Genomic DNA, 57438 nt, shown 5'->3' on the forward strand with positions numbered 1-57438 from the left:
CCCGTTCTGCACGATCGAGCCGAACGTCGGCGTGGTCGAAGTGCCGGACGGCCGCCTGAAGGCGATTGCGGCCATCGTGAAGCCCGAGCGGATCGTGCCGGCCGTGGTCGAGTTCGTCGACATTGCGGGCCTCGTGGCGGGCGCCAGCAAGGGCGAAGGCCTGGGCAACCAGTTCCTCGCGAACATCCGCGAAACCGACGCGATCACGCACGTCGTGCGCTGCTTCGAAGACGAAAACGTGATCCACGTGGCCGGCCGCGTGAGCCCGCTCGACGACATCGAAGTCATCAACACCGAACTCGCGCTGGCCGACCTGGCCACCGTCGAGAAGGCGCTGAACCGCTACTCGAAGGCCGCGAAATCGGGCAACGACAAGGACGCGGCGAAGCTCGCGGCCGTGATGGAGAAGGTTCGCGCGCAGCTCGACCAGGGCAAGGCCGTGCGCGGCCTCGACCTGTCGGACGACGAGCAGGCGATCCTGAAGCCGTTCTGCCTGATCACCGCCAAGCCGGCGATGTACGTGGCGAACGTCAAGGACGACGGTTTCGAGAACAACCCGCACCTCGACGCCGTGCGCAAGTACGCGGAAGCCGAGAAGGCGCCGGTGGTCGCGGTGTGCGCGGCGATCGAGGCGGAAATCGCCGATCTCGACGACGAGGACAAGGAAGCGTTCCTCGCCGACATGGGCATGAACGAGCCGGGCCTCGACCGCGTGATCCGCGCGGGCTTCAAGCTGCTCGGCCTGCAGACGTATTTCACGGCCGGCGTGAAGGAAGTGCGCGCCTGGACGATCCACGTCGGCGACACCGCCCCGCAGGCGGCCGGCGCAATCCACACCGATTTCGAGCGCGGCTTCATTCGCGCGCAGACGATCGGCTTCGACGACTACGTCGCGTTCAAGGGCGAACAGGGTGCGAAGGAAGCCGGCAAGATGCGGGCGGAAGGCAAGGAATACATCGTCCATGACGGCGACGTGATGAACTTCTTGTTCAACGTCTAAGGTCGGATCGGACACGCCGGGCCTCGACAGCCCCGCGCAACCCGCTTCAAGCCCGCGAACGGTGCACGCCGCTCGCGGGCTTTTTGTTTCCGACGATGGCGTGCACTCAAGCGCCTGCCCCGGCATGAAAAACCGCGCAGATGAACACGATCGCGAGCCGCGTCGGCCACGCAGACACACGGCGTTCGCGCCCCGCTTCGGCGCGCTCGCGGCGCCCGCGCCTCGCGAAGTACAATACGCGGTCTCGCCGCGCACGCGCGCGGCCACGCCGCGGCAATGCGCGCGGCGCCCAGTCCCGATCGGCCCCTCCGTCGCCCGCCTCGCGCGCAGCGCGGCCGGCGGCGCCTCAACCTTCAAGAGTTCCATCGACGCAAATGGCCCAATACGTATTCACGATGAACCGGGTCGGCAAGATCGTGCCGCCCAAGCGCCAGATCCTCAAAGACATCTCGCTGTCGTTCTTCCCCGGCGCGAAGATCGGCCTGCTCGGCCTGAACGGCTCGGGCAAATCGACGCTGATCCGCATCATGGCGGGCGTCGACAAGGACATCGAAGGCGAAGCCACGCCGATGCCGAACCTGAACATCGGCTACCTGTCGCAGGAACCGCAGCTCGATCCGAGCAAGACGGTGCGCGAGGCGGTGGAAGAAGGCCTCGGCGACGTGTTCAGCGCGCAGAAGAAGCTCGACGAGATCTACGCGGCCTACGCCGAACCGGACGCCGACTTCGACGCGCTGGCCGCCGAACAGGCCAAGTACGAAGCGATCCTCGCCACCGCCGATGGCGGCAGCCCCGAGCAGCAGATCGAAATCGCGGCCGACGCGCTGCGCCTGCCGGCCTGGGACGCGAAGATCGAACACCTGTCGGGCGGTGAAAAGCGCCGCGTCGCGCTGTGCAAGCTGCTGCTCGAAAAGCCGGACATGCTGCTGCTCGACGAACCGACCAACCACCTGGACGCCGAATCGGTCGAGTGGCTCGAACAATTCCTGACGCGCTTCCCGGGCACCGTGGTGGCCGTCACCCACGATCGCTACTTCCTCGACAACGCCGCCGAGTGGATTCTCGAACTCGACCGTGGCCACGGCATCCCCTGGAAGGGCAACTATTCGAGCTGGCTCGACCAGAAGGAAGACCGCCTGAAGCAGGAAGAAGCGACCGAATCGGCGCGCCAGAAGGCGATCAAGAAGGAACTGGAGTGGGTGCGCCAGAACCCGAAGGGCCGCCAGGCGAAGTCGAAGGCGCGTATCGCCCGCTTCGAGGAACTGAGCAGCCAGGAATACCAGAAGCGCAACGAAACGCAGGAAATCTTCATCCCGGCCGGCGAGCGGCTGGGCAATGAAGTGATCGAGTTCAAGAACGTCAGCAAGGCCTATGGCGATCGCCTGCTGATCGACGACCTGAGCTTCAAGATCCCGGCCGGCGCGATCGTCGGCATCATCGGCCCGAACGGCGCCGGCAAGTCCACGCTGTTCCGCATGCTGACGGGCAAGGAAACGCCGGATTCGGGCGAAATCGTGCACGGCCCGACCGTCAAGCTCGCCTATGTCGATCAAAGCCGCGACGCGCTGGCCAGCGACAAGACCGTGTTCGAGGAAATCTCGGGCGGCGCCGACGTGCTGACGGTGGGCCGCTACGAAACGCCGTCGCGCGCCTACATCGGCCGCTTCAACTTCAAGGGCGGCGACCAGCAGAAGATCGTCGGCAACCTGTCGGGCGGCGAGCGCGGCCGGCTGCATCTGGCCAAGACGCTGATCGCGGGCGGCAACGTGCTGCTGCTGGACGAACCGTCGAACGATCTCGACGTCGAAACGCTGCGCGCGCTCGAAGACGCGCTGCTCGAATTCGCCGGCTCGGTCATGGTGATCTCGCACGATCGCTGGTTCCTCGACCGGATCGCGACGCACATCCTCGCGTTCGAAGGCGATTCGCAAGCGGTGTTTTTCGACGGCAACTATCAGGAATACGAAGCCGACAAGCGCGCGCGCCTCGGCGAAGAAGGCGCCAAGCCGAAGCGAATCCGCTTCAAGCCGATCAGCCGCTGATCACGCACTGCGCCGCGGCAAGAGCGGCGGACTAAAAAAGCGGGCATCTTGCCCGCTTTTTTCATGCGAGCGACCGGTTCAGGCTCGTTCAGGCCGGCACGCCCAGTTCGCGCAGGCGCGCCTCGGTCGAGGCCACGCCGGTGTGATGGATGCCGTGCCAGCCAAGCGCGCTCGCGGCGGCGGCGTTGTGCGGATTGTCGTCGATGAACACGAGTTGTTCGGGCGCGATGCCGGGCAACTGCGCCGCGATGCGCGCGAACATCTCGCGATAGATCGCCCGATCGGGCTTGGCGAGCCCTACCCGGCCCGACACCACCACGTCGCGAAAACGCCGCAGCACCGCGTAGCGCTCCCACGCATACGGGAAGGTTTCGGCCGACCAGTTGGTCAGCCCGAACAGCGGGACGCCGGCGGCCTCCAGCCGCTCGACCAGCGCCACGCCGTCGTCGAACGCGCCCGCGATCATCTCGGGCCAGCGCGCATAGAACGCCTCGATCAGCACCGCGTGCTCGGGAAACGCGGCCACCTTCTCGGCGGTGCCCGCCGCGATCGTCTGGCCGGCGTCCTGCCGGACCACCCAATCCATCCCGCACACGTCGGTCAGGAAACGCCGCCGTTCCACCGGATCGGCGATCAGTTGGCGATACAGATAATCGGGACTCCAATCGATCAGCACGCCGCCGAAATCGAACACCACAGCCCGGATCGTCATGGCTGGCGCGGCCTTACAGCGGCTGAGTGCGCGCGTCGAGCCACGCGCGGGCGGCGCCCGTCACCAGCGGGCCGACCCGTTCGCGCACCGTCGCGTGATAGGCGTCGAGCCACGCGCGCTCGCCGGCGTCGAGCAACTCGGCCAGCACGCAGCGCGTGTCGATCGGGCACAGCGTCAGCGTCTCGAAATCGAGGAAATCGCCGAATTCGGTCTGGCCGGCCGCGCGGTTCACCACTAAGTTCTCGATGCGCACGCCCCATTGGCCCTGGCGATATACGCCCGGCTCGTTCGAGGTGATCATGCCCTCTTCCATCGCCGTGTGCGGATCGGCGGCGGCGTAGTGCGAGATCACCTGCGGGCCTTCGTGCACGTTCAGGAAGTAGCCCACGCCGTGGCCGGTGCCGTGGCCGTAATCGAGCCCGGCCGCCCACATCGGCGCGCGTGCGATCGCATCGAGCATCGGCGAACGGATGCCGCGCGGGAACTTGGCTCGCGACAGCGCGATCATCGCCTTCAGCACGATCGTGAAATCGCGGCACTGCGCCTCGCTCGGCGTGCCCACCGGCACGACGCGCGTGATGTCGGTGGTGCCGCCGACGAACTGGCCGCCCGAATCGATCAGCAGCAGGCCGTCGCCTTCGATGGTCGCGTGCGATTCGGGCGTCGCGCGGTAATGCGGCATCGCGCCGTTCGCGTTGAAGCCGGCGATCGTCGCGAAACTCGGCGAAACGAAGCCGGGCCGGCGCGCGCGGGCGGCGGTCAGTTGCTCGTCGATGGTCAGTTCGGTCAGGGTTTCGTGCCCGAGCGCAGCCTCGAACCACGCGAAGAATTCGGCCAGCGCCGCGCCGTCCTGCGCCATCGTCGCGCGCACGTGCTCGATCTCGGCAGGCGTCTTGCGCGACTTCGCGAACGTCGACGGGTTGACGGCCTCGACGCGGCGCACCGCCTCGGGCACCGCCTCCAGCGTACCGAACGTCACGCGGCGCGGGTCGATCAGCAGCGCGCTGCCGGCCGGCAGCGCGGCCAGCGCGGCGGCGGCCTGTTCGTAAGGGCGCACCGTCACGCCGTCGGCCGCGAGCGCGGCGCGCAACGCGGCGTCGAGCTTGCCGTCCACCACGAACAGCGTGGCTGCGTCCGGGCCGATCAGCGCGTGGGCGACGAACACCGGGTTGTAGTTGACGTCGGCGCCGCGCAGATTGAACAGCCAGGCGATGTCGTCGAGCGTCGAGATCAGATGGGCGTTCGCGCCGCTGGCGCGCATCGCCTCGCGCACCTGCGCGAGCTTGTCGGCGCGGCGCGTGTGCGCATGCGGCGCGACGTGTTCGAACACCGGTTCGACCGGCAGCGCCGGCCGCTCGGGCCAGATCGCGTCGAGCAGGTCGAGATCGGTGCGCAGCGCCACGCCGCGCGCGGCCAGCGCGGCCGACAGCGCACGCGCCGCGCCGACGCCGAGCACCGCGCCGTCCACGCCCACCGTCGCGCCGGCCGGCACATGCTCGGCCAGCCATTCGACGTGCGGCTGGGTTTGCTGGCCGCCCGTCATCTTCATCAGTTCGATGCCGGTGCCGGCCAGTTCCGCGGCGGCCTGCACCCAGTAACGGCTGTCGACCCACAGGCCCGCGAATTCGGGCGTCACGACCAGCGTGCCGACCGAGCCGTTGAAACCCGACAGCCAGCGGCGCGCCTGCCAGTGTTCGGGCAGATATTCGGAGAGATGCGGATCGGCGGACGGGACGAGGCAGGCAGCCACGCCTTCGCGCGCCATCGCGCCGCGCAGCAGGGCGATGCGGGCAGGAATGGGGGACAGCTCGGGATGACGGGCGTTCATGATGAATTCCAGTGAGGTGGGGTCAGCGGCGCGCCAGCACGCCGGTGGTCAGGGAGACGGCAACGAGCGCCACCAGGGCGCAGACGGGCCATTCGAGCGTGCCGCCGTCGTAAAACAGGCAGGTGAGATTGCCGACGAGCTTGGCGACCACCGCGCCGGCCAGGCCGACCGCGAGCGCCGCGCGCAGGCCGCGCCGCGAAGCGCGCGCCGGATGCAGCCACCAGCCCAGCCCGCCGACGGCAAGCCCCAATACGACAATGCCCAACCCGTTCATCCCGCGCCCTGTGTGTCGTTTCGCATCGCCGATGCGCCGCCCGGCCCGAACGAAACGCCTGCCGTCGCGCGGCCGGCATCGGTGGTCTCCGGTGACGGAATTATAAGAGTGCGACGGCCCGCAGGCTTGCCCCGGGCGTCGGTCGAGTGTAAGGGGTCGATCAATCGCAACGCAAGCCGACAGAAGTGCCGGACCGGCCGCCGGCGCGCGTCGTCGACGTGCCAGACGCGTTCCATACGTGCGCCATACGCACGCACGAATCCCGACTATCTTGAAAAAGGACGGGAAATCGGGCGCCGAACGGTTGCCAACGGGCCGTTTCGGGCGCATCGTACCGCCGATATTTGCACGCGCCTTACTGCGACTTGGCGTCGCGCATCCCCACGGCGAACAGGGTTTTGGCGGCAAATCCGGCGCGCAACCGGCCTTGAGCGGCCGTTTCGACCCCGCCGGATTGCGCCGCACGTCGGGGATCGCGCCGGTTTGCCGTGGTTCGGCGCGAGCCGCAGCGCCCGGGCGATGCCCGCCCGGTGGCGCTGCCAGTGACAAAACCGGCAAGACGCTATAATGCGCACCTAAACGATAGCCCCCGGATATGCAGCTCCTCACGATCGGAATCAATCATCACACTGCGCCCGTCGCCCTGCGCGAACGCGTGGCGTTTCCGCTCGAACAGATCCAGCCTGCACTGTCCACGCTCACCAGCGTCTTCATGGGGCGCCAGGCGCCGAACACGCCCGAAGCCGCAATTCTCTCCACCTGCAACCGCACCGAGCTGTACTGCGCAACCGACGACCGCGCGGCGCGCGATGCCGCCGTGCGCTGGCTCGCCGAGTTCCACGGCCTCGCGCCCGACGACCTCGCGCCGCACGTCTATTCGTTGCCGCAATCGGAAGCGGTGCGCCATGCGTTCCGCGTCGCGTCGGGCCTCGATTCGATGGTGCTCGGCGAAACGCAGATCGTCGGCCAGATGAAGAACGCGGTGCGCACGGCCTCCGAGGCCGGCGCGCTCGGCACCTATCTGAACCAGTTGTTCCAGCGCACCTTCGCGGTGGCCAAGGAAGTGCGCACCACCACCGAGATCGGCGCGCAGTCGGTATCGATGGCGGCGGCTGCCGTGCGGCTCGCGCAACGCATCTTCGAAAGCGTCGCCGACCAGAAGGTGCTGTTCATCGGCGCCGGCGAAATGATCGAGCTGTGCGCGACGCACTTCGCCGCGCAATCGCCGCGCGAGCTGGTCATCGCGAACCGCACCGCCGAGCGCGGCGCGAAGCTGGCCGAGCGCTTCGGCGGTCGCGCCATGCCGCTCTCCGAGCTGCCCACGCGCATGCACGAGTTCGACATCATCGTCTCGTGCACGGCCTCCACGCTGCCGATCATCGGCCTCGGCGCGGTCGAGCGCGCGGTGAAGGCCCGCCGCCACCGGCCGATCTTCATGGTCGATCTGGCCGTGCCGCGCGACATCGAGCAGGAAGTCGGCGAGCTGAAGGACGTGTTCCTGTACACCGTCGACGATCTCGGCGCGATCGTGCGCGAAGGCAATGCGTCGCGCCAAGCCGCCGTCGCGCAGGCCGAGGCGATCATCGAAACCCGCGTGCAGAACTTCATGCAGTGGCTCGATTCGCGCAGCGTCGTGCCGATCATCCGCCACATGCACACCCAGGCCGACGCGCTGCGCCGTGCCGAAGTCGAACGCGCCCAGAAGATGCTCGCGCGCGGCGACGATCCGGCCGCCGTGCTCGACGCGCTGTCGCAGGCGCTGACCAACAAGCTGATCCACGGCCCGACCTCGGCGCTGAACCGCACCAGCGGCACCGAGCGCGAGCAACTGATCGACCTGATGCGCGGCTTCTACGCGCACGGCCCCCGCACCGACCGTTAGCGCCGCCCCCCGCGCGCATCGCGGCCGCATGCCGGCCGCCGTCCCCTTTTTCTTTCCCTTTTCGATTCCTGCCCGGGAGCGTCGCTCCACATCATGAAAACAAGCATGCAAAGCAAGCTCGACCAGCTCACCAGCCGGCTGGCCGAATTGAACGAAATGCTGAGTCGCGAAAACGTCACGGCCGACCTCGACCAATACCGGAAGCTGACGCGCGAACACGCGGAAATCGGCCCGGTCGTCGAGCAATACGCGCAATGGCGGCTCGCGCGCGGCGACGAAGCGACCGCGCAGGAACTGCTGGCCGACGCCTCGATGCGCGACTTCGCCGAGGACGAGATTCGCGACGCGCGCGAACGCATGACGCAGCTCGAAACCGATCTGCAAACGATGCTGCTGCCGAGGGACCCGAACGACGAGCGCAACATCTTCCTCGAAATCCGCGCCGGCGCGGGTGGCGACGAATCGGCGCTGTTCGCCGGCGACCTGCTGCGCATGTACCTGCGCTTCGCGGAGCGCCAGCGCTGGCAGGTCGAGATGATGTCGGAGAGCCCGTCGGACCTCGGCGGCTACAAGGAAGTGATCGTGCGGATCGCGGGCCAGGGCGCCTATTCGCGACTGAAGTTCGAATCGGGCGGCCACCGCGTGCAGCGCGTGCCCGCCACCGAAACGCAGGGCCGCATCCACACCTCGGCCTGTACCGTCGCCGTGATGCCCGAGGCCGACGAGATCGCCGAAGTCGCGATCAACCCGGCCGACCTGCGCATCGACACGTTCCGCGCGTCCGGCGCGGGCGGCCAGCACATCAACAAGACCGATTCCGCGGTGCGCGTCACTCACCTGCCGACCGGCATCGTGGTGGAGTGCCAGGACGATCGCTCGCAGCACAAGAACAAGGAGCGCGCGCTGAAGGTGCTGGCCGCGCGCATCAAGGACAAGCAGTACCAGGAGCAGCACGCGAAGGAAGCGGCCACCCGCAAGAGCCTGATCGGCTCGGGCGACCGCTCGGAACGAATCCGCACCTACAACTTCCCGCAGGGCCGGATGACCGATCACCGCATCAACCTGACGCTCTACAAGCTCGAAGCGCTGCTGGACGGCGATCTCTACGAGATGATCGCCACGCTCGTCAGCGAGCATCAGGCCGAACTGCTGGCCTCGCTCGGCGACACCGACTGACGCGCGCCGGCCGCCCCGCCATGAACGCCCCCGCCCCCACCGCCGCCGCGCTGCTGCGCGCCTCGCCGCTCGATGCGGTGGATGCGCGCATCCTGCTCGGCCATGCGCTCGGCTGGACCCGCACGCAACTGATCACGCGCGCCGACGCGCCGCTCGACGCCGATGCCGCCGCGCGCTACCAGGCACTCGAGGCACGCCGGCTGGCCGGCGAACCGGTCGCGCAACTGGTCGGCTCACGCGAATTCTTCGGCCTGGCCTTCGACGTCACGCCCGACGTGCTGATCCCGCGCCCCGACACCGAAGTGCTGGTGGAAGCCGCGCTCGACGCGCTCGACGGCATCGCCATGCCGGCCGTGCTCGATCTGGGCACCGGCAGCGGCGCGGTGGCCGTGGCGATCGCCGCGGCGCGGCCCGACGCGCGCGTCTGGGCGCTCGACCGCTCGCCGGCCGCGCTGGCCGTGGCGCGCGGCAACGCGCACAAGCTGCTCGACCCGGCCCGCCCCGGCGGCCCGCTGCAATTCCTCGACAGCGACTGGTACGCCGCGCTCGCCCCCGCCGCGCGCTTCCACGCGATCGTCAGCAATCCGCCGTATATCGCTCAGCACGATCCGCATCTCGATCAGGGCGACCTGCGCTTCGAGCCGCGCGGCGCGCTGACCGACGACGCCGACGGCCTCAGCGCGATCCGCCTGATCGCGGCCGGCGCGCCGGCGTTCCTGCTGCCGCGCGGCGCGCTGTGGATCGAGCATGGCTACGATCAGGCCGGCGCGGTGCGCGAGATCGTCGCCGCGGCCGGTTTCGGCGAAGTCGCCTCGCTCGCCGATCTCGCCGGGATCGAACGCGCCACCGGCGGCCGGCTGCCTGCCTGACGGCGCGCGCCAGGCCGCTGCCGGGGCCGCCGCCGGGGCCACCGTGAGCGCCGATGGCCCCCGCCGAAATCCAGTATCATTTCCGTTCTCAGCCCCGCATCAGCAAGGTCATCATGGATACCCAACAACACATCAAGCAAATCGTCGACGAAAACCAGGTCGTGCTCTTCATGAAGGGCACCGCGCAGTTCCCGATGTGCGGCTTCTCGGGCCGCGCCATCCAGATCCTCAAGGCCTGCGGCGTCGACACCATCAAGACCGTCAACGTGCTCGAAGACGAGCAGGTCCGCCAGGGCATCAAGGCATTCTCGAACTGGCCGACCATCCCGCAGCTCTACGTGAACGGCGAATTCGTCGGCGGCTCGGACATCATGATGGAGATGTATCAGTCCGGCGAACTGCAGCAACTGTTCGCGGCTGCCTGACCCTTTCCGCATGGAAGCACGCCCCGCGCCGCCGCGGCGCCTGATCGTCGCGATCACCGGCGCGACGGGCGCGATCTATGGCATCCGCCTGCTCGACCTGCTGCGCGCGTCGGGCGGCGTCGAAACCCATCTGCTCGTGTCGGCCGCCGGCTGGCTCAACATCCAGCACGAACTGAAGCTGTCGAAGGACGAGGTCCACGCGCGGGCGGACGTCGTCCATTCGGTGCGCGACGTGGGCGCGAGCATCGCGTCGGGTTCGTTCTCGACCGACGGCATGGTGATCGCGCCCTGTTCGATGAAGACGCTCGCGAGCGTCGCGCACGGGCTGTCCGACAACCTGATCACGCGTGCGGCCGACGTCGCGCTCAAAGAGCGCCGCCGGCTCGTGCTGATGGTGCGCGAAACACCGTTCAACCTCGCGCATCTGCGCAACATGACGGCCGTGACCGAAATGGGCGGCATCGTGTTTCCGCCGCTGCCGGCCTTCTACGCCATGCCCGCCTCGATCGACGAACTCGTCGATCACACCGTCACGCGCGTCATCGACCTGTTCGGCCTTGCCGCGCCGCGCACCGCGCCGTGGAACGGCATCCGCACGCCGGACTGAATCGGCCCTCCGCTCCCCAAGCGATATCGACCTGATCGGCCCTGGATCGGGCCGAATTCGTCGCGCCTCGATTGACAACCATCGAGAATCAATCAAATCCTTCCGCGCCGATTTATCAAATGCCCGGATCTCTCTATAGTCGAAACCAATCCGACATCGAGGTCCCCACCATGAACCGCCTTCCGTCGCTCTACCTGTCCCACGGCGCGCCCACGCTGCCGATCGATCCCGCCCTGCCCTCCACCGCGTTCGCGCATCTCGGCGGCGAGCTGCCGCGCCCGAGCGCGGTGCTGATGCTGTCGGCGCACTGGAATACGCTCGCGCCGGCCGTCAGCGTCACCCAACGGCCCGAAACGATCCACGATTTCTACGGTTTCCCGCGCGCGCTCTACGAGCTGCGCTACCCGGCGCCGGGCGCACCCGAGGTGGCCACGCGCGCGGCGGCCCTGCTGGATGCGGCCGGCATCGCCACCGCCACCACCGAATACGGCCTCGACCACGGCGCCTGGGTGCCGATGCTGCTGATGTTCCCGGAAGCGGACATCCCGGTCGCGCAGTTGTCGATCCAGCCGCGTGCCGATGCCGCGCATCACTTCCGCGTCGGCCGTGCGCTGCGCGCGCTGCGCGACGAGGGCGTGATGGTGATCGGTTCGGGCCAGATCACGCACAACCTGCGCGAGGCCGATTTCGGCGCCACGCCCGAGGACGCCGACCCGCGCGTGACGGAGTTCACCGACTGGTTCGAGGACAAGCTCGCGCGGCGCGACATCGACGCGCTGCTCGACTACCGCGCGCAGGCGCCGCACGCGGTGCGCATGCACCCGACCGACGAGCATCTGCTGCCGGTGTTCGCGGCGCTCGGCGCGGCCGACGACGACTACCAGCTCGGCATCCAGTCGCTCGGCACCTACCAGCGCGTGCTGGCGATGACGAACTACGTGTTCGCGCCCGGCTCGGCCTGAAGCCTGAAGCGAGGCGGGCGAGGCCCGCACGCCACGCCATGAAAAAACCCCGCCCGGTTCGCACCGGGCGGGGTTTTTCTTGGTGCCGCGAGAACGGTGACGCTTACGCGCCGACGTTGTCGAGGATCTCGTCGTGCGATGCGCGCTCGTCGAGGTATTGCGTGCGGTAGCCCGTGTTGACGCCCCAGAAGTAGAACGCCAGCGAGATCGCCGCGACGATCAGCATGTCCCAGCCGTAAGGCAGGACGCCCGAACCGCCGAATTCCTTGCTGCCGATCAGCGACAGCACGGCCATCGTCGGCAGGTAGGCCACCAGCCACCAGGCCGCCTTCAGATCGGCGCCCCAGCCGCCCCAGCCCGACTTGGCCTGGAAGTAGAAGTACACCGGCAGCGCGACGACCATCAGCAGGATGATCTCGCCCGTCAGCGGCCACTTCGCCCAGTAAAGGATCAACGAGGCGCACACGAACGCGAACGGCGCGATCAGGCTCATGCCGGGGATCTTCAGCGGACGATCGAGATCGGTTGCGGCGCGGCGCAGCGACATCAGGCTGATCGGGCCCGTCAGGTACGAGATCACGGTCGCGACCGAGATCACCGCCGCCAGCGAGCTCCAGCCGCGGAAGAAGAACAGGAACACGAACGACACGAGCAGGTTGAACCACATCGCGTTGCGCGGCACGCCGTACAGCGGGTGCACGTTGCCGAACATCTTCGGCATCGTGTTGTTGCGCTCCATCGCGTAGATCATCCGCGTGGTGGTGGCCATGTAGGTCGTGCCGGTGCCGCTCGGGCTGATGAACGCGTCGACGTACAGCAACACGGCCAGCCAGTTCAGGTTCAGCGCGATCGCCAGTTCCGCGAACGGCGAGGCGAAGTTGAACTGTTTCCAGCCCTTCGCGACTTCGGTCGGATCGACCGAGCCGATATAGGCGATCTGCAGCAGCACGTAGATCACCAACGCGAGCAGGATCGACGTGATCACCGCGAACGGCACGCTGCGCGCCGGGTTCCGGGCCTCACCGGCCAGGTTCACCGGGCTCTGGAAGCCGTTGAACGCGAACACGATGCCGCTGGTCGACACGGCCGTCAGCACCGCCGACCAGCCGTAGGGCGCGAACGCACCGCTGGTGGCCATGCCGAGGTTCTCGGAGTGGAAGCTCGTCAGCATCAGGCCGAGAATCGTCAGGCCCGGGATCAGGAACTTGAACACGGTGATCGCCGAGTTGGCGCGCGCGAACAGCTTCACGCCCCAGAAGTTCAGCATGAAGTACACGACCACCAGCACCGCGGACAGCAACAAGCCTGGTGTGGTGAGCGACCCGTCGACGAACAGGCTGTGCGCCCATTGGTATGGCCACGTGCTCATGTACTGGATCGATGCCTCGGCCTCGATCGGGATCACCGAGACGATCGCGATCCAGTTCGCCCAGGCGCTGATGAAGCCGACCAGCGAGCCGTGCGAGTAGCGCGCGTAACGCACCATGCCGCCCGACTCGGGGAACATCGCGCCGAGTTCGGCATACGCAAGTGCAATCGCCAGAATCACGACCGCGCCGATGACCCAGGCGCAAATCGCGGCGGGACCGGCGATCTTCGAGGCTTTCCAGGCCCCGAACAGCCAGCCGGAGCCGATGATCGACCCCAGACCCGTCAGCATGAGCGCGATCGGGCCGATGTTCCGTTGAATAGAACTATTCACAACTTCTCCTATGTCTCTCAAAAAGCCTTGTCATGACCCTGCCGAAGATCGTTCGGCAGGCGCCGCGCCGGCATATTTGGTAGGCGGTTGCCCTGCCCGGGACAACCCGCCCGTGCGGCGCGTAGTGTAATACGGTTGCACCTCCCTCATGGCGGCAAAATCGATCAGCCCCTACAAAAAAATGAACGTCTCCGCAAGCTTTGTAAGCGTGATTCGTGGTATTTCTCAGGGTTTCCCCAGGAAAACGGGATATACAGTTGACCTGGGCTGCGAATCGACGTATAAAGCCCAAGCAGGATTTCAAGCGGCGAGTGAACAGGTTCTTTCGTAGTTCGCCCATCAACGGTACTCCGGTCGGCCCCATTACCCCCTTCCTTGATTTTCATGCACCTCCCGGGCGTTTCGCCCTGTCTCACATTTTTAGGAACAAGTTATGGCAACCGGCACCGTCAAGTGGTTCAACGACGCAAAGGGTTTTGGTTTCATCACGCCGGAAGGCGGCGGCGACGATCTGTTCGCGCACTTCTCGGAAATCCGTGTCGACGGTTTCAAGACGCTGCAAGAAAACCAGAAGGTTGAATTCGAAGTGAAGACGGGCCCGAAGGGTCTGCAAGCTGCGAACATCAAGCCGGTCTAAGTTCGCGCGATATCTTCGCCTGAATAAAAAACCCCGCCTCGGCGGGGTTTTCGTTTTATACGGCCCGAATTCGCTTCGGGAACGGCGGCTTCCGATCGGCGAACATCGCTTCGCGTCGGAACGGCCGCCAGTCGTGCGGCGCGATGGCCGATGACATCGAATCGTGTCGGTGGTCATGGCATGCGAACGGGCGCCGCAGCGCCCGTCAGTCGCAATTCGCGCTCCCGCCCGGGCCTCTGTCGGCCCGGCCGGCGGATCAGCCGAACAGCCGGCGCGCGTGAATCCCGAGGCCCGTCGCCACGCTGGCGAGACGGTCGCCGAACACCGGCTCGGCATCGGGGAACGCTGCCGCCAAGGCGCTGGACAGGAACGCCAGGCCGGTCGAACCACCCGTGAAATACAGCGCACCCACGTCACGCGGCGCGATGCCCGCCAGGCGGACGGTTTCGCGCGCCGCCTCGACGATGCGCGCCGTGTCGTCCACGCTCGCCGCGACCAGGCTGGCCGAGTCGAACGCGAGCTGCAGGTGCTCCTCGACATCGTGCAGGTCGATCATGGTCTCCCCGCCCGCCGACACGCCGATCTTCGCCTCTTCGGCGCGCGCCATCAGCGCATGGCCGAAACGCTGCTCGACCACCCGCACCAGCCGCTCGAACTGGCGGATCTCCACGTACAGATGCTTCATCAGCTTCAGCTCGGCCAACCGCTTCGGCGTGTAGACCGTGTTGATCAGATGCCAGGTGGCCAGGTCGAAATAGATCCGGTTCGGCAGCTCGCGCCCTTCCGGATCGAGCGAGCGGTAGCCGAAGGCCGGCATGATCGACGCCAGTTCGACGCGGCGGTCGTAATCGGTGCCGGCCACATGCACGCCGTGGTGGCCGAGCACGTCATCCTTGCGTTCGAGCCGCATCATGCGCTGCGGGCCGACGCGCACCAGCGAGAAATCCGACGTACCGCCGCCGATGTCGGCCACCAGCACCAGCGATTCGGCCGGCTGGCGCGACTCGTAGTCGAACGCCGCGGCGATCGGCTCGTACTGGAAATGCACGTCCTTGAGGCCGACCGAGCGCGCCGCCGCCGCCAGCTGCTGCTCGGCCAGACGGTCGGCGCGTGGGTCCTCGTCGACGAAGAACACCGGCCGGCCCAGCACCGCGCGGTCGATCGCGCGGCCCGCACACGCCTGCGCCTTCAGCTTCAGGTGCTGCAGGAAGATCGCAATCACCTCGGTATAGACGATGCCGCTGCCGTCGCCCAGATCGGTGGTGGTTTCCGCGAGCGGCGAGCCGAGGATGCTCTTCATCGAGCGCATCAGGCGGCCGTCGAAACCGTCGATATAGGACGCCAGCGCGGCCCGGCCGAACTCGCGCGTGCCTTCGTCGTTGTTGAAGAAAATGGAGGTCGGCAGCGTCCGGTACTCGCCTTCGACGGGCGCAAGCCGCATCGCCCCCGCGTTCGCCGGGTCGGGCAACGCAACGGCCGAATTGGAGGTGCCGAAATCGATCGCGCAATAGGTCATGGAGGCAGAGGCGCCGCCGGGGCGGGCATGAAGCGGAAAGGGGGGGTTTTTATCACAGAGCGCGGGCTGCTACAACGGGCGCGCGGGCAGGAAATCGGGGACGGGTCGGTCAGCCTTTGCCGCCATGAAAAACGCGCGCCGCCGTTCGGGATGACGGCACGGCGCGCGCGGCGGGAATACCCCTCGCGGCGCGGCCCGCAAAAGCGGGCGCCGCAAGCGGGTGCGGCCTTCGACCGCTCGGGCTCAGGCACCCGTGTAGGGCACTTTCCAGCCGTCGCGATACACCACCTCGCCGATCGCATTGCGCGTGCGCGGCGCGCGCTCGCGGTCGCGCAGCACCGGGTCGAGCTTGTCGGCGTCGCCGTAATGACCGATCGAGATCAGCGCGACGATCTCGACGTCGGCCGGCACCTCGAACGCCGCGCGGAACGCCTTCGGGTCGAAGCCGCTCATCTGGTGCGCGGCCAGGCCGAGCGCATGCGCCTGCAGCACCAGCGCCATCGCGGCGGCGCCCGTGTCGTAGAGCGCCGTCGTGCTCGGCTCGCCCTTCGAGGTCAGCGTGTGCGCCGTCACGGCGATCAGCACCGGCGCCGGGGCGTTCCAGGCCTGGTTGAACGGCACCAGCGTGGCGAACGCCTTCTTGAACGCAGCCTCGTCGCGCGTGCGGTCGAACACCACGAAACGCCAGGGCTGCGCGTTGTAGGCCGACGGCGCCCAGCGCGCGGCTTCCAGCAACGCGTACAGGTGCTCGCCGCTGATCGGTTCGTTCGAATAGGCGCGCGGGCTCCAGCGCCCGGCGAGCAGATCGTGGATCGACACAGCGGTGGGTGCAGGTTTGACGGACATGCGATTCCTCGTAGTCGAAAAAGGGGCACAGGCCCCGAAGAACCGCAAGGATAACCGTTCGTTGCGTCGCGCGTACGTCGGGCTTCGGGATTGCAAATCGCCGCGCGAGAAATCGCGCGCTGGCGCCGCACGCGCCGCCCGGCCGGGCGCGCGCACGGCTGCCCGGCGCTCGCTCAGGCCGCCTGCGGCAAGTGGCTCACCTTGCCGCGCTTGATGCGCAGCACGATCAGCGCGCCGACGATGCACAGGCCGCCCGAGATCATCGACGCGAGCGTGTAGGTGCCGAGGCTCGCGCGCAGCAGGCCCGCGCCGAGCGTGGCGAACGCCGCGCCGAGCTGGTGGCCGGCCACGATCCAGCCGAACACGATCGGCGCCTTGTCCTTGCCCCAGATGTCGGTGGCGAGCCGCACGGTGGGCGGCACGGTGGCGATCCAGTCGAGGCCGTAGAACACGGCGAACAGCGGCAGCCCGAAGAAATCGATGCCGAACGCGTGCGGCAGGTAGATCAACGACAGCCCGCGCAGCCCGTAGTACCAGAACAGCAGCACGCGGCTGTCGTAACGATCCGACAGCCAGCCCGACATGGTCGTGCCGAACAGATCGAAGATGCCCATCGCGGCCAGCAGCGACGCGCCCTGCACCTCGCTCATGCCGTAGTCGCTGCACATCGCGATCAGGTGCGAGCCGATATAGCCGTTGGTGCTCGCGCCGCAGATGAAGAAGCTGAAGAACAGCAGCCAGAAATCGCGACGCCGGGCGGCGCTGAACAGCGTGCTGAACGCGGTGGCGAGCGGGTTCTGCCTGGAGGCGGCCGGCGCGGGCGGTGCGTCGTCCGGTTCGCCGTAGGGGCGCAGTTGCACGTCGGCGGGCCGCTCGGGCACCAGCAGGATCACGAGCGGCACCACGATCGCCAGCGCCAGCGCCACCACCAGCACCACCGGGCGCCAGCCGTGCGCCTGCGCGATCGCGGCCAGCATCGGCAGGAACACCATCTGGCCGGTGGCCGAACTGGCCGTCAGCATGCCCATCACCAGGCCGCGGCGCGCCACGAACCAGCGGTTCACGAACGTGGCCGACAGTGTGAGCGCGGCCACGCCGGTGGCGCTGCCCACCATCACGCCCCAGATCAGCATCATCTGCCAGGTGGCCGTCATCATCGACGACAGCGCCACGCCGGCCGCCATCACCACCAGCGCGGTGAGAATGGTCGGGCGCAGCCCGAAGCGCTGCATCGCGGCCGCCGCGAACGGGCCGGTCAGGCCGTACAGCGCGATGTTGATCGAGATCGCCAGCGAAATCGTCGCACGGCTCCAGCCGAGCTCGTGTTCGAGCGGCACCATCAGCACGCTCGGCGTGGCCCGCGTGCCGGCCGACGCAAGCAGGACCAGGAACACCACGGCCGCCGCCACCCAGCCGTAATGGAAGCGCCCGCGGGCGCTCGCTGCTATCCACTTCATCCCGAACCACTCCCGTTGCGGCCACGCGGCGATCGCCGGCATTCCGATGCGTTGATGTGAAACCGACGCGTTACCGGCCGGTCACAAGAGCTTGCGATCGTAGTTACCGACCAGTAACATGTCAAGCGCCGTTCAAAATTCACCCGCTTCTGCCAAGGTCATTGCCGATGAGCGCATCCTCCACCAAATCCGCCGCCGCGTCGCGCCGCTCGCCCACCTCGGGCGCGAGCGCGCACACGCAACTGATCGACGCGGCCGAACACCTGTTCTATCGGGAAGGCGTGCGGGCGGTCGGCATCGATGCGGTGGTCGAGCGGGCCGGCGTCAACAAGATGAGCCTGTACCGGCAGTTTTCGTCGAAGGACGAACTGGTGCTCGCCTATATCGAGCGCAAGAACTGCAACTACTTCGACCGCTTCGACCAACTGGCCGAGCAATTGCCCGGCGATCCGACGGCGCAACTGCTGAAGTTCGTCGACGATCTCACGCGGCGCAGCGCGGCACCCGATTACCGCGGCTGCCCGTTCGTCAACGTGGCGGTGGAGTTTCCCGACGCCGCGCATCCGGCGCGCGTGTCGGTGGCCCACAACAAATCGGAACTGAAGCGCCGCCTGATCGCGCTGGCCACCGGCGCCGGCGCGCGCGACCCGCTGCTGCTGGCCGACAGCATCGCGCTCGTGATCGAGGGCATCTACACGGCGAGCCAGAGCTATCGCGCCGACGACAGCCCGGTCGGCAGCGCGCCGCGGCTGGTGCGCGCGCTGATCGACGCGGCTTGTGTTTGAGGCTTGTGTTTGAGGCTTGCGTTTGAGGCCTGCGTTTGAGGCTTGTGTTTGAGGCCTGCGTTTGAGGCCTGCGTTTGAGGCGGGCGACTCGAGGCGGGCGACGGGTGGCGGCCGGCGGGAATGCATGATCGGGGCGCGGCGGATTCCGCCGGGAAACCACCGGCCGCGTTTCGAACCCGGATCGAGACGCGCATCGGCCGCGATCGGATCGAGCATCGAGCGCTCGGCCGGGACCTGTCCGCATTTTTGTGGGCGAGGCGGTTAAAAACCCTCGTGCTCAACGGGCCTGCGTAAATCGTTCACCGAACAGAATAGCAAACTGGTTCATCGCAGATTTCCAATCGAAAGTGTTCCGTACCGATTTCGCCAGGACGTTGCGCAGTGCGAGCCAGAGTAGTTTGACGGCCGCCTCGTTGTTCGGGAAATGGCCTCGCGTCTTGATGATCTTGCGCAGTTGCATGTTCAAGCTCTCAATGGCGTTGGTCGTATAAACCACCCGTCGAATGTCCGGCGGAAACACAAAGAACGGTGTGACGTGCTCCCAGGCCCGCTGCCAGCATTGGACGATCATCGGGTATTTGGCGCCCCACGGCCCTTCGGCAAAGTCCCGTAACGCTTGCTCTGCGGCCTCCGCGCTGGCGGCAGCGTAGATCGGCCTCAACGCCTGGGCGAGCTTTTTGCGGTCCGCATAGCTCGCAAATTCCAGGCTATTGCGGATCAGATGCACGATGCAGGTCTGCACGGTGGTGCGGGGATAAACCGCAGCGATCGCCTCGGGCAGGCCCTTCAGACCGTCCACCACGGCGATCAGGATGTCCTGACAGCCGCGCGTCTTGAGTTCGTTGAATACCTTGAGCCAGAACTTGGCGCCTTCAGTCTGCTCGATCCACAAGCCCAGCACGTCGCGCTGGCCGTCAGCCTGGACGCCCAACGCCAAGTAGACGGCCTTGTTGCTGACCATGCCGTCGTCGCGAATCTTGATCCGCAGCGCATCGAAGAACACCACCGGATACATCGTCTCCAGCGGACGACTTTGCCAGGCGAAGGCTTCGGCCATGACTTCGTCGGTCACCGAGCTGATGAAATCGGGGGAGACCTCGGTTCCGTAGCTTTCGGCCAGAAACGCCTTGATCTCGCGCACACTCATGCCACGCGCGTACATTGCGATGATGCGCTCGTCGAAGCCGGTAAAACGGCGCTCGTGCTTGGGAATAAGGATCGGCTCGAAGCTGCCGTCCCGGTCGCGTGGAATCTCGACACGAACCGGGCCGCGGTCGGTGATGACGGTCTTGCCACTGGCGCCGTTGCGCTCGTTGGCCTGACCGAGCGGCTTGAGCTGGCCTGACGGGTAGCCCAGATGCAGATTCATCTCGGCACCCATCGCCCGTTCGATGATGGCCTTATTGAACGCCAGCATCAGGTCCTGAACTTCGCCAGGCGACATCGGCCCTTTGACCAGTTGGTCCATCAACTCATCAGGCAGTTCAGGCAGCGGCCCACGGGCCGCTGCCTGAGACGCCGCCGTCCGCTTCTTTTTCATCGGCATATCCATGAAATCGACTCCTCATGATATGCCCCGCCCACGAAATCGCGGATAGGTCCCTCGGCCGCGCATCGGCCACGATGCCGCAGCCGGCCGCGCGCCCCGCGAAACCGCCGCATCCCACCCGCTACAATGCCGGCTGCTCCGCCCGCTCCGCCATCACGTCATGACCGATCCCCGCCAAACCGTCCTCGACACCACGCGCCACTGGCTCACGCGCGCCGTGATCGGCCTGAACCTGTGCCCGTTCGCCAAGGCCGTCCACGTCAAGGATCAGATCCGCTACACGACCAGCGAGGCCACCTCGTTCGAGGACGCGCTCGCCGATCTCGAACCGGCGCTGCGCGAGTTGGCCGAAGCGGACCCGGACGAGGTGGACACCACGCTCGTGATCTACCCGGCCGCGCTGGCCGATTTCGACGAATTCAACGACGCGATCCATTTCGCCGACCGCCTGCTCCAGCAATTGCGGCTCGACGGCGTGCTGCAGATCGCGAGCTTCCATCCGCATTACCGGTTCGACGGCAGCGAGCCGGACGACATCGAGAACTTCACGAACCGCGCGCCGTATCCGATCCTGCATCTGCTGCGCGAGGCAAGCCTCGACCGCGCCGTGGAGGCGTTCCCGGACGCGGCCGACATCTACGAACGGAATCAGGCGACCTTGCGGCGGCTCGGTCACGCAGGCTGGCAGACGTGGATGGCCGGCAGCGATGGCGACCCGGGGAAGGCCGGCGACTGAGCGCCGGCGCGGGAAGCGGGGAGAGAAGCAGCGAAGGGAGGAGAAGCGACGCGGCGGGCAGGCGCGGCGCGCGCGCGGGGTTCGGGCTTTCGGCTTTCGGCTTTCGGCTTTAGGGCTTTCGGCTTTCAAACGCCCAGCGTTCAGGCGTCGGCCGCCTCGGGCGCGAAAAAGCGCGCATCGAGCTCGGCCAGCCCGAACATCGCGAGGATCTCGCCCAGGCGCTCGCCGGCCTTGCGGCGCGGCAGGTTCTTGTACTGCGCGACGATCAGCTCGTTCTTCATCGAGTGCTCCCAGCCAACCAGTTCCGTCACGCTGACCTGATAACCATGCGCCTCGAGTTGCAGGCAGCGCAGCACGTTGGTGATCTGGCTGCCGAATTCGCGCGTATGCAGCGGATGGCGCCAGACTTCCGTCAGCGCGTTGGCGAGCGATTTGCCCTTGTTCTTGCGCAGCACGCCGGCCACCTCGGCCTGGCAGCACGGCACCAGCACGATATGGCGCGCCTGCTTGGCCAGCGCGAAGCGAATCGCGTCGTCGGTGGCGGTGTCGCAGGCATGCAGCGCGGTCACCACGTCGATCGACTCGGGCAGCTTCGGCGACGTGATCGAATCGGCCACCGACAGGTTCTCGAACGACATCCCGCCGAAACCGAGCCGCGTCGCCAGCGCGGTCGAGCGCTCGACCAATTCCTCGCGCGTCTCGATACCGTAGATATGCGAGCCGTCGGCCGGACGCGACTTGAAGAACAGGTCGTACAGGATGAAGCCCAGATAGGACTTCCCCGCGCCGTGATCGACCAGGCTCACGCCGCCCTTGTCGGCGGCGACGTTCTCCAGCAACGGCTCGATGAAGTGGTACAGGTGATAGACCTGCTTGAGCTTGCGACGGCTGTCCTGGTTCATCTTGCCGTCGCGCGTCAGGATATGGAGCTCCTTGAGCAGCTCGACCGATTGCTCGGGACGGATTTCGTAGGTCTTGTTCGACATGGTGCAGGCGGCCGGCCCGCGCCGCGAAAGCGGCACGAACCCGGCGGAATACGGATGGAATGGGCGCAGTTTACCGAAATTCGCGCGACCGGCCTCAGGCGCGTGCGCCGAGCCGCCAGAGCGAGGTGATTTCGGCCGAGCGGGCGCGGTGCAGCGGATCGTCGGCGTCGGCGGCTTTCGGATGGACCGGCTTGATGTCCTCGCGGCCCAGCACGGTCAGGCCCGCCGCGTCGATCCAGCCGAGCAGCGCCTCGCGCGTGCGCAGGCCCAGATGCTCGGCGAAATCGGACAGCACCAGCCAGCCCTCGCCGCCCGCTTCGAGGTGATCGGCCAGCCCGGCCAGAAAACCCTTCAGCATGCGGCTGTCCGGATCGTAGACGGCATATTCGATCGGCGAGCTGGGCCGCGCCGGCACCCACGGCGGGTTGCAGACCACCAGCGGCGCGCGGCCCTCGGGGAACAGGTCGGCCTCGACCAGCTCGACGCGCGCGGCCAGGCCGAGCCGGTCGAGGTTCTCGGCCGCGCAAGCCAGCGCGCGCGGATCGAGATCGGTGGCCACCACGCGGGCCACGCCGCGCTGCGCCAGCAGCGCGGCGAGCACGCCAGTGCCGGTGCCGATATCGAAGGCCAGCGTGGTGGACGGCAGCGCCGCGCGTGCGATCAGTTCGACATATTCGCCGCGCACCGGCGAGAACACGCCGTAATGCGGATGGATGCGCTCGCCGAGCGCCGGAATCTCCACGCCCTTCTTGCGCCACTCGTGCGCGCCGATCAGGCCGAGCAATTCGCGCAACGACGCCACCGACGGCTCGCCGCCCGTGCCATACGCTTCGACGCAGGCCTCGTGCAAATCGGGCGCGCGGCGCAGCGGGATGGTGTAATCGGCGTCGAGCGGGATCAGCAGCATGCCGAGCGTGCGCGCACGCTGCGACTGGCCGAGCCGGTGCAGGTTGAACGCGTCCACCGAGGAATCGGCCGCCTTCTTCGGCCGGCGGTCGATGCGGCGCGCCATCGCCTGCAGCAACTGCCGCGCGTTCTGGAAATCGCCCTGCCAGAGCAGCGCCGTCCCTTCGCAGGCGAGCCGGTACGCGGCGTCGGCCGTGGTCGTGTCGTCGGCGATGGCGACGCGCTTGGGCGGCGGCGAGCCGGCCTCGGAGCGCCAGCGCAGCGTGCGCTCGGCGCCGTTCGCGTCGATGAAATGAAGGGTCGGATAGTCGGTCACGGCAGTCGGCAAAAGCAATCGGGTAAAACGAAGGTGCGCGGCGCGCACGCCGGATTATCGCTCGCCGCGAGCCGTTGGCCCAAGCGACACGATGCAGCGCAGCAAGACGACGCGCCGCCGCCCGCTACTTCAGTAACCGCCGTAAGCCGGCGCGACCGGCCATTTCAGCGAGCCGGCGTCGGTAAAGCGCATGCCGCCGAACACGCCCGACGACAGCTTGCCGCGCAACCGATACGGAATCCGCCCGGCCGAGGCCGCGTCGGCGAACGCGAACGCCTGGCGGGCCGCGGCGAACGCCGTCACCGTGATCGGCACGCTGACCACGACCTCGCCGAAGCGCGGCACGGTGCCGCGCGCGTCGCTGACGCCGCTTGCGAACGCACGATCGTTGAGGTCGAGATCGAGCGCGATGCCGTCGTAATCCACCGGCGTGCCGTTCGGGTTCTGCACGCGCAGCCGCAGCGCGAAGCGCATCTCCAGCCCCTGCCCCGGCAGCGGATCGAGGCCCACCACACCGACCCGCAGCGGATCGCCGCCCAGCGTCGCGCAACCGCCGAGCAGCAGCGCGCCCACCCCGACGCCAGTCATTCCAAGCCAACGCACCGCATCGCGACGCCGCATCGTCCGTCCTCCGTCCTTGTGAACCGTTCGAACCGTACCCGCACTGGACCCGCGCACCGCCCTGGAGTTCCGGGTTGCCGGGGGTTCGACCGGACCTCGCTCATTTGCCGCCGCATCCACGCGCCAGCTCGGCATTCCGGGGCACCGGCCGTTCGGTCAGAACTCATCCATTTGCAACCGCACCCACGCGCCGGCTTGGAATTCCGGATCGCCGGCCGTGCGGTCAGGACTCACCCAATTGCAGCCGCACGAACGCGCCGGCTCGCAATTCCGGGGCACCGGCCGTTCAACCCGACCTCGCCTATTTGCCGCCGCGCCCGCACGCCGTCGTGGAGTGACGGGCCATCGGCCGTTCGCCCCGGCCTCACCCGTTCGACGCCGCATGCCGCCAGGCCGGCTCGGCGAACCAGACGCGCAGGAATTCGACCAGCGCGAGCGTGCTTGCGCTGCCGCCCGATTGCTGGCGCAGCAGATGGATCGTCGCGTCTTCCGTCACGGGCGCCGCGCCGTCGATTTCCAGCGCGACCAGCAAGCCGTTGCGCAGCGCGGCGCCAGCCAGCCAGGTCGGCAAATGCGCGATGCCGATGCCCTCGATCGCGGCCGCCAGCAAGGCCTCGGAATGGTTGCTGCGAAATCGCGGCGCGTCGGGCGCCACGCGCCGCGCGCCGAACCGCCACGCGCCGGGCGGCGGCGAGCCGTGCCAGGCGAGGCAATCGTGACGCGCCAGTTCGTCGAGCGAAGCCGGCGCGCCGCGCGCGGCCAGGTAGGCCGGACTCGCGCACAGCACGCGCACCTGCGGCGCGAGCGTGGTGGCAACGAAGCGGGAGGCCGCCACCGGCCCGATCCGCAACGCCAGATCGACGTCCGAGCCGAGCCGGTCACCGGGCAGGTCGACCATGCTGTCGGTCAGCACGAGTTCCACCACGACCGCCGGATGACGCCGCATGAACGCCGACACGGCTGGCATCAAATGCAGCCGCCCGAACGGCGCCGGGCAGTCGATCCGCACCAGGCCGCCCGGCTCGTCGCGCTGTCGGTGCAATTCGGCCTGCAGGCCGCGCATGCCGGCCAGCAGCGCCTTGGCGCGCTCGTACAGCAACTGGCCGGCCTCGGTCGGCCGCATCGCGTGGGTGCTCCGGTGCAGCACGCGCACGCCGAGCTGCGCCTCCAGTTGATCGATGCGCCGCGCGACCGACGAGGTGGCCACGTCGTGCCGCCGCGCCGCCGCCGAAAAGCTCTGCAACTCGATCACGTCGACGAACACGGCCAGATGCGGGGAAAGAATGGATTCCATGAAGAGATCGTCCGGAAACGGTTCGAGGCCTGGCGTGGCCTTCGCATGCCTTTGCGTGCCTTTGCGTTTTAGGCAAAGCGATGATGCGCCTTTGCATATTTCCGCGTCAACGCGGCGTGCCTAGACTGGCATCCATTCACTGACCACCCAGGAGTTCCGCCATGCAACGCATCGTGCTCGACACCGCCGCCCGCGACATCGAATCGCTGGTCGCCCCGATCCAGGACGCACCCTCGCCCGTCGTCACCGACGGCCAGATGCTGATCGACATCCACGCCGCCGGCGTCAACCCGAGCGACGTCAAGGCCGCGCTCGGCAACATGCCGCACGCCATCTGGCCGCGCACGCCGGGCCGCGACTGGGCGGGCGTGGTGCGGCTCGGCCCGGCCGACTGGGTCGGCGCGCAGGTCTGGGGCTCGGGCGGCGAACTCGGCATCCGCCGCGACGGCTCGCATGCGCAGCAACTGCGGGTCGAGGCGGCCCAGGTGCGCCGCAAGCCGGCCGCGATGTCGCTCGACGAGGCGGCCGGCGTGGGCGTGCCGTTCATCACCGCCTACGAGGGCCTGCGCCGCGCGGGCATGCCGCAGGCGGGCGAGGTGGTGCTGGTGTTCGGCGCGAACGGCAAGGTCGGGCAAGCGACGATCCAATTGGCCAGTGCGCGCGGCGCGCGCGTGATCGGCGTGGAACGCACGGCGGGCGCGTATCGCGGCCATGCCTGCGGCGCGGTGACGGTGCTCGACGCCTCGAGCCAGGACATCGCCGCGACGGTGCGCGAGATGACCGGCGGCCACGGCGCGGACATCGTCTACAACACGGTCGGCAGCCCCTACTTCGCAGCCGCCAACGCCTCGATGGCGATCGGCGCGCGCCAGATCTTCATCTCGACGCTGGAGCGCAGCGTGCCGTTCGACATCTTCGCGTTCTATCGCGGCCAGCACACGTTCGTCGGCGTCGATTCGCTGGCGCTCGACGGGGTGGCCTGCGCGCGCATCCTCGACGAACTGGCGCCCGATTTCGAAACCGGCACGCTGCGGCCGTTCCCGATCACGGCGGATCACGTCTACCCGCTCGACGGCGCGCACGACGCCTATCGCGCGGTGCTGGCCGGCGCGCGCGAACGCGTGCTGATCCGTCCGTGAGCGGCGCGGCGGCAGTCAAGGGGAGACGCAAGATGATCGACTACGCGGTGTCGTTGGGCGTGGGACTGGGGGTTGGCGTGCTGTACGGCGTGTTGAACGTGCGCTCGCCGGCCCCGCCGCTGATCGCCCTGATCGGGCTGCTCGGCATGGTGATCGGCGAGACGGCGATTCGCTGGTTGCGGTGAGGGGTTTGCGCCAGCGGTTTACATGACCGCCAGCGTCGGAAGTTTGCATCGGCCATTCGCACCGGTTCAGCGATCACCACGCCGCCGGAACGCCCACCACGCGGTGAGCGCCGTGAACATCGCGACGAACAGCACCATCAGCCAGAAGCCGTGCTTGTTCTCGGCGAGCGGCACGCCGCCCACGTTCATGCCGAAAAAGCCTGCCACGATGTTGATCGGCAACGCGATCACGGTAACGATCGTCAGCGTAAACAGCGTGCGGTTGTTCTGTTCGTCGAGCCGCGAGGTGATCTCTTCCTGCAACAGCTTGATCCGCTCGATGAGGCCGGCCAGGTCGGCCAGCACCAGCGACGACTCTTCGGTCGATTCGCGCAGCTCCTGCACGTCCTCGCCGAGCAGCCAGGCGGGCGGCTTGGCCAGCAGCCGGAAGATCGAACCCGGCTCCGGCGCCAGCATCCGTTGCAGGCGCGTCAGCCGCCGTCGCATCGAGCCGAGCTGATCGCGGTTCGCGGTCGGGCGCTGCGAGAGGAACCGATCCTCGATGCGGTCGATGTCGACGCTCGCGCGCCGCACGATGTGCTGCATCACGTCGGCCTGATCGCGCAGCAGGTGGATCAGCAGTTCGGTCGGGGAGCGAAAGCGCTCGCCCTGCCGCACGCTTTCGCGCAGCGTATCGACCGAGCGCAGCGGCTTGAGCCGCGCCGTCACCATCATGCGGCGGTCGATGTAGACCCACAGCGTCGCCACTTCCACCGCCTCCATGTCGAGGCTGAACATCACGTCGTTGACCACCGCGCGCAGCACGCCGTCCTGCTGCTCGATGCGCGTGGAGTGCGACCCTTCCCGCAGGAACTCGTAATAGGTTTCGGGCAGGTCGAGATTGGCCCGCATCCAGCGCTCGCTCGCGCCGTGCGCGAGATTGAAATGCAGCCACTGGAAATCGCCGTTCGCGGCGCCGGGGGCCGGCATCTCCCGCAGCTCGACACCGCCCGCGCCGGCATCGACCGGTACGCCGGCCGAATCCGGCGTGAACCGGAACGCGCACACCATGCCGCTCGTATCGGCGCCGTAGGTGGGAATGATCATCTCTGGTTTCATCGACTGTCCTGCGGGGATTCCGTCTTCAGCTTGCATCGCACCCATGTGTCGCCGATGCGCATGTCAGCGTGATGGCGCGTCATGGAATCGCCATGAACGCGTCGCATCGGCACGACAGGATTCGGCGTGCGAAAGCATCTTGAAAGCGCGTCGCACCCGGCGAAGCGCGCCGGCCACGAAGCATAGCGAAAGACGGGAGGAACCGCGAATCGATCGGACGCGCGTCGAGCGGCGGCGAGGGGGCGAAGCAAGGACGCAGCGGACAGGAAGATCCGTCGGAAATGGCGGACATGCGCCGGGCGGCGGCGAGGCGATGAAGCGAGGAGGCGACGGCCTGGAAGATCCGCCTGAAATGGCGGACACGCACCGGACAGCCGCGAGGCGATGAAGCGAGGAGGCGACGGCCAGGACGGACCGCCGAAAGTAGCAGGCACGCCCCCCGCAGCGCAGGCTGCGCGCCGCCCCGCGATCAGGGCTGGTGGCTGGTGTTCGCCGAACTCGGGCAGGCGGCGTCCTTGCCCCAGTGGCCGTCGCACACCCGCCAACGGCACAGTTGATCCTCGAAGAAACCGCGCTGGCCGCATTCCTTGACGCGCGCCGCGAGCGAGCCGCCGGTGTCGGCCGAGGCGACCTTGGTCACGCCGCCGTCCTTGCCCTTGTGCCTGGGCGGCGCGGGCGGCCCCGGATCGGCCGGCTTGGTGCGCGAGACGAGCGCGGCCAGCAGGTCCACATCGGGGTCGTCGTTCTTGCCGCGCTTCGCGGCCGCTTCGAGCTGGCGATCGTGGCGCTTCTTCGCGGCCAGCTCCTGCCGGTCGTGCGCGGCCTGCCGCTTCGCCTCGGCGGCGGCGAGCCGCGCCTCGGCCTTCGATTCGGACTTCGGCTCGGACTTCACACCGGCCTTGGCCTCGTCGTGACCGTGCTTGTCCTTGCTGCCGGCGACCTTGCCGGCCACGGCTGTCGCGGCTACCGTGGCGGCCGCGCCGGCGGCGAGCGTCGTGCTGGAATTCGAATTGGCGTTCGACGCGCCGTTGGCCAGCGCCTGCGAGAGCCGGTCGCCCGACGCACCCGAAGCGCCCGCCACGGTGGCGGCCTGCGCGCTCGATGCGGAATCGTCGTTGACGATGGTGGCGGTTTGCGGCGCGGCATCGGAAGCGGAGGCATTGGCCGAAGCCGAACCCGACGCCGCCTGCGCGAGCTGCACGCCGCTGGCCGCGCCGCCCGAAGCGGCCGCGACCTTGGCTGCTGCAGCGGCCGAAGCCGACGACGCCGCGCTCGCCGTGACGGTGGCCGGCGCACCGGCCGATTGCGACTGCACCCGCCATGCGCCCCAGCCCGCCACCGCGACCAGCGCCAGCGCGATCAACGCAAACAGCCCCTTGCGCGAACGGCCGCCCGACGCATTTTCACCGGCCGATTGCTGAGAAACCCGCCCTTCGAGATTGGCGAGAATACGTGAATCGTTCTGCCCGCCCGACTTGCCCGGTTCGGATAGCAGACTCGGTGGGGCTTTGCGATTTGAATCTTCCGGCGCACTCATTCAATGTCTCGTTGAATCCTGGGTTAATTCGCCGCAATAATATCGTCCGGCCGATTCGAAGCAGGCCTGATTCTAAGAGCAAGCCTTCTAAAAGACAATCGATTGTAAAAACCGGGGTTTTCTGTGATTGCCGTCGTACTGATCGTGTATTTCGCCATCGCCGTGCTGATTGCCGCCATGCTGTTATTACCGGGCGTGAGATCCCACGTTTTTTCCACGGTCACGCAATTTCACGGCCGATTAAGCCGTCGGGTTTTCGATCGCGCGACACGAACTCGCGGTCACATCGTTAAATCGGCAAAAATTTCGCAGAGTTCATTAAATCAACTGCAAAAATTACTGATTCGGCGCCGCTTGCTGATTATCTGCGCGACGGGTATTCTTGCGACGCCTCCGTTGATCGCGATTGCGTTACGAGGTCGGCAATTATTCCAATACGATGACACCATTCGCGTTCCCGACGAAAAGATCGCCGCGCTTTTGCAAGGCGAACAGCTCGTCCCGCCGCCGCCGCTGCCTCCCGAAGTATTCGCCACGCGCGAAGTGGAGCAGATCCGGCCTGCGTTGAAGGATGCGAGTCGCGATTGGAATTTGCTCGATCCGGATTTCCGCACGCGCTTGCTGCTGGTCTACAAGATCATGCACGAGCAATACGGGTATGAAATGGCGCTGCTCGAAGGTTATCGAAGCCCGGAACGGCAGAACCGGCTCGCGGCGATCGGCTCCAACGTGACCAATGCGGCCGCGTATCAGAGTTATCACCAGTTCGGGCTGGCCGCCGACAACGCATTCCTGCGCGACGGCAAGCTGGTGATCTCCGAAAAGGATCCGTGGGCGATGCGCGGTTATCAGTTATACGGACAAGTCGCCGAGCAGGTTGGCTTGACCTGGGGTGGCCGGTGGAAAATGATGGACCTCGGCCACGTCGAATACCATAAACCCGGTTTCAAACTGGGACATCCGCCGCCCCAATGAGGGCGCGGAACACCTGAGGGCGGTATGGGGCAGATGAACGACAAGGCCGGGCTGCAAACCGGCCATCCGCATCACGGGGGGCGCCGCACCATGCGCGCCGCCGCTCGCCGCGACGCATCGGAACGGGCACGCCCCGGCCGTTCCCCTCGCCCCTTCCTCTGCCCTTGCGAAGAATATTCAGCGTGACGTCACGTTCGGCGCTCACGCTGTCGGCGCACGCTCGCCATCGCCTCACCCCATTGATTCGCACCGGAACCTGACCGTCCTATGCAACGCATCCTCAACGTGTTGACTCACCCGCGCACGCTTTCGATTTTCGGGTTCGTCGCGCTCGCCGCCATCCTGTTCATCGCGGCGGACGCCCTGCAGATCGGCTTCGGCTATCCGCTCGCGATCCTCGGCGTGATCCTGGCGCTGTGGCTGATCGTCCAGCTGATCAAGCGCCTGCGCGTGCGCCGCGCGAATCGCAAGCTCGGCGACATGCTCGAGGAGCAGGCCGGGGTCGACAAGGCCGCGACCGCCTCGGTCGAACCGGCCAAGGCCGCCGAGATCGACACGCTGCGCGCGCGGCTGGTGGATACCGTCAAGACCATCAAGACCTCGAAGATCGGCCAGGTGTCGGGCGGTCAGGCGCTCTACGAACTGCCGTGGTACATCGTGATCGGCAACCCGGCGGCCGGCAAGAGCAGCGCGGTGATCAACTCGGGGCTGCAATTCCCGTTCGCGGACAAGAACAGCGCCGTGATCCACGGCATCGGCGGCACGCGCAACTGCGACTGGTTCTTCACGACCGAAGGCATCCTGCTCGACACCGCCGGCCGCTATTCGGTGCACGAGGAAGATCGCAGCGAATGGCTCGGCTTCCTGGGCCTGCTCAAGAAGCACCGCCCGAAGGCGCCGATCAACGGCATCATCGTCACCGCCAGCATCGCCGAGCTGACCGGCAGCCGCCCCGAATTCGCCATCAACCTGGCGAAGAACCTGCGCCAGCGCGTGCAGGAACTGACCGAGAAGCTCGAAGTGTTCGCGCCGGTGTACGTGATGTTCACCAAGGCCGACCTGATCACCGGCTTCACCGAATTCTTCAGCAGCAGCGACCGCCAGGAATACGACCGCGTGTGGGGCGCGACGCTGCCCTACGAGCCGGACGAGAAGCGCGACGTGGTGGCCCTGTTCGACGAGCGCTTCGAGGAGCTGTACGACGGCCTCAAGGAAATCAGCGTCGCGCAGCTGTCGATCAACCGCGGCGACATGCTGTCGCCGGGCCAGTTGAGCTTCCCGCTCGAATTCGCGTCGATCAAGCCGACGCTGCGCGCGTTCCTGGCCACGCTGTTCGAGAACAACCCGTTCCAGTACAAGCCGATCTTCCGCGGCTTCTACTTCACCAGCGCGCTGCAGGAAGGCGAAACCAACAGCGCCGCCGCGCAACGCATCGCCACGCGCTTCGCGCTCGACGGCGACACGCTGCCCAAGCCGCCCAGCGCGTTCTCGAAGAACGGCTTCTTCCTGCGCGACCTGTTCTCAAAGGTGATCTTCGAGGACCGCAAGACGGTGCGCCAGTTCGCCAGCCCCGCCAAGACGCGGATGCGCTACGCGACGTTCTTCGGCTTCGTCGCCGTGCTCGCGCTGGCGCTCGGCGGCTGGACCTGGTCGACCATCGGCAACCAGCAGCTGGTGTCGAACGTGCAGGCCGATCTCGACAACATCGCCAAGCTCGAACAGAACCGCAACGATCTGCAATCGCGCCTGCAGGCGATGGACATCCTGGAAGATCGCATCGAGCAGCTCGAGCAGTTCCGCCACGACAAGCCGATCTCGGTGTCGCTCGGCCTGTACCAGGGCGACCGCCTCGAAGAACGCCTGCTGACCGAGTACTACAACGGCGTGCGCCAGATCATGCTGACGCCGGTGGCCGACAACCTGGCCGCGTTCCTGAAGGACGTGGACGCGCACCCCGACCAGCTCGCGCCGATGACGCGCGCGCCGGAATCGGGCGCGGTGCCGGTGTCGGACAAATCGCCGATGCAGCCGCAATCGCAGGGCGGCCTGTACAACGACGCGTCGCCGACCAACGTCGAGGACGCCTACAACGCGCTCAAAACCTACCTGATGCTGTCGGACAAGCGGCACGTCGAGCAGGCCCACCTGACCGACCAGATCGCCCGCTTCTGGCGCGGCTGGCTGGAAACCAATCGTGGAACCATGCCGCGCGACGAGATGATCCGCAGCGCCGAGCGCATGATCACGTTCTATCTGTCGCGCGTGCAGGACAACGACTGGCCGATGATCGACGCGAACCTCGCGCTGGTCGACCAGACCCGCGAGAACCTGCGCCACGTGGTGCGCGGCATGCCGGCCCGCCAGCGCGTGTACGAGGAAATCAAGGCGCGTGCCTCGACGCGCTACGCGCCGATGACCGTCGCGCGCATCGTTGGCGAGGACAACACCGCCCTCGTCGCCGGCAGTTACGCGATCCCCGGCACGTTCACGCGCGATGCGTGGTTCGACTACGTGCAGCCGGCGATCCGCGACGCGGCCACCAAGGAACTGCAGGCCAAGGACTGGGTGCTCAACGTCGCCTCGCAGGACGACCTGACGCTGGAAGGCAGCCCCGAGCAGATCCAGAAGGTGCTGGTGGGCATGTACAAGACGGAATACGCGCAGCACTGGCAGAAGTTCATGCAGGGCATCGCCGTGCAGAATTTCGGCAGCTTCGGGCAGGCCGTCGATGCGATGAACAAGCTCGGCGACCCGCAGGATTCGCCGATCCGCAAGGTGCTCGACACCGCCTACGAGCAGACCTCGTGGGATAACCCGTCGCTCGCCAACGTCACCATCAAGAAGGCGCAGACGGGCGTCGTGAACTGGGTCAAGCAGTGGTTCGCGCGCAAGCCGGGCGGCCAGCTCACGGCCAACATCGACATCAACGGCAACCCGGTGGAAGCGCCGATGGGGCCGATCGGCCAGGAGTTCGTCGGCCTCGGCCGGATCGTCCAGCCGCACGACGGCGGCCAGTCGATGCTGAAGGGCTACATGGACACGCTGTCGAAGGTCCGCACCCGCTTCAACGTGATCAAGAACCAGGGCGACCCCGGCCCCGGCGCGCGCCAGCTGATGCAGCAGACGCTCGACGGCAACGGCTCGGAACTGGCCGATTCGCTGAAGTACGTGGACGAGCAGATGCTCACCGGCCTGACCGATTCGCAACGCAAGTCGCTGCGTCCGCTGCTGGTGCGCCCGCTGCTGCAGGCGTTCCAGGTGGTGATCCAGCCGGCCACGGTCGAGGTCAACAAGGTGTGGAACGCGCAGGTCTACCAGACGTTCCAGGCCTCGCTCGCGAACAAGTATCCGTTCGCGGCCGGCGCGAAGATCGAGGCCGGCGCGAGCGAGATCGCGCAGGTGTTCGGCCCGGACGGCTCGATCTCGAAGTTCGTCGGCACCACGCTCGGGCCGCTCGCGGTGCGCCGTGGCGACACGCTGACGGCCCGCACCTGGGGCGACATGGGCCTCTCGCTGACGCCGGACTTCACCAGCGGCTTCGCGAGCTGGGTGGCCCCGCTCGCGGGCGGCGCGGCCGGCGGCGGCGCGGCGGCCTCCGAACCGCAGACCGTGTTCCAGGTCCTGCCGCAGCCGAGCAGCGGCACCACCGAATGGACGCTCGCGATCGACGGCCAGCAACTGCGCTACCGCAACACGCCGCCGCAGTGGACCAACTTCGTGTGGCCGAACCCGGCCGGCTCGCCGGGGGCGACGCTGAACGCGACCACCTTCGACGGCCGCACCATCACGCTGGTCAACGAACCGGGCCGCTACGGCCTCGAGAAGCTGATCAACTCGGCGCAGCGCACGCGCCGCCCGGACGGCACCTTCGACCTGACCTGGGCGCAAGGCGGCGTGAACGTGGCGGTGACGATGCGCATCATCAGCACCTCGCAGCCGACCGGCGGCAGCGGCGGCGGCAGCAACGACGCCCCGCAGCAGCAGAGCCTGCGCGGCCTGCACCTGCCTTCGTCGATCGCCAACACGAGCGCCAGCGGCGCCGTCAACGCGACGGCGCTGGCACCGGCCGGCACGTCCGGCGTCGCACCGGCCGCCGCGGGCGCGGCCGTCAACGCATCGAATGCACAGGGGGCGCAATGACGCAAACGGTCCAGGCGCAGATCGCCTACTTCGGCAAGATTCCGTCGCGCGGCGATTTCGTCAAAAGCGCGCACAACCCGCAACTGCTGCAAACGCTCGACCGCTGGATCGCGCAGGCGATGGAACTGCTGGCGGACGACCCGCGCTGGAAGCTCGTGTACGAGAACGCGCGGCCGATGCACTTCGCGTTCATCGGCTCGCGCAGCAAGCTCGCGATCGCCGGCCACATGGTCGCCAGCCACGACGCCTCGAACCGCCGCTTCCCGTTCCTCGCGGCCACCGCGCTGGAGGTGGACCGGCCGCTGACGTTCATCGCGCGCAGCCCGCTCGCGTTCGCGCGGCTCTGGCAGCGCGCCGCCGCGCTGATGAAGCCCGTGCTCGGCAAGGACGAGCCGCCCGGCGCGCTGCAGGCGCTCGGCGACGCCACCGTGCCAATCGACACGGGCGGCCCCGGCACCGCGCACGACGGCACGTTCAACGATTTCGTCGAGCACCAGTCGCTGTTCGGCCTCGAACAGATGCTGCTCGCCAGCGGCCACCCGGTGAAGCTGCGCGGCGCGATGCTGGCGCTCGGCTCGCTGCTGCGCCCGGTCATGCAGAGCGGCTCGTCGCACATCGAGCGCGGCCTGACGCTGCCGCTGCCGGTGGACCCGTTCTACCGCACGCTGGTGGCCGGATTCTGGATGGAGCTGCTGGCACCGTTCGTCTCGCAGGCCGATTTCGAACTGGCGATCTTCATCGGCACGATCGCCGAGCGCGAACGCCTGATCATCGGCTTCAACGGCGCGTCGGCGCGCACGCTGCACAGCGTGGTCGACCCGCAAACGTACTCGCAACACAACATCGACATCGACGATCCCGAATGGATCGACGCCCATGCGCAACAAGACCCCTCGATCAGCAAGCTCGTCAGCTACCTCGAACAACCGCAACTGTCGCTGCGCGTGGCCATCGACACGTTCCGCGAAGCGTTCGTCGGAGGGGCCTGACGCCATGACGAACTCCGTGTTTCCGCGAAGCCGCACGCGCCCGCCTGGTTTGGCGGCGCTCGGCGCGCCCGCCCTGCTGGCGATGCTGCTGCTGGCCGCCCCGCTCGCGGCCCGCGCCGACAACGCCGGCCCGGCCACCGTCACGCCCGTCGACACGAGCGGCGTGACGGTGCGCACCACGCTGATTCCGCCGGCGGGCGCCGCAGCGGCGGCCGGCGGCCTGCCCGCCGTGCCGGCCCAGGGCAACGGCACCGTGCTGACCGGCACCAACGTGTCGAACGGCGCGGGCGCCGGCGCGACCACCGGCAACGGCACCGGCGCGACCGTGTCGGCCCCGGCCCCGGCCAACAACGTGCCCGGCCAAGTGGTGGTGGGCGGCAAGGTGCCCGACGAGGCCACCAAGGCCGCGGTGCTGCAAAAGCTGCGCGACACCTACGGGGCCGGCAGCGTGGTCGACCAGATCGAGGTGGGCGACGTCACCACCCCGCCGAACTGGGCCGCCAACGTGCAGAAGCTGATCGGCCCGCAACTCAAGCAGATCAGCAAGGGCCAGTTGAAGATCAACGGCACCGCGATCGACGTGAAGGGCGAGGTGCACAACGAGGCGCAGCGCCAGCAGGTCGCGAGCGACATGGCGAACCAGCTCAACCCGACCTACACGATCCGCAACGCGCTGCGCGTGAGCGCGTCCGAACAGGGCATCCTCGACCAGACGCTCGCCAACCGCACCATCGAGTTCGAGACCGGCAGCGCGACGCTGACGCCGCAGGGCCGCCTGATCCTCGACCAGATGGCCGCCGCGATGGCCAAGCTCGGCAACCGGCAGGTCACGGTGATCGGCCACACGGACAATTCCGGCAACCGCGATTCGAACATCGCGTTGAGCCAGGCGCGCGCCGATGCCGTGAAGGGCTACCTGATCGCCAAGGGCGTGGCCTCGCAGCAGTTGACCACCACCGGCGTCGGCCCCGACCAGCCGATCGCCTCGAACGACACCGCCGACGGGCGCGCCCGCAACCGTCGCATCGAGTTCCGCGTGAGCCAGTAACGGCACGGCGGCCACGCGCCAGGCAAAACGGCGCCGGCGGGATTTCCCGCCGGCGCCGTTTTTTCATTCGGGCGCGCCGCCGCGCCCGGCTTCGGGTGGTCCCGTCAGTTGTTCTCGTCCGGCTTCAGCCCGAGCAGTTCGCGGATATGCGCGAGCGAGCCGTCGTCCTTGACGACCGAGGCCAGCCACTGGTGCAGCGGCATGTCGGCCCATTCGGCGGCCTTGTCGGCCAGGTAGGCCACCGGGCTGTGCGGCTCGGTGGCGCGGAAATACTTGGCCACCGCGCGCAGTTGCTCGACGGCCTGCGCGCGATTCTGGATGCCGGCGATCACGGTGGGCACGGGAACCGCGACGGGGGACACGGGCGGGGCGGCGTGGGTCATCGGGGCGGTCATCGGTGCGGTCGGCTCCGGGGTGAGCGGGGTCTTGAAGGACGGTTCGGCGCGCTCGGCCAGCGGGGCGGCCGGGGCCACGGGTGCAGCGGGCTGCGCGTCGGGCGCGTAGCCCTGCTCGCGCGCGAAGCGCTCGGCCAGCATGCGCACCGATTCGTAGGCGTCGCGCGCCTGGCGGAAGCTCGGCGCGGCATTGCCCGCGCGCCGTTCCAGTTCGTCGTCGAGCGCGCCGAGCGCCACCGCGAACGCGCTCAGGCCGGCCAGCAGCGACGCGTAGAACGCCACCGAGGTCATCCGCTTGGACGCTTCGATCTGATCGACGGACGGCTTGTTGCGGGCGATCTCGTGCGCGTTGTCGGGGTCGCGCCGCACCGCCTGCGCGACGTGCTGCGCCACGTCCCAGTCGAGCGCCGTGTAGGCGCTGCCCGAACCGTCGGTGAGCGGAATCGCGCGCAGCAGCTCGGCCGTGCGGCCCGACAGCCAGCCCACGTTGCCGAGCCGGTATTCGGTGTCGTCGCCTTCCGGCAACGGGTGGACCTGCTCCCACCAGGTGTTGCACAGGCCCGTCAGCAGTTCGTAGCCCTGCGTCAGCCCGGCCACGCCGTCCTGGATCGCGAGCGCCTCGGTCAGCCAGACGGCCAGCCGCAAATCCTTGGTCTGCGTGCCGAGCAGTTCGACCGACTGATCGACCACGAAGCCCCAATCGGCTTCCTTGATTTCGGTGATCCATTCGCCCTGGTCGAGCGACGGATCGTCGAACTTGCGCGCGTGCTGGATCGCATCGAATTCGGACGAGAACAGCATGTCCTCGCCGCAGGGCGAGGCATCGCTGAGGGGCGCGAGAAGCGCATTGACGTGAATCGGCATGATCGTCGTGACAGTGACACTGGAGAAACGATGAAACGGCGCGCGACGGCCAACGGGGAAAACCAGCGCCGCCGCGCGCGGCGAAAAAACGCTTACTGAACCGTGTACTCGAACTCGCCGGCCTCGCTGGCGCGCACCGCGATCGATTCGATCGCCGTGCCGTCCGCGAGCCGTTCGAGCACATGCCCGGCGACCTCGGGCAGCAGCGTGCCGTTGAGGATGTGGTCGACGTTGCGCGCGCCCGAATCCACCTCGGTGCAGCGCGCCAGCACCGCCTCGACCAGCGATTCGTCCCACTCGAAGCGGGCCTTGTGGTTGGCCTCGATGCGGCGGCGGATGCGCTCGAGCTTCAGCTCGATGATCTCGGCCAGCACGTCGTCCGAGATCGGGTAGAACGGCACCACCTTCATGCGGCCGAGGAACGCCGGCTTGAACGCCTTGTAGAGCGCCGGGCGCAGCGTTTCGGCGAGCGCATCGGGATCGGGCCGCTCTTCCTCGGGCTTGTTCAGGCAGGCCTGCATGACGAGGTTCGAGCCGACGTTCGAGGTGAGGATGATCAGCGTGTTGCGGAAATCGATCTCGCGGCCCTCGGCGTCGTCCATCGCGCCCTTGTCGAACACCTGGAAGAACATTTCGAGCACGTCCGGGTGGGCCTTCTCGATCTCGTCGAGCAGCACCACCGAGTACGGATTGCGGCGCACCGCCTCGGTCAGCACGCCGCCCTCGCCGTAACCGACGTAGCCCGGCGGCGAACCCTTCAGGCCCGACACGCTGTGCGCTTCCTGGTACTCGCTCATGTTGATGGTGACCATCTTGCGCTCGCCGCCGTACAGCACGTCGGCCAGCGCCAGCGCGGTTTCGGTCTTGCCCACGCCCGACGGGCCGACGAACAGGAACACGCCGCGCGGCTTGTTCGGATCCTCCAGCCCCGCCGTGGCGGTGCGCACGCGCTGCGCGACCGCGTCGAGCGCATGGTCCTGGCCGATCACGCGCGCGCCGAGCAGCGGCTTCAGGTTCATGACCGTCTCGATCTCGTCCTTCACCATGCGGCCGAGCGGAATGCCCGTCCAGGCGGCGACGATCTCGGCCACCACGTGGCCGTCCACCTGCAAGGGCACCATCGGCTCCACGCCCTGCACCGCCTGCAACGCGGCGATCCGTTCGGCCAGTTGCGCGCGCACCGCGTCCTCGTCGATGCGCTCGCCGTCGGCCGAGCCTTCTCGGGCCGCGTCGATCTGCGCGCGCAGCGCGACGATCTCGCCGACGATCGCGCGCTCCTCGGCGTAGCGCCGATCGGCCGCCGCGAGCGCGGCCAGGTCGGCCTCGCGCGCCTCGCGCAGCACGGCCAGCCGTTCGCCGTGCGACGCGCCGCCGGCCACCTCGCGTTCGAGCGAGGCGATTTCGGCGTCGGTGCGTTCGAGGCGCTTCTTCGTGTCGTCGATCAGGGCCGGGGTGGCGCTCTGCGCCAGCGCCACCTTCGCGCAGGCGGTGTCGAGCACGCTGATCGCCTTGTCCGGCAGTTGGCGGCCGCTGATGTAGCGATGCGAGAGCCGCACCGCCTCGGTGATCGCGTCGTCGAGCACGCGCACGTTGAAGTGGCGCTCCATGAGCCCGGCCATGCCGCGCAGCATCGCGGCCGCGAGCGGCTCGGTCGGCTCCTCGATCTTGACCACCTGGAAGCGCCGCGCCAGCGCCGCATCCTTCTCGAAGTACTTCTTGTACTCGCTCCAGGTGGTGGCCGCGATGGTGCGCAGCTCGCCGCGCGCGAGCGCCGGCTTGAGCAGGTTGGCCGCATCGTTCTGGCCGGCCTGGCCGCCCGCGCCGATGATGGTGTGCGCCTCGTCGATGAACAGGATGATCGGATGCGCGCTCTTCTTGACCTCGTCGATCACGCTCTTCAGGCGGTTCTCGAACTCGCCCTTCACGCTCGCGCCGGCCTGCAGCAGCCCCATGTCGAGCACGTGCAGCGCGACGCCCGCCAGCGGCGGCGGCACGTCGGCGGCGGCAATGCGCAGCGCCAGCCCCTCGACCACCGCGGTCTTCCCGACGCCGGCCTCGCCGGTCATGATCGGATTGTTCTGGCGGCGGCGCATCAGGATGTCGATGGCCTGGCGGATCTCGGCGTCGCGGCCGATCACCGGGTCGATCCGGCCTTCGCGCGCGCGCTGCGTGAGGTTGGTGGTGTAGGTGTCGAGCGCGGGCGTCTTCGACGGGCCGCCCGCGCCCGCTGCCGCGCCGCCGGCCGCGGCCGCTTCCACGTCGGCCGCTCCCGCCTCGCCCGCCGCGCCCGCTTCGCGCGGCTCGGCCTCGTTCGAGCCGGCCGTGACCTCGTCGAACTTGTGCTTGAGGTCGGTCACGCGCACCCGCGCGAACTGCGGCGACATGCGCTGCGCGAACTGCGCCAGGTCGGGCGCGCTCAACAGCGCGAGCAGCAGGTGGCCCGAACGAATCCGGCCGATCTGCGCGTCGAGCGAGGCGATCAGCCAGGCCTGCTCGAACAGCTCGCTCAGGTGGATCGAGAACACCGGCGTGCGCGTGTTGCCGTTCTTCAGGCTGTCGAGTTCGCGTTCGAGATCGCTGCGCAGCGCGTGCGGATCGATGCCGCTCGTGCGCAGCACGATCGGCGTGTCGCCGGTGCTCTCCTCCAGCAGCGCGACGAACAGGTGCTCCAGATCGACCTCGTAGTGGCCGCGCGCGAAGCACAGGCTCGCGGCGCGCTCGGCGGCCTTGCGGCAGGTGGGGTTCAGTTTCGCAATCAGGGTCTTCAGTGGCGTGCTCATGAAGTCGGTCGCTCTCGGGTTCTTTCGGTATCGTTCGGTTTGTCGGTATGGCTGGCGCCGGGCCGGCCGGCGCTCAATGAATCACATGCAGTTCGTAACGCGCGTCGGCGCGATCCTGCGTGGCGTCCTGGGTGCAGAGGAAGGCGTCCCAGCCGAGCCGCCCGCCCATGCCGAGCATGGTCGGGCCGACCTCCTCCTGCTTGAGCACCAGCGACACCTCGTACTCCAGCGTCACGCCGGCCAGCAGCGTCAGCATCCGCTCCAGCGCGATCGCACGATCGCCGCCGGGCAGGAACGCCTCGTAGTCGCGCTTGCTCAGCGGGCCGACCACCAGCCGCGCGCGCATGTCGCGCTGCCACACGCGCTCGCCCACCAGCGCCGTGGCGCCCAGCGTGGCGTTGACCTCGCCGAGCACGCTCAACTGGTCGCGCGGCACGTCGTACCACTTGCCGATGAACTGATCGACGCGGATCGACACCCGGAAGTAATCGGACAGCGTGCGTTGCAGATACGCCGCCGACACCGGCCGATGCCGCGCCGCCAGCGCATAGCCGGCGATCGCCTCGTCGATCACCGCGCCGCTGCCGTCCTGCATCGCGCGCCGCGCTTCGGGGTTCGACACGCCGGCCAGCGACAGCAGCAGCGGCAGGTAGCGTTCGTCGCGATCGAGTTCGTAATGCAGCGGCAGCCGGTATTTCTTCCACGCCGAATAGAACAGCGCGGTAGCGCGGTTCGAGAACACGTCGAAGAACGCGCGCGCCGCATGGTCGCGCTTCAGTTGCTCGCGCGAGATGATCTGCTCGGTGTAGTGGTGCGGCAGCGCGCCCTGCCCGCCCAGCAGCCCGAAGAACGCCGGCACGATCTCCACGCGGTCGATCGCCTCGTCGCGCACGGCCGCGCGGCGCTGCGCCTCGTCCACCTTGTCGCCGGCCGCATCGAACGATTGCGCGTGCTCGATCTCGCTCGGCGGAAACCCGAGCGACAGCGAATTGCGGAACGCCACGCGCCGCTCGACCAGCTCGCCGGGCCGCAGCGCGTCGGGCTTCTCCGGGTCGCGCTTGGCGAACCAGGTTTCGAGCAAGCGCACCGCCTGGAAGAATTCGAAGCGATACGGCTCGTCGAGGAACTGGTCGACTACGCCAGGATCGATTCGCCGCTTCGCGGTTTGCATCGGATGATCTCCTCGCCGGTGCGCTTGGACACGACGATCAGTTGAACAAAGCTGTTGAGGTGGACATACAGCCCGAAGAACGCGTCCAGCATGCGCGCGAACGCGGCCAGGCTGGTGCCGACGAAATGCTCCTCGTCGATCGTCAGGCGGATCTCGATGCCGCGCACGAACGTCGCGAACGGCTTGCCCGGCAGCCATTGCACCGCACCGCGCTGCTCGATCGCGACCAGCCCGTCGATATGGCGCGTCGAAACGGCCGAGCGGCGCAGGTCGTACAGCGTCAGCAGCTCCTTGAGCGGCGCGAGGCCGTCGTTGGCGAGCGAGACGTGGTTCAGCGCCAGGTGCGAGATCAGCCGCCAGTGCGCGGCGCGCCCGCGCGCGAAGCGCACGCTCGGCGACGGCCGGCGCAGCATCGTGATGTCGCCGAAATCGGCGCCGCCGTCGGCGAACAGGTCGCCGCCCGCCAGCCCCGTGGCGAGCCCCGCCGGCAGGTCGCGGTTGGTGCAGGTCAGGCGCAGGCTCAGGGTGTCCGTCTGCGGCGCGGCCGGCTCGAAATCGATGTCGACGATCGAAATTTCCGTCTCGTAGCCGGGGCTGTGCTGCGCCACCCACTCGTTGCGGCGCGCGAACCAGTAATGGCCCACGTGGCCGGCCTCGCCGTGATGCAGCGAGTAGAACGGCCGGAACTCGACCACCGATTCCTCGTGCGCCGTCTGCCGCACCAGGTGCACCGAATCGATCGAATACACCTCGTAGGCGAACGCGCGGCGCGACTCGGCGATCACCGGGTACGACACGCTCTGGTGATCGATGCGGATCGGCTCGCCGTTCTGCTTGAACAGGTTGACCACCGGCGTGCAGAACAGCCGCAGGTGCGTCGCACTCAACATGTCGAGCAGCCGCGCGACGTGCGAATCGCTGCGCACGTCGGCCAGCACGATATGCAGCGTCAGGCGGTGGCACGGGCCGGCGCGGCGCGTCATCGCGGCCAGGTCGAAATCGACGAAATCGAATTTGTCCGGGAATGCGAAATATTCGGTCAGCAGCCGGTAGGCCGGATGCGAGCGCGACGGGTAGTCGATCAGCGCGTCCTGCTCGTCGAAGCCGGCCTGCGTGACGGGCGACACGCGCAGCGGCGTCCAGCGGCCATTGCGCTCGGGCTCCACGTAGGTGGCGAGCGTGTTGACGAACAGGCAGTCGGCCAGCGCCGCGACGAACGATTGCTCGCCGTGCAGGTGCGCGCGCAGCGACGGCAGCTTCAGGCCCGCCAGATCGAACTGCGGCGCCAGCGATTCGAACGTGATCGAGATCACGCCGGTGGCGTTGCCGGGCAGCACGGTGGCGGCCGGCGCGGCGGCGATCGACGCGTAGCGTGCCTCCGAAATGCGGATCGGCGCAATCGTCACGTCGTAGGCGGTGCGGAACTGGCACTGCACGCCGCGGATCGCCCGGCTCTTCAGCTCGGTGCCGCGCGCCACGCGATGCGGCGCGGTTTGCTGCGAGACGTTGGCGGAAGGCGTGAACTGCGCGATCGAGCAGGACGGGAACGGCCGCAGGTAATGCGGATAGAGCACGTCGACGAGCGCCTCGGTGAATTCCGGGTAATCGTCGTCGAGCTTCTTGTTGATGCGCGCGCCGAGCAGCGCGAACGATTCGATCATCCGTTCGACGTGCGGATCGTCGCAATGCTCGCCGGTCATGGCCAGGCGCGCGGCGATCTTCGGATAACGCCGCGCGAATTCATGCGAGTACCGCCGTAAAAACGATAATTCGCGCTCGTAGTACGGCAGCAACTCTTCCATCGAGGGTCCCCGAAACTCAGAGCCCGCTCAGGTCATGAGCGGGCCGTAACGCCCTGCGGGCAGGGCGGATGGTCGCCGCGTCGTCTGGCGCGCGGCGATCCGGATTCATGTCAAGGCTTGGCGGCGCGTCCGCGCGACACCGAGTATTGCAAGGTGGACGGCTGCAGCATCGCGTCAAAATTGACGGGCTCCTGCGCCGGATGCACGACGAGCAACGCGCGAATCGAGAAATTCAGCGAATTGGTGGACTGCTCGTTCAGTTCAAACGACACCGCGACCTGTTGCAGCCGCGGCTCGTGACGATCGATCGCCTGCTGGATCGACTTGCAGATGAACGCGCGATCGTAGTGGCTCGCCAGGCTCAGGCCCGCGAAATCGTTGAGGCCGTAGGTCAGCACCGATTGCTGGCACTCCGGCAGCGCGGCGAGATCGTCGTCGGTCAGCGCGATGCGCGTGTTGAGGATCGATTCGACGTCGCGTGCGACGGTGTTCTTCAGCTCGTCCAACGACAGTTGCCGCATCGCGGGCGAGGCCGGCTGATGCGGTTCGTCGTCGAACAGCTTGTCGAGAAAACTCGGTTCGAAGCGTTTCATGGAACGGCAGGCAACGGGTGATGCACCACGCAGGACGGGGCACCGCGTGCCCCGTCCCGAATCACGAGCTTAGACCGCGTAGGTCTTGTCGTTCTTCGTCAGGCTCCAGGCGCCCTGCGTGTTGCCGCCCTGGTTGCCGCCGATGTTCTGCTTGGTCTGCTTCCACTGCACGGCAGCGTACTTCAGCGAGAACTGTTCGACCGGCAGGCCTTCGGTCTGCACGCTCGGCGTGACGCTCGAGATGATCACGTACTTCAGCTTGATCTCGAGGTACTTGACGCGCTTGCCTTCGCCGTCCGAACGCATGAAGTCGATCGAGACTTCGTCGAACGTCGTGCCGCCCGACGCGTGCTGATACAGCAGCGGGCTGGCCATGTCGAGTTCCTTCGTGAACACCATGTCGCTGTGTTCGCAGCGCTCGGCGGTGTGGCCGCCCGAGGTCGACGAGGTGGCCGAACGCGGTTGCGTGACCGACCAGTCCCACGACTTCAGTTCGATCCAGTTCGCGTGGTCCTTGTCCTGCGACTCACCCTTGATCGACGGATTGCCGAAATTCAGATAGATGTCCAACATGACGCATTACTCCCCAAAGAGGTGGTTTTCAATTCCTACCCGAGCGGCCCGCTCAGGCGACGTTGACTCAATCGCTTATCAATTTGCCGATTTGGGCAGATCCGCCACCAGGCGCAGGGAGATCGAGAGTTCGTCGAGCTGGAAGTGCGGACGCAGGAACGCGACCGAACGATACGAGCCCGGCTTGCCCGGAATCTCCGACACCTGGACGGATGCTTCGCGCAGCGGGAACTGCGCTTTCTGTTCCTGAGACGCGTTATCGTCCAGCAGCACGTACTGGGAGATCCAGCGATTCAGGAAAGACTCCACGTTTTGCGCCGACGCGAAGCTGCCGATCTTGTCCCGCATCATCGCCTTGAGGTAGTGCGCAATGCGCGATACCGAGAAGATGTACTGGAGCTGAGCGGACAGCACGGCGTTCGCGTTGGCGCTGTCGGTGTTGTATTTCTTCGGTTTTTGCACCGACTGGGCCGCAAAGAACGCCGCGTAATCGGAGTTCTTGCAGTGGACCAGCGGGATGAAGCCGAGGTCGCTCAGCTCCTTCTCGCGGCGATCGGTAATGGCGATTTCGGTCGGGCACTTCAACGCGATCTCGCCGTCGTCCGTCTTGAACGTATGGGTGGGCAGGTCTTCCACTAGGCCGCCGCCTTCCACGCCACGAATGGCCGCGCACCAGCCGAAGTCGTCGAACGCGGCCGTCAGGCGCGCCGCGAACGCCCACGCGGCGTTGCACCAGAGGTACTTCGAGTGATCGGTGCCGTCCACGTCTTCCACGAAGTTGAAGCTCTCGGCGGTCTGGCCGTCCTTCGGGTGGAACGGCAGGCGGCCCAGGAAGCGCGGCAGCGTGAGGCCGACGTAGCGCGAATCTTCCGAATCGCGGAACGACTTCCACTTCGCGTATTCCACCGTGTCGAACACCTTGCCGAGATCGCGCGGCTTGCCCAGGTCGGCGAACGATTCGAGGCCGATCAGCTCCGGCGCGGCCGAGGCGATGAACGGCGCGTGCGCGGCAGCCGCGACATGCGACATCTGCTCGATGAAGTACATGTCTTCCGGCTGGCGCGACACTTCGTAGTCGCCGATCAGCGCGCCGAACGGCGCACCGCCGAACGTGCCGAATTCTTCTTCGTAGACCTTCTTGAACAGCGCGCTCTGGTCGAACTCCGTGGCGGCCTTGAAGTCGCGCACCAGTTCGCGCTTGGGCGCGTGCAGCGCCTTGATCTTGATGGTCGAGCCGGTATTGCTTTCCGACACCAGGTAGTCGAGGCCGCGCCAGGTGCCTTCGAGCTTCTGGAATTCCGGCGCATGCATGACCGCGCTCATCTGCGCGGAAATCAGCCGATCGAGCTCCGCGACGCGCGCGTCGATGGTGGCCGACAGGTTGTCCGACACGATCACCGTGCCGTCGAGCACCTGATGGACGAGCTCGCCGATCAGGTCCTTCGCGCGTGCGTGTTCCGATTGCGATTTCGCGACCTTGCTCTTCTCGACGATGTCGTCGAGCAGCGAGGTTTCCGCGCCTTCGAGCGCGCCGGCCGGTTGGGCCGCTGCCGTTTGCTGATTCATCTCGTACCCCGTAGCTTATTCGCCGCCGTCCTGACCGCCATCGCCCGACTGCTTCGCGAGCGCCTGCAATTGCTGCGTGTTGCTCAGGACTTCACTGAGCAGATCCTCGAGCTTGTCGTTGCCCGCCATCTTGTTGCGCAGGTCGGCCAGCTTCGAGCGCGCCTCGATCAGGCGGCGCAGCGGTTCGATCTGATTGACGACCTGATCCGGCGTGAAATCGTCGAGCGAGCGGAACTTCAGATCGACGCCGAACTTGCCGCCTGCTTCGCTGAGCTTGTTCTCGACCTGAAACGCCGCGCGCGGCTCGATCGCCTTCATGACGTCGTCGAAGTTGTCGCGGTCGATATTGACGAACTTGCGGTCGCGCAGCTTCGGCATCTCGACTTCGGACTGGCCGGCCAGATCGCCGACCACCCCCACCACGAACGGCAGTTCCTTCTGTTCGATCGCGTCGCCGCGCTCGACTTCATAGGTCAGCTGCACACGGGGCGGCCGTACCTTTTGCAGGCGCTTCTGAATACTTTCTTTTTTGGCCATGACGGCTCCCGATAGCGTGGGTTGGTGGGTGCGCGCTTAACGCAGCGCGCCGAACGGATCCGCGCCGCTCTTGGCCGGGGCCGCCGGAGCCGGCGCCGATGGTGCGGCTGCGGCGGGCTTGGCCGCTTCCGGCGCGGAGGCGGCCGGCCCTGCGACGCGCTTGCGGTAGATCTTGCGGCGCTTGACGGCCGGCTTCTGGGCTTGCTGCTCGGGCGCGAACAGCGCGTCCTCGCCGAGCGAATCGCGCAACTGCTTGGCCAGCACCAGCGCATCGGCATGCGCGTCGCCGGCCAGCGAGGCGTCCTGACGCAGCTCGGCCAGCGATTCGGTGGCGATGCGCAGGCCGGACACGGCCAGCACGCTCTTCGACTGGCGATCGGTGTTGTCGCGTTGCAGGGCTTCCTGCGCCGCCACGATCGCCTGGCCGTAATGGCCCTGCTGGAACTGGATCTGGGCGATCCGGGCCCACGGCTCTTCACGCGTCGGGTCGGCCTTCGCCAATTGCTGATACAGGCCGATTGCCTTGTCCTGATCCCCGGCCTTCGCGACGGTATCCGCATCGTCGAGCTGCTTGTTGAATGCTTCGGGCGTGGGCGGTGCCGGCGGCTGCGTTGCGCAACCGGCGATCACGGCACATGCCATTACTACTGCGGAAAATTTTGCGAACAGTCGGTCTTTCATCGTTTTATCACCGGCGCGGAGTTTTTAAATCGTTGAGTTTCAGTGTTTTGCTTTGCAGCGAGTGCGCGGGTATAGTACCGATCAATTTTTCATAATTCAATCTCCCGTGCATCGAGATTCGATTTAAACGACCGAAACCACCCGCCGGGCGCGGCTTTACACAATCCGGGCGACTTGGGGGATAGCAATATAATTGGCAACATTTACTTGAATAACCGTAAATGCGACGAAATTGAAGAAAAAATTTCCGATCGAATCAGGTGACCTCGCAGAAGTACCAGTAACCCCGGACTTGCAAGCCGCCTTTGCCCGATAAAACCCGCGCCACGCCAGGCATTTCTGACAGGAAACGACTGACCGTCGTCCTCGATTCACGATGATTTCGTCTTTGTCCCGATTCGCGCTGCCGCTGATGGCCTGCGCCCTTCTCGCAGGCTGCGCGGCGGCCGTCCCGCTGCTCGGCTCGGCCGGCAGCGCCGCGCTGCAGATGGTCGGCATCGGCAAGCCCGAGGTGCCCGACGCGCAGAAGCCGCCGCGCAATTTAGGCATTACCCTCTATGCCGCGCCCAACCTGAACGCCGCCACCGACAACAAGCCGCTGGCGCTGGTGGTGCGGCTCTACACGCTGAAGGACCCGACCTCGTTCCAGCAGGCGCCGTTCGACGCCTTCACCGATCCGGCCAAGGAAAAAGCGGCGCTCGGCGCCGACCTGTTGAGCGTGCGCGAAGTGACGCTGATTCCGGGCCAGCGCTACGCCGCAACGGAAAAAGTTTCTCGTGAAGCGCAGGCCTTCGGCATCGTCGCGTTATTTCGCAGCCCCGCGATACAGCGCTGGAAACTGGTGTTCGATCCGGCCAAATCGGAGAAATCCGGCATAATCATCGGCCTGCACAACTGCGCGATGACCGTTACCGACGGCATCGTGATCGCATCGCAACAGGGCCTGCCGGCACAGCAACTGAATATGCTGTCGTCGGTCAGTTGCGGTAATTAACGATTCGATGACGTTTCCAAGTCAATTAACAAAGTTTGACGACGATATGAATCGGGGTGCGATTATGCAAAAGCGGCATCCCAATCACCTACAAGGTTTGTCATGAGTTATTCGGCCAAGGTGCTATGGGGTGAAGGCCTGTTTTTGCGGCCTCAGCACTTTCAGCGGCAGGACGCCTATCACGAGGCCCGCCTGTTCGAGTCGATCCAGGCGATCCAGCCATATAACTGGGGCCTGCGTTCGTTGAAACTCGATCGCGACGCGATCAGCAGCAACGTGCTGCGCCTGTCCGAGCTGTCGCTGATCTTCCCCGACGGCGCGCTGTTTTCCGCGCCGCAGGCCGACGACCTGCCGCGCCCCGTCGCGCTCGACACGCTGCCCGAAGGCATCAACGAATTCACGTTCTACCTGGCGCTGCATCCGCTGCGCGAAGCCGGCTCGAACTATGTGGAAGATGCCGATGCCGGCTTTTCCAGCCGCTTCACGAGCGAGAACGGCCCGATCGCCGACCAGTTCACCGATGCGGCCGAGGCCGACATCGCGTTCCTGAAAACCCACGTCAAGCTGATCGCGCACAGCGAGCCGCGCGACCAGTTGCTCGCGATCCCGCTGGTGCGCGTGCGGCGCACGGCCACCTCGGGCTTCGAGTTCGACGATTCGTTCGTGCCGCCGTGCCTCGCGATCGAGGCCTCGGGCGTGCTGATGCAGCGGCTGCGCCAACTGATCGACGCGCTGCAGGCCAAGGTCAACGCGCTGTACGGGTTCCACCGCGAGCCGACCAAGAACATCATCGAGTTCCGTTCGGGCGACATCGCCTCGTTCTGGCTGCTGCACACGGCCAATGCCGCGTTCGCCTCGCTCGCGCACCTGTATCAGCACTCGGCGCTGCATCCCGAACGGCTGTTCCAGGAACTGCTGCGCCTGGCCGGCCAGTTGATGACGTTCTCGAAGGGCTACGCGCTCGCCGATCTGCCGGCCTATCGTCACGACGATCCCGGCCCGCCGTTCGCGCGCCTCGACACGATGCTGCGCGAGTTGCTCGAAACCGTGATCTCCACGCGCTACTTCGCGATCACGCTGGAAGAAGTGCGGCCGTCGTTCCATATCGGCCGCCTCGATTCCGGCAAGATCGACGACAAGACCGAGTTCTATCTGGCGGTGTCGGCCGACATGCCGTCGGTCGAGCTGGTCGATGCGGTGCCGGCGCGCTTCAAGGTCGGCGCGCCCGACGACGTCGACAAGCTGGTGCTGTCCGCGATGCCGGGCGTGCGCCTGTCGTACACGCCGCAGGTGCCGCCAGCGATTCCGGTGCGCCCGGGCGCCTGCTATTTCGCGCTCGACGGCCGCAGCCCGCTGCATGAACGGATGCTGCAATCGCAATCCGCGATGATCTACGCGCCCTCGGGCATCAACGACCTCAAATTCGAACTGATCGCCGTCACCTCATGAGCTACGCGCCTTCCCTGTTCGGCGGCAACACGCCGCCCCCCGCGCCGCATTCGGCTGCCTCGACCGACGCCAGCTTCCAGGCGCGCTCGCTGCTCGACCTGCTGTACGACGGCTTCTTCATGATGTTCCTGCTGAAGAACGGCCGCGAGCCGGGCGAGGCGAACGAATTCCGCACGCGCATCCAGGAATTCCTGGCCGATTTCGAGCGCGGCGCGAAGAAGCTGAACGCCGGCGCGGACGACGTGTACGCCGCCAAGTTCGCGTTCTGCGCGGCGATCGACGAGGCCGTGCTGTCCTCGCAGTTCAAGGTGCGTGCCGAATGGGAGCGCCGCCCGCTGCAGCTCGTGCTGTTCGGCGAGCAACTGGCCGGCGAGAAGTTCTTCCAGTATCTGGAGGAATGCCGGGCGCGCGGCGCGGCGCGCCTGCAATCGCTCGAGGTGTTCCACATGTGCCTGCTGCTCGGCTTCCAGGGCAAGTATCTGCTGGAAGGGCCGGAGAAGCTCGCCTACCTGACCGCGCGGATCGGCGACGAAATCGCGCAAATAAAAGGCAAGCGCGCGCCGTTCGCGCCGCACTGGCCGCTGCCGGACCAAATCGCGCACCGCCTCAAGCGTGAAGTGCCGCTGTGGTCGATCGGCGCGGTGTTCGCGCTGGTGGGGCTGCTGGCCTTCATCGGCCTGAACGCCTACCTGCGCGATCACACGCTGAAGGCGCTCGCGCCGTATTCGCAGATCATCAAGGTCGGCCCCGAATCGGCCAACCTGACGATCTCGCTGCCGTAACGCCCGGCGCTCGAACGGACTGGCGGCGGTGCCGTCAGTCCTGTCCCACCAGCTTCAGCGCGGGTGCGGGCGTGGACGTGGCCACCGGCAGGCTGCCGCCATGCATGCACACCCGGTTGCGGCCCGTGACCTTCGCGTCGTACAGCGCCTGATCGGCGCGCCCGGCCAGTTGCTCGAGCGTCTCGCCGGGCTGCCGGCCCGCCACCCCGCCGCTGGTGCGGTACGAACACAAGCCGGTGGCAGTCGCCACCTCGTGGCGGCTCACTTCGTCGCGCAGCCGTTCGGCGATCCGGTACGCATCGGCCATCGTCGTGTTCGGCAGCAGGATCGCGAACTCCTCCCCGCCGAGCCGCCCGAGCGCATCGCCGCCGCGCAGCCGGTTGCGCATCAATTCGGTGAATTCGCGCAGCACGCAATCGCCGCCCGCGTGGCCGTAGGTATCGTTGATCGCCTTGAAGTGATCGAGATCGACCAGCAGCAGCGACAGCGGCGTGCCGTTGCGCTCGGCCTCCTCCACGCGCGCGCGCGCCACGAACTCGAAGCGCTGCCGCGACATCGCTCCCGTCAGGAAATCGTGATCGATCACGTGCCGCGCCTCGCGTTGCAGCGAATCGTGCACCAGCAGGATCGCGCACATCGTCATCACCGGCATGATCGCCGCGCCGATGCAGAGCAGGATCACGTTGACCGTGGTGCCCAGCATCGTCACGCTCGACGGGCCGGGCAGCATCATGAAATGGATGCCGCGCACGAGCTGGCTCAGTGCGAACGCGATCGCCAGCGTGGCCGTGGCGAAATACGGGTAGCGCGACTGGCCGGCGCGGCGGCGCAGGATCACGATCGCGGCGATCGCGATGCAGACCCCGGCGGTAAACAGCGTGGAGATCACCACGCGCATCGGAATGCTGTCGACCGCGTAACGCCAATAGGTCAGCGCCGGCAGCGTGAGCGCCACCGGCACGGCCAGCCAGAGCCAGCGCACCGGCAACCGCAGGAAGCGCGCGAAGCCGGCATACAGCATCACGCCCGACAACACCCACATGCCGTTGGCCACCACCACCGACATCAGGTCGGGCACCATCCCGTGCGCCAGCACCAGCGCGAGCGCCGCCGACAACAGCAGGTTCGCGCCGAACCACTCGCGCACGCCGTCCGCCTGGGTGCGAATCAGCGAGCCGAGCAGGACGAGCATCAGAAGCCCGAACATCGCGGTAGTAGCCAGAGCAACGGTGACGGCGGACATGACAGGGGCGTGGATTCCGCGCGTCGATGAGGCTCGCGACGCGCATGCGTTTCAACAGGCGTAGTTCGGAATTTATCAGTTCCGGGAAAAGCAAAATGTGAAATAGGATGGCAGACGCATTGACGGCGACAGCCATCAAGGAATATTGCCTTCACATCGATCTGGAACGGAATTCGAATCGGCGCGCGGAGTGCGCATGCGATGGATATGTAAACGTTTAACCCACGGGCGTTTCAATCACGCCCCGACATTCCATCGCATGAGATGCGGCGCATTCTCCTGAAAAATCGCGGCGGGGGCAATACGTCAATACGCCGATATCGAATTGGCCGCCGCGCAATCGCGCCGTGAACGCTCATTCCTGAAGCGGCGAGGCCGGTTCGGCGTCGCGAAAATCGGGGCGCGCGGCCTGAATGTCACGCGTGTTCTTCTGCACCGCGATCGCGCCGAACAGCGACAGCAGGAACGCCATGCCGTAGAAGCCCTTTTCGCTCAGCGCCAGCGTGGCGTTGAACAGGCCGACCGCCAGCAGCAGCACGGCCAGCAGCGTGGAGAACCAGCACAGGCCGTAGTAGATGCCCGTCACGGGCAGCCCTTCGACGCGGTCGCGCACGCTTTTCTGCAGCGACACCGCGGCGAACAGGCCGAACATCAGCACCGTGAAGTAGTAGCCCTTTTCGTTGAGCTGCATGCCTGCGTTCCAGAGCCCGAGCAGGTAGGCGACGATGCCGGCCAGCAAGGCGGCCCACGATGCGGCGATGAATGCGAAGGACGGTTGCTGCGGAGCGGTTTGATTCATCGTTCGAGGTTCCTGAGTTGTTATTGAAACGCGACGGCGCAGAGCCCGGCACCTCGCGGCGGCCGGCCGGCGCGGGTGGGAAGCCGGTGCGGCAAACCAGGCGCCAATAATAATCAAAATACGGGAAAAGGCAATCGCTTGAATGCCGATAATCGCGCTCGAATCATTCGATTTACGGCGTCAATTCCACAAAACCGGATTAATCCCATTTTCCAAACCCGCCAAAATAAATTCGGCATGACGAGCACACCTCAGGCGGGCACTGCGTTTCACTCGATCTTTCGGCGGGAAAATCAAAATGAATGGGGGCGCCGTCATCGCGAAATTCGGCAATCTCGTGCGGGCCGGAGCAGCGGATCGAAAAAGCGGACCGCCTCTGCCCTGACGGAATCAACCGCGCAATCGCGCCGCATGCGCGGCGGGCAGCACCACGTTCATCAGGTGATCGGCACGCGACATCAGATCGGTCGCGCGCTCGTCGAGCCCGCTCAACTGCATCGGCTGCATGCGCAACTGCTGGAGCGCCTGCGCGAAGATGCTGCGGCGGTCGTGCAGCGTGCGCTCCAGCCCGGCGTCGTCGGGGATGCGCACCACGTCGGTCACCGCACTCAGCGCCGCCAGCACCACCACCAGGCCCTCGTCGGCGTGTCGCAGCTTTTCGGCCAGCATCGCCGTGCGGCGCGGGAAGAAGCCGAGCGACTGCTTCAGCGCGCCGAGCGCCGCACGGTAATCGACCGGGGTGGTCGTGGCCGGCCGAAACCAGCGCTCGAGCATGCCGTCCTTGCGCGTGACCTGGGCGAGCAGGCCCGCCATCAGGTCGGCCGCGTTCAGTTCGCCGAACTCGCGCGTGGTGTCGGCGATCGCCTCGACCAGATCGCCCGATGCCACCAGCGCGGTGTCGCCGATCGTCGCCACCGTGGCGAGGCGCGGCGGCAGCAGTTGACGGATGTGGCGCTCGACGCGCGCGCCGTGCTCGGGATAGAGATTCGGATAGGCCGCCCGCGCCGCGTCGAAACAGGCCTGCAACTGCGGATGCTCGGCGCCGCCGAACAGGCTCCTGCCGACCGTTTCGGCGGCCGGCGAGCGCGATTCGGCGCGCGGTGACGGCGATGGGCCGAGATCGAGCGCGGCCGGGGCGGGCCGGTCGGTGCGTGCGAGGGTGGTCGGTTGTGGCGCTTGGGCTGCTTGAGTCGCTGGTGCCGGTCGGCCCGCTTGAGCCGCTTGAGCCGCTTGAGCCGCTTGAGCCGCTGGTGCCGGTCGGGCCGCTTGATCTGATTGCGCCGGCCAGGCCGCTTGAGTCGCTTGCGCCGGCCGGGCTGCTTGATCCGCTTGCGCTGCTTGAGTCGCCGGTGCCGATTGCACCGCTGGTGCCGCTCGCGGCAATTCGATCGGCCGCACGCGGTTTTCGGGCGCGTGCGACGCCGGGCCAGCAGCAGCCGGCGCCGCATCGAACAGCGGCCGGCCGGGCTTGCGCGCCGGTTCGGTATCGAAATCGAGCCGTTTCGGCTCGTCGGGAGGGAGGGTCATCGGTACGCCCTGCCCGGCCGGCGGCATCGCCGCGCGCCGGGCTGCCGCCAGTCAGACCGAGCCGCCGTACGCCTTGACGAAATCGCCGAGGCCCCGGTTGTAGCCCGCGCCGACCGCCTTGAACATGAACTGGCCGTCGCGGCGGTAGAAGCTGCCGACCTGCACCGAGGTTTCCATCGAGAAATCCTCTTCCAGCGCGTACTTGGCGATCACCGCGCCCGTCACTTCGTCGGAAATCTGGATGTAGCTGTTGCGAACCTGGCCGAAGTTCTGGCGGCGCGCTTCCGCCTGGTCGATCGTCACCACGATCGAGATTTCCTCGATGTCCTGCGCCAGCTTGGTGACGTCGATGAAGATCACTTCGTCGTCGCCGCTGCCGCTGCCCGTGCGGTTGTCGCCGCTATGCACCACGCCCAGGCACTTCGAGGCCGGCATGCCGCGCTTCGGGAAATCGTCGCCGGGCTGGATGAAGGTTTCCTTGCGGTCCGTCGTGCGCACTTCGGCGTTGTAGAACACGAAATGCTGATCGGAGATCAGGCGCGGGCTGTTCTGCTCGTCGTACTTGCAGAGGAACACCGACACGTCGAGATCGAAATCGGCGCCGGTATCCGTCGCGTTCGCATCCCAACCCAGGCCGACGTGGAATTTCTGCGTGCCCGGTGCTTCCTTCGACAGGTTGACCCGGCCGCCTTTCGACAAATTGATCATCTGAACCTCGTTTGCTGGAACCCGCCGCAACACCGGCGGTAATGCGGCGCCGCGCAGCGCGCGGGCCAAGGAATGGCTTGTGTCAGTCCGCGCTGCCCGTGCGCGCCTCGCGGCGCTGCACGATGATCGACGACCACACCGCCGCGCCGATCATGGCCGCGCCCACCAGCCCCGTCACGACTTCCGGCACCTCGTACTTCACGCCGACGAACATGATCGCCGCCAACGCGCCGATCGCCCAGAACGCGCCGTGTTCGAGGAAGCGGTATTGCGCGAGCGTGCCCTTCTTGAGCAGCACGAGCGTCATTTCCCGGATGTAGGCCGCGCCCACGCCGAGGCCGAGCGCGATCAGGAAGATGTTGTTGGACAGCGCGAACGCGCCGATCACGCCGTCGAAGCTGAACGACGAATCGAGCACTTCGAGATAGAAGAAGCCGGCCATGCCTTCGCGCACCACGCGCGTGCCGGTATTCTCGCCGCCCACCAGGTCGCCGATGCCGTGCGCGATCACGAAGCCGATCACGCCGAACGCGCCCGCCAGCAGGAAGCTCACCTGCTCGGCGGCCGGCACGTAGAACGACGCGATGATCACGATCGCCAGCGTGAGCGCGACTTCGATCGCCGTGATGCGGCCCAGGTGGCGCATCGGGCCTTCGAGGAAGCCGATCCAGTGCTCGTCCTTGCCGGCATCGAGCATGAACTTGAAGAACACCATCAGCAGGAACGCGCCGCCGAACGCCGACACCTCGTGGTGCGCCGAGACCAGCACCGCCGCATAGCGGTCGGGCGATTCGATCGCCAGCTTCAGCGCGTCGATCAGGCCGATATGGCCGATCACCGCCACGATCAGCAGCGGGAACACCAGCCGCATGCCGAACACGGCCACCGGCAGGCCGAACAGCATGAAGCGCTGACGCCACTTCTCGGACCAGCCCTTGAGCACCGAGGCGTTGACCACCGCGTTATCGAGCGAGAGCGAAATCTCGAGCACGCACAGGACGGCGACGATCAGCATGTCCTTGAAGCCGCCGAGCAGGTACGCCGCGATCAGCGCCAGTACCGTCAGCGACAGCGGGATCTTGAAATCTTTCAACATGATGGAAGGTAGGGGTCCGAAGGAGAAGTGGCCGGCGGGATGCGCTTACTTCGCGCGCACCCACTCGCAGAATTCCGGCGTGATCAGGTGCTCGTAGATCTGCTCGTCGGGCACGTCGAGCGATTCGAGGTGAAGGAAGCCCACGTTCGGCATCTCGTCGGCGATCTCCGCCAGGAAGCCGAATTCGTCCGGATCGCCCACGCCGATCAGCGACCAGTAGAGCGGGAAATGCTGCGAATCGGCCAGCAGGCGGCGCACGCGGTCGCGGTCCTGCGACGGGTTCTGGCCGTCGGTGATGAACAGCACCCAGGCCGGCAGGTGCGCGCCTTCGGGCGATGCGGCCGGCGCGGCTGGCGTGGTGTCTCCACCGCCGAACAGCCGGCTCAGGAAACCGCCGCGTTTCGGCTCGCTCTTCGGTTGCGGGGTGCGGAAGAAGAAATCGACGATGTCGCCCATCACCGGCGCGTAGCGCGTGCCGCCCCACTTCTTGATCGGGCCGTTCAGCACATGCTCGCCGATGTACGAGCCGTAGTTGTCCGGCGTGGCGGTCGGCAGGCGGTCGAAGCCTTCGGTGAAGGTCCAGGTGTCCACTTCGCCGTTGTCGTCGAACTTCAGCGCGATGCCGAGAATACGATCGTGCGTTTCCTGGATGATGCCCGATTCGTACAGCGGCGCCGCGGAGCCCGACATATCGAGCGCCGCGCCCACGCGCACCACGGGCGGCGTCAGGAGACGACGTTTTTCCAGAACGATCGCGACCTTGGCCGCGCGTTTTTCCAACGTGATCATGCGATGAGCCTCAGTTGTGCTTCGGTGCGAAACGGGTGATCAGATCCTGTTCGAGCTGGCGCAGGCGCGGCGCATCCTGTTCGCGCTGGCGCTTGCCCTCGGCGATGATCTTGGTGACGTCGTCGAACGCGCCGAACAGTTGCTGCTGCGCGTATTCGAACGTGTCGGTGGAAATCACCGGACGCTGCGACAGCTTCGCGACTTCCTGCGCGTTCTGGCGGTTGAGGTCCGCCTGCGCGCGGATCGCCTCGTCGGCGGCATCGTAGGTGGCGTTCGCCAGTTCGGCCGCGCGCTTGGTGCTCAGTTGTTCGAGGTAGAGCGCGAAGGCGTTGGTCCAGGCCGGGATCAGCACCGTCTTGATGGTGGCGAACTTGGAGGTGAGCGAGCGCTTCTGGTCCTGCTCCATGCGGATCTGCGGCGCGAGCTGCTTCGACATCAGCATCGCGCGATCGAGATCGTCGAGCTTCACTTCGAGCGCGTCGACCTTGCGCTTCACGTCGAGCAGGCGCTGCGCGCCGAACGCGTCCTCGGCGGCCTGTTGCTGGCCGGCCGCGAGATGCGCGCGCAGCGCTTCGAGCGCCGCCGCGCCGTGCGCCCTGGCCTGCGCAAGCTCCTGATGCAGCGCGTAGTTGTCGTTGTACATGTGCTCGAGGCCATCGATGCCGGCCTTCTGCTGCTGCGCGTGGCGTTCGAGCTCGGACGTCAGCGTATCCATGCGCTTGCTGACCGATTCATATTGCGCGAACAGCTTTTCCTTCGTCGAACGAAACAGATGCGAGACCTTCGACAGCAGGCCGCCCTTGTCCATGCTGCGCGGGTCGAGGCCCTTCGCGGTGGAGATCAGTTCGTT

The 57438-nt window shown here is 67.0% G+C and carries 50 protein-coding genes (2 of these 50 running past the window's edge); 20 read left to right on the plus strand and 30 right to left on the minus strand.

What is annotated here, in order from left to right:
* Positions 1–1000 carry the 3' portion of a redox-regulated ATPase YchF gene (ychF, locus tag AB4851_RS33440; RefSeq protein ID WP_414443800.1) on the plus strand. 95 nt of this gene lie to the left of the window's left edge, so the window shows 1000 of its 1095 coding nt (coding positions 96–1095); its start codon lies beyond the left edge, outside the window; its stop codon occupies positions 998–1000.
* Between the two features lie 374 nt (positions 1001–1374).
* The gene (gene ettA, locus AB4851_RS33445; protein WP_414450437.1) at positions 1375–3042 is read left to right on the plus strand and encodes an energy-dependent translational throttle protein EttA; all 1668 of its coding nucleotides are present in this window, start codon (positions 1375–1377) and stop codon (positions 3040–3042) included.
* A gap of 88 nt (positions 3043–3130) precedes the next feature.
* On the opposite strand, the gene AB4851_RS33450 is transcribed toward ettA, so the two are convergent.
* From AB4851_RS33450 to AB4851_RS33460, 3 genes are read right to left on the minus strand one after another with little or no spacing between them, the layout of a single operon-like run.
* Positions 3131–3754: an HAD family hydrolase gene (locus AB4851_RS33450; protein ID WP_414450438.1), complete on the minus strand. Its 624-nt coding sequence runs from the start codon at positions 3752–3754 to the stop codon at positions 3131–3133.
* 13 nt (positions 3755–3767) lie between these two features.
* A complete protein-coding gene (locus AB4851_RS33455; RefSeq protein WP_414450439.1) occupies positions 3768–5582 on the minus strand; it encodes an aminopeptidase P family protein in 1815 nt (604 codons plus the stop codon).
* A gap of 22 nt (positions 5583–5604) precedes the next feature.
* Positions 5605–5856, minus strand: a complete 252-nt coding sequence (locus AB4851_RS33460; protein ID WP_414450440.1) for a hypothetical protein — start codon at positions 5854–5856, stop codon at positions 5605–5607.
* Between the two features lie 595 nt (positions 5857–6451).
* Between AB4851_RS33460 and hemA the strand changes: the two genes are divergently transcribed.
* The 6 genes from hemA to AB4851_RS33490 all read left to right on the plus strand — a co-directional run bounded on the left by hemA (position 6452) and on the right by AB4851_RS33490 (position 11777).
* The gene (hemA, locus tag AB4851_RS33465) at positions 6452–7738 is read left to right on the plus strand and encodes a glutamyl-tRNA reductase (protein WP_414443795.1); all 1287 of its coding nucleotides are present in this window, start codon (positions 6452–6454) and stop codon (positions 7736–7738) included.
* Between the two features lie 93 nt (positions 7739–7831).
* Positions 7832–8914: a peptide chain release factor 1 gene (prfA, locus tag AB4851_RS33470; protein ID WP_414450441.1), complete on the plus strand. Its 1083-nt coding sequence runs from the start codon at positions 7832–7834 to the stop codon at positions 8912–8914.
* Positions 8915–8934: 20 nt separating this feature from the next.
* On the plus strand, positions 8935–9783 hold the full coding sequence (gene prmC, locus AB4851_RS33475) for a peptide chain release factor N(5)-glutamine methyltransferase (protein ID WP_414450442.1): 849 nt from the start codon (positions 8935–8937) through the stop codon (positions 9781–9783).
* A 113-nt stretch (positions 9784–9896) separates the two neighbouring features.
* Entirely contained in the window at positions 9897–10208 is a 312-nt protein-coding gene (gene grxD, locus AB4851_RS33480; RefSeq protein ID WP_414443792.1) for a Grx4 family monothiol glutaredoxin, read from the plus strand.
* A 10-nt stretch (positions 10209–10218) separates the two neighbouring features.
* Positions 10219–10815 (plus strand): UbiX family flavin prenyltransferase, encoded by a 597-nt coding sequence (locus AB4851_RS33485; RefSeq protein WP_414450443.1) that lies wholly within the window; start codon positions 10219–10221, stop codon positions 10813–10815.
* Positions 10816–10985: 170 nt separating this feature from the next.
* Positions 10986–11777 carry a DODA-type extradiol aromatic ring-opening family dioxygenase gene (locus AB4851_RS33490; protein WP_414450444.1) on the plus strand — a complete coding sequence of 264 codons (792 nt, stop codon included), beginning with the start codon at positions 10986–10988 and terminating at the stop codon, positions 11775–11777.
* Between the two features lie 103 nt (positions 11778–11880).
* On the opposite strand, the gene AB4851_RS33495 is transcribed toward AB4851_RS33490, so the two are convergent.
* Positions 11881–13479 carry an APC family permease gene (locus AB4851_RS33495; protein ID WP_414450445.1) on the minus strand — a complete coding sequence of 533 codons (1599 nt, stop codon included), beginning with the start codon at positions 13477–13479 and terminating at the stop codon, positions 11881–11883.
* Between the two features lie 433 nt (positions 13480–13912).
* Between AB4851_RS33495 and AB4851_RS33500 the strand changes: the two genes are divergently transcribed.
* Complete coding sequence (locus AB4851_RS33500; RefSeq protein ID WP_206128639.1) at positions 13913–14116, plus strand: cold-shock protein; 204 nt, start codon at positions 13913–13915, stop codon at positions 14114–14116.
* A gap of 256 nt (positions 14117–14372) precedes the next feature.
* On the opposite strand, the gene AB4851_RS33505 is transcribed toward AB4851_RS33500, so the two are convergent.
* The 3 genes from AB4851_RS33505 to AB4851_RS33515 all read right to left on the minus strand — a co-directional run bounded on the left by AB4851_RS33505 (position 14373) and on the right by AB4851_RS33515 (position 17935).
* Complete coding sequence (locus AB4851_RS33505) at positions 14373–15632, minus strand: Hsp70 family protein (RefSeq protein WP_414450446.1); 1260 nt, start codon at positions 15630–15632, stop codon at positions 14373–14375.
* Between the two features lie 243 nt (positions 15633–15875).
* Positions 15876–16478, minus strand: a complete 603-nt coding sequence (locus tag AB4851_RS33510) for a nitroreductase family protein (protein WP_414450447.1) — start codon at positions 16476–16478, stop codon at positions 15876–15878.
* A gap of 173 nt (positions 16479–16651) precedes the next feature.
* The gene (locus AB4851_RS33515) at positions 16652–17935 is read right to left on the minus strand and encodes an MFS transporter (protein ID WP_414443786.1); all 1284 of its coding nucleotides are present in this window, start codon (positions 17933–17935) and stop codon (positions 16652–16654) included.
* A 167-nt stretch (positions 17936–18102) separates the two neighbouring features.
* On the opposite strand from AB4851_RS33515, the gene AB4851_RS33520 reads away from it, so the two are divergent.
* Positions 18103–18720 (plus strand): TetR/AcrR family transcriptional regulator, encoded by a 618-nt coding sequence (locus tag AB4851_RS33520; RefSeq protein WP_414450448.1) that lies wholly within the window; start codon positions 18103–18105, stop codon positions 18718–18720.
* A 277-nt stretch (positions 18721–18997) separates the two neighbouring features.
* Here the strand turns inward: AB4851_RS33520 and AB4851_RS33525 are convergent, their stop codons facing one another.
* A complete protein-coding gene (locus AB4851_RS33525; protein ID WP_414452004.1) occupies positions 18998–20266 on the minus strand; it encodes an IS256 family transposase in 1269 nt (422 codons plus the stop codon).
* 163 nt (positions 20267–20429) lie between these two features.
* On the opposite strand from AB4851_RS33525, the gene AB4851_RS33530 reads away from it, so the two are divergent.
* Positions 20430–21005: a DUF1415 domain-containing protein gene (locus tag AB4851_RS33530; protein WP_414450449.1), complete on the plus strand. Its 576-nt coding sequence runs from the start codon at positions 20430–20432 to the stop codon at positions 21003–21005.
* 140 nt (positions 21006–21145) lie between these two features.
* Here AB4851_RS33530 and AB4851_RS33535 read toward each other — a convergent pair whose 3' ends face one another.
* The 4 genes from AB4851_RS33535 to AB4851_RS33550 all read right to left on the minus strand — a co-directional run bounded on the left by AB4851_RS33535 (position 21146) and on the right by AB4851_RS33550 (position 25128).
* A complete protein-coding gene (locus AB4851_RS33535; RefSeq protein ID WP_414450450.1) occupies positions 21146–21991 on the minus strand; it encodes a class I SAM-dependent methyltransferase in 846 nt (281 codons plus the stop codon).
* A 94-nt stretch (positions 21992–22085) separates the two neighbouring features.
* Positions 22086–23213 (minus strand): methyltransferase, encoded by a 1128-nt coding sequence (locus AB4851_RS33540; protein WP_414450451.1) that lies wholly within the window; start codon positions 23211–23213, stop codon positions 22086–22088.
* A 129-nt stretch (positions 23214–23342) separates the two neighbouring features.
* Positions 23343–23834: an LEA type 2 family protein gene (locus AB4851_RS33545; protein WP_414450452.1), complete on the minus strand. Its 492-nt coding sequence runs from the start codon at positions 23832–23834 to the stop codon at positions 23343–23345.
* Positions 23835–24198: 364 nt separating this feature from the next.
* The gene (locus tag AB4851_RS33550) at positions 24199–25128 is read right to left on the minus strand and encodes a LysR family transcriptional regulator (RefSeq protein ID WP_414450453.1); all 930 of its coding nucleotides are present in this window, start codon (positions 25126–25128) and stop codon (positions 24199–24201) included.
* 161 nt (positions 25129–25289) lie between these two features.
* On the opposite strand from AB4851_RS33550, the gene AB4851_RS33555 reads away from it, so the two are divergent.
* Together AB4851_RS33555 and AB4851_RS33560 are read left to right on the plus strand one after the other, a co-directional pair.
* Positions 25290–26267: a quinone oxidoreductase family protein gene (locus tag AB4851_RS33555; protein WP_414450454.1), complete on the plus strand. Its 978-nt coding sequence runs from the start codon at positions 25290–25292 to the stop codon at positions 26265–26267.
* A 32-nt stretch (positions 26268–26299) separates the two neighbouring features.
* Positions 26300–26452, plus strand: coding sequence for a DUF1427 family protein (locus AB4851_RS33560; protein ID WP_414450455.1), 153 nt, complete (start codon positions 26300–26302; stop codon positions 26450–26452).
* Between the two features lie 66 nt (positions 26453–26518).
* Here AB4851_RS33560 and AB4851_RS33565 read toward each other — a convergent pair whose 3' ends face one another.
* Together AB4851_RS33565 and AB4851_RS33570 are read right to left on the minus strand one after the other, a co-directional pair.
* A complete protein-coding gene (locus AB4851_RS33565) occupies positions 26519–27550 on the minus strand; it encodes a transporter (protein WP_414443778.1) in 1032 nt (343 codons plus the stop codon).
* 469 nt (positions 27551–28019) lie between these two features.
* Positions 28020–29087 (minus strand): phage tail protein, encoded by a 1068-nt coding sequence (locus tag AB4851_RS33570; protein ID WP_414450456.1) that lies wholly within the window; start codon positions 29085–29087, stop codon positions 28020–28022.
* Positions 29088–29210: 123 nt separating this feature from the next.
* On the opposite strand from AB4851_RS33570, the gene AB4851_RS33575 reads away from it, so the two are divergent.
* The 4 genes from AB4851_RS33575 (at position 29211) to AB4851_RS33590 (ending at position 36239) form a co-directional block, all read left to right on the plus strand.
* The gene (locus AB4851_RS33575; RefSeq protein ID WP_414443776.1) at positions 29211–30062 is read left to right on the plus strand and encodes a M15 family metallopeptidase; all 852 of its coding nucleotides are present in this window, start codon (positions 29211–29213) and stop codon (positions 30060–30062) included.
* 267 nt (positions 30063–30329) lie between these two features.
* Positions 30330–34202 (plus strand): type VI secretion system membrane subunit TssM, encoded by a 3873-nt coding sequence (tssM, locus tag AB4851_RS33580; protein ID WP_414450457.1) that lies wholly within the window; start codon positions 30330–30332, stop codon positions 34200–34202.
* On the plus strand, positions 34199–35191 hold the full coding sequence (tagF, locus tag AB4851_RS33585) for a type VI secretion system-associated protein TagF (protein ID WP_414443774.1): 993 nt from the start codon (positions 34199–34201) through the stop codon (positions 35189–35191). The genes tssM and tagF overlap by 4 nt, the downstream gene beginning before the upstream one ends.
* 4 nt (positions 35192–35195) lie before the next feature.
* Entirely contained in the window at positions 35196–36239 is a 1044-nt protein-coding gene (locus AB4851_RS33590; protein WP_414450458.1) for an OmpA family protein, read from the plus strand.
* 104 nt (positions 36240–36343) lie between these two features.
* Here AB4851_RS33590 and tssA read toward each other — a convergent pair whose 3' ends face one another.
* The 9 genes from tssA to AB4851_RS33635 all read right to left on the minus strand — a co-directional run bounded on the left by tssA (position 36344) and on the right by AB4851_RS33635 (position 47201).
* A complete protein-coding gene (tssA, locus tag AB4851_RS33595; RefSeq protein WP_414450459.1) occupies positions 36344–37498 on the minus strand; it encodes a type VI secretion system protein TssA in 1155 nt (384 codons plus the stop codon).
* A 92-nt stretch (positions 37499–37590) separates the two neighbouring features.
* Positions 37591–40278 (minus strand): type VI secretion system ATPase TssH, encoded by a 2688-nt coding sequence (tssH, locus tag AB4851_RS33600; RefSeq protein ID WP_414450460.1) that lies wholly within the window; start codon positions 40276–40278, stop codon positions 37591–37593.
* Between the two features lie 73 nt (positions 40279–40351).
* On the minus strand, positions 40352–41449 hold the full coding sequence (tssG, locus tag AB4851_RS33605; RefSeq protein ID WP_414450461.1) for a type VI secretion system baseplate subunit TssG: 1098 nt from the start codon (positions 41447–41449) through the stop codon (positions 40352–40354).
* On the minus strand, positions 41413–43251 hold the full coding sequence (gene tssF / locus AB4851_RS33610; RefSeq protein WP_414450462.1) for a type VI secretion system baseplate subunit TssF: 1839 nt from the start codon (positions 43249–43251) through the stop codon (positions 41413–41415). The genes tssG and tssF overlap by 37 nt, the downstream gene beginning before the upstream one ends.
* A 110-nt stretch (positions 43252–43361) precedes the next feature.
* Positions 43362–43844: a type VI secretion system baseplate subunit TssE gene (gene tssE / locus AB4851_RS33615; RefSeq protein ID WP_414443768.1), complete on the minus strand. Its 483-nt coding sequence runs from the start codon at positions 43842–43844 to the stop codon at positions 43362–43364.
* A 69-nt stretch (positions 43845–43913) separates the two neighbouring features.
* Positions 43914–44417, minus strand: coding sequence for an Hcp family type VI secretion system effector (locus AB4851_RS33620; protein WP_206126209.1), 504 nt, complete (start codon positions 44415–44417; stop codon positions 43914–43916).
* Positions 44418–44495: 78 nt separating this feature from the next.
* Positions 44496–45983 carry a type VI secretion system contractile sheath large subunit gene (tssC, locus tag AB4851_RS33625; RefSeq protein WP_414443767.1) on the minus strand — a complete coding sequence of 496 codons (1488 nt, stop codon included), beginning with the start codon at positions 45981–45983 and terminating at the stop codon, positions 44496–44498.
* A gap of 15 nt (positions 45984–45998) precedes the next feature.
* Positions 45999–46520: a type VI secretion system contractile sheath small subunit gene (gene tssB / locus AB4851_RS33630; protein ID WP_414450463.1), complete on the minus strand. Its 522-nt coding sequence runs from the start codon at positions 46518–46520 to the stop codon at positions 45999–46001.
* A gap of 36 nt (positions 46521–46556) precedes the next feature.
* A complete protein-coding gene (locus AB4851_RS33635; RefSeq protein ID WP_414443765.1) occupies positions 46557–47201 on the minus strand; it encodes a tetratricopeptide repeat protein in 645 nt (214 codons plus the stop codon).
* A 376-nt stretch (positions 47202–47577) separates the two neighbouring features.
* Between AB4851_RS33635 and tssJ the strand changes: the two genes are divergently transcribed.
* From tssJ to icmH, 3 genes are all read left to right on the plus strand, one after another.
* Positions 47578–48195, plus strand: a complete 618-nt coding sequence (gene tssJ / locus AB4851_RS33640; protein WP_414450464.1) for a type VI secretion system lipoprotein TssJ — start codon at positions 47578–47580, stop codon at positions 48193–48195.
* Positions 48196–48297: 102 nt separating this feature from the next.
* On the plus strand, positions 48298–49644 hold the full coding sequence (gene tssK, locus AB4851_RS33645; RefSeq protein WP_414443763.1) for a type VI secretion system baseplate subunit TssK: 1347 nt from the start codon (positions 48298–48300) through the stop codon (positions 49642–49644).
* On the plus strand, positions 49641–50426 hold the full coding sequence (icmH, locus tag AB4851_RS33650) for a type IVB secretion system protein IcmH/DotU (protein WP_414450465.1): 786 nt from the start codon (positions 49641–49643) through the stop codon (positions 50424–50426). The genes tssK and icmH overlap by 4 nt, the downstream gene beginning before the upstream one ends.
* Positions 50427–50460: 34 nt before the next feature.
* On the opposite strand, the gene AB4851_RS33655 is transcribed toward icmH, so the two are convergent.
* The 7 genes from AB4851_RS33655 to AB4851_RS33685 form a co-directional block, all read right to left on the minus strand.
* The gene (locus AB4851_RS33655; protein WP_414450466.1) at positions 50461–51669 is read right to left on the minus strand and encodes a GGDEF domain-containing protein; all 1209 of its coding nucleotides are present in this window, start codon (positions 51667–51669) and stop codon (positions 50461–50463) included.
* A gap of 355 nt (positions 51670–52024) precedes the next feature.
* Positions 52025–52468 (minus strand): inner membrane protein YiaA, encoded by a 444-nt coding sequence (gene yiaA / locus AB4851_RS33660; RefSeq protein ID WP_414443760.1) that lies wholly within the window; start codon positions 52466–52468, stop codon positions 52025–52027.
* Between the two features lie 390 nt (positions 52469–52858).
* Positions 52859–53494: a hypothetical protein gene (locus tag AB4851_RS33665; RefSeq protein ID WP_414450467.1), complete on the minus strand. Its 636-nt coding sequence runs from the start codon at positions 53492–53494 to the stop codon at positions 52859–52861.
* 552 nt (positions 53495–54046) lie between these two features.
* A complete protein-coding gene (locus AB4851_RS33670; RefSeq protein WP_414450468.1) occupies positions 54047–54703 on the minus strand; it encodes a TerD family protein in 657 nt (218 codons plus the stop codon).
* Between the two features lie 82 nt (positions 54704–54785).
* The gene (locus AB4851_RS33675) at positions 54786–55799 is read right to left on the minus strand and encodes a DUF475 domain-containing protein (RefSeq protein WP_414450469.1); all 1014 of its coding nucleotides are present in this window, start codon (positions 55797–55799) and stop codon (positions 54786–54788) included.
* A gap of 45 nt (positions 55800–55844) precedes the next feature.
* Positions 55845–56588: a VWA domain-containing protein gene (locus AB4851_RS33680; RefSeq protein ID WP_414450470.1), complete on the minus strand. Its 744-nt coding sequence runs from the start codon at positions 56586–56588 to the stop codon at positions 55845–55847.
* A gap of 10 nt (positions 56589–56598) precedes the next feature.
* Positions 56599–57438: the 3' portion of a toxic anion resistance protein gene (locus AB4851_RS33685; RefSeq protein WP_414450471.1), read on the minus strand. The gene runs 270 nt beyond the window's last position; the window shows 840 of its 1110 coding nt (coding positions 271–1110); its start codon lies beyond the right edge, outside the window — the gene reads right to left on this strand; its stop codon occupies positions 56599–56601.

Source organism: Burkholderia sp. 22PA0099, from assembly GCF_047497165.1.
GTDB lineage: Bacteria > Pseudomonadota > Gammaproteobacteria > Burkholderiales > Burkholderiaceae > Burkholderia.

Coding starts and splice junctions, on each gene's coding strand:
- AB4851_RS33505 (WP_414450446.1), bottom strand. CDS start 15,632: ATGACCTATTGCGCGATCGATTTCGGCACCTCCAATTCGGCCGTTGCG.
- prfA (WP_414450441.1), top strand. CDS start 7,832: ATGAAAACAAGCATGCAAAGCAAGCTCGACCAGCTCACCAGCCGGCTG.
- AB4851_RS33450 (WP_414450438.1), bottom strand. CDS start 3,754: ATGACGATCCGGGCTGTGGTGTTCGATTTCGGCGGCGTGCTGATCGAT.
- AB4851_RS33515 (WP_414443786.1), bottom strand. CDS start 17,935: ATGAAGTGGATAGCAGCGAGCGCCCGCGGGCGCTTCCATTACGGCTGG.
- AB4851_RS33510 (WP_414450447.1), bottom strand. CDS start 16,478: ATGTCCGTCAAACCTGCACCCACCGCTGTGTCGATCCACGATCTGCTC.
- yiaA (WP_414443760.1), bottom strand. CDS start 52,468: ATGAATCAAACCGCTCCGCAGCAACCGTCCTTCGCATTCATCGCCGCA.
- AB4851_RS33500 (WP_206128639.1), top strand. CDS start 13,913: ATGGCAACCGGCACCGTCAAGTGGTTCAACGACGCAAAGGGTTTTGGT.
- tssJ (WP_414450464.1), top strand. CDS start 47,578: ATGATTTCGTCTTTGTCCCGATTCGCGCTGCCGCTGATGGCCTGCGCC.
- tssG (WP_414450461.1), bottom strand. CDS start 41,449: ATGCAAACCGCGAAGCGGCGAATCGATCCTGGCGTAGTCGACCAGTTC.
- AB4851_RS33560 (WP_414450455.1), top strand. CDS start 26,300: ATGATCGACTACGCGGTGTCGTTGGGCGTGGGACTGGGGGTTGGCGTG.
- AB4851_RS33545 (WP_414450452.1), bottom strand. CDS start 23,834: ATGCGGCGTCGCGATGCGGTGCGTTGGCTTGGAATGACTGGCGTCGGG.
- AB4851_RS33565 (WP_414443778.1), bottom strand. CDS start 27,550: ATGAAACCAGAGATGATCATTCCCACCTACGGCGCCGATACGAGCGGC.
- AB4851_RS33535 (WP_414450450.1), bottom strand. CDS start 21,991: ATGTCGAACAAGACCTACGAAATCCGTCCCGAGCAATCGGTCGAGCTG.
- grxD (WP_414443792.1), top strand. CDS start 9,897: ATGGATACCCAACAACACATCAAGCAAATCGTCGACGAAAACCAGGTC.
- ettA (WP_414450437.1), top strand. CDS start 1,375: ATGGCCCAATACGTATTCACGATGAACCGGGTCGGCAAGATCGTGCCG.
- AB4851_RS33655 (WP_414450466.1), bottom strand. CDS start 51,669: ATGTCCGCCGTCACCGTTGCTCTGGCTACTACCGCGATGTTCGGGCTT.
- tssH (WP_414450460.1), bottom strand. CDS start 40,278: ATGAGCACGCCACTGAAGACCCTGATTGCGAAACTGAACCCCACCTGC.
- AB4851_RS33530 (WP_414450449.1), top strand. CDS start 20,430: ATGACCGATCCCCGCCAAACCGTCCTCGACACCACGCGCCACTGGCTC.
- AB4851_RS33620 (WP_206126209.1), bottom strand. CDS start 44,417: ATGTTGGACATCTATCTGAATTTCGGCAATCCGTCGATCAAGGGTGAG.
- AB4851_RS33680 (WP_414450470.1), bottom strand. CDS start 56,588: ATGATCACGTTGGAAAAACGCGCGGCCAAGGTCGCGATCGTTCTGGAA.
- AB4851_RS33675 (WP_414450469.1), bottom strand. CDS start 55,799: ATGTTGAAAGATTTCAAGATCCCGCTGTCGCTGACGGTACTGGCGCTG.
- AB4851_RS33490 (WP_414450444.1), top strand. CDS start 10,986: ATGAACCGCCTTCCGTCGCTCTACCTGTCCCACGGCGCGCCCACGCTG.
- AB4851_RS33550 (WP_414450453.1), bottom strand. CDS start 25,128: ATGGAATCCATTCTTTCCCCGCATCTGGCCGTGTTCGTCGACGTGATC.
- tssC (WP_414443767.1), bottom strand. CDS start 45,983: ATGAATCAGCAAACGGCAGCGGCCCAACCGGCCGGCGCGCTCGAAGGC.
- AB4851_RS33485 (WP_414450443.1), top strand. CDS start 10,219: ATGGAAGCACGCCCCGCGCCGCCGCGGCGCCTGATCGTCGCGATCACC.
- icmH (WP_414450465.1), top strand. CDS start 49,641: ATGAGCTACGCGCCTTCCCTGTTCGGCGGCAACACGCCGCCCCCCGCG.
- tssB (WP_414450463.1), bottom strand. CDS start 46,520: ATGGCCAAAAAAGAAAGTATTCAGAAGCGCCTGCAAAAGGTACGGCCG.
- AB4851_RS33635 (WP_414443765.1), bottom strand. CDS start 47,201: ATGAAAGACCGACTGTTCGCAAAATTTTCCGCAGTAGTAATGGCATGT.
- tssK (WP_414443763.1), top strand. CDS start 48,298: ATGAGTTATTCGGCCAAGGTGCTATGGGGTGAAGGCCTGTTTTTGCGG.
- tssF (WP_414450462.1), bottom strand. CDS start 43,251: ATGGAAGAGTTGCTGCCGTACTACGAGCGCGAATTATCGTTTTTACGG.
- tagF (WP_414443774.1), top strand. CDS start 34,199: ATGACGCAAACGGTCCAGGCGCAGATCGCCTACTTCGGCAAGATTCCG.
- prmC (WP_414450442.1), top strand. CDS start 8,935: ATGAACGCCCCCGCCCCCACCGCCGCCGCGCTGCTGCGCGCCTCGCCG.
- AB4851_RS33590 (WP_414450458.1), top strand. CDS start 35,196: ATGACGAACTCCGTGTTTCCGCGAAGCCGCACGCGCCCGCCTGGTTTG.
- tssA (WP_414450459.1), bottom strand. CDS start 37,498: ATGCCGATTCACGTCAATGCGCTTCTCGCGCCCCTCAGCGATGCCTCG.
- AB4851_RS33525 (WP_414452004.1), bottom strand. CDS start 20,266: ATGCCGATGAAAAAGAAGCGGACGGCGGCGTCTCAGGCAGCGGCCCGT.
- AB4851_RS33455 (WP_414450439.1), bottom strand. CDS start 5,582: ATGAACGCCCGTCATCCCGAGCTGTCCCCCATTCCTGCCCGCATCGCC.
- AB4851_RS33520 (WP_414450448.1), top strand. CDS start 18,103: ATGAGCGCATCCTCCACCAAATCCGCCGCCGCGTCGCGCCGCTCGCCC.
- AB4851_RS33670 (WP_414450468.1), bottom strand. CDS start 54,703: ATGATCAATTTGTCGAAAGGCGGCCGGGTCAACCTGTCGAAGGAAGCA.
- AB4851_RS33460 (WP_414450440.1), bottom strand. CDS start 5,856: ATGAACGGGTTGGGCATTGTCGTATTGGGGCTTGCCGTCGGCGGGCTG.
- tssM (WP_414450457.1), top strand. CDS start 30,330: ATGCAACGCATCCTCAACGTGTTGACTCACCCGCGCACGCTTTCGATT.
- AB4851_RS33555 (WP_414450454.1), top strand. CDS start 25,290: ATGCAACGCATCGTGCTCGACACCGCCGCCCGCGACATCGAATCGCTG.
- hemA (WP_414443795.1), top strand. CDS start 6,452: ATGCAGCTCCTCACGATCGGAATCAATCATCACACTGCGCCCGTCGCC.
- tssE (WP_414443768.1), bottom strand. CDS start 43,844: ATGAAACGCTTCGAACCGAGTTTTCTCGACAAGCTGTTCGACGACGAA.
- AB4851_RS33570 (WP_414450456.1), bottom strand. CDS start 29,087: ATGAGTGCGCCGGAAGATTCAAATCGCAAAGCCCCACCGAGTCTGCTA.